We start from the raw sequence: 57,271 nt of genomic DNA on the forward strand, positions 1-57,271 counted from the left end.
GTGTAATCAAAGAAGCGTTCATGTCGTATTCGGGACGGAATTTCGTTTCGATCCATTCTCTGAAACGATCGATAAATCCGAAGATGGACGGAACAACGACAAGCGTTACTACCGTGGAAAGAATCAATCCTCCGATGATCGCAATCCCCATCGCGGTTCTTGATTTCGCCGCTTCTCCAAGACCGAGAGCGATCGGAACCGTTCCCATAATCATCGCAAGAGAAGTCATCAAAATCGGTCTAAGTCGAACGAGTCCGGCTTCGAAGATCGCATCGTTTCGAGAAAGTCCCTTTTCGCGGATCGCCTGCATCGCATAGTCCACGAGAAGAATCGAGTTCTTAGCGACAAGACCCATGAGAAGAATCAAACCGATCATCGAGAATAAGTTAAGCATCTCGTTGGTAAGAGCAAGCGCGAAGAACGCTCCCGAAATCGCAGGAGGAATCGCGAATAGAATCGTAATCGGTGTGATGAAGGATTCATACAACGAAGCGAGTACGAGATAAATAAACACCAACGCCAACCCGAACGCAAGAACGATGTTCGCGAGAAGTTCTTTGAAGTCCTCGGATTGTCCTTGGAAGTTGTAACGGATTCCCGGCGGTGGAGGGAGTTCCTTTTTCAGAATTTCATCCGTGATTCGAGTCGCGTCTTGAACCGCTCCACCCGGAGCTAAGTTCGCGTTGATTACGATCGTTCTCGCGCGGTCGATCCGGTTGATCCGAGAAGGCCCCGCGGTTTCCTTACCCACGCTGATCGCGGACAACGGAATGAGTTTGTTGGCGATGTTCGGAACCTTGGTTTGTCCGTAGGCCATTCTTAAGTTTCTTTGATCCGGACGAAGTCTCATCTTCACTTCGTATTCGATTCCCTTATCGTAAAACTTGCTAACCTCGTCCCCCGCGATTTGGTAACGAAGTTCCGAACCCGCAACGCCGGGAAGAACTCCCACGAGTTGCATCTTCATGTTATCCAAATGAATTTGATATTCCGGTTTGCCCGCTCTGTAGTCGGTATCGATGTCCGCAAGATCGGAAAGATTTTTCAATCTTGCTACGACCTTTTTGGAATACACATCCATCTCCGCGAGATTCTCACCTTTGATCACGAGCTGGAACGGATACTGAATTCCGCCCCCGACCGCGCTATAATCGGATACGGCCGGTCTTGCAAACGCGAACGGTTTTAGAAGTTCCCGGATCTCATCCTTGACCTGCGTTGTTGTACGCTTTCGTTTTTTAGAATTTACTAATGCAACCGCGAGAGTCCCCGCGTTCGGTTCTCCTCCGTCCGGTTTACCGATCGTAATCGCGATCATGTCCATCTCGGGAATTTTTTTCAAAACATCGAGAACCTGATCGGCTACTTGTTTGGTTCCTTGTAAGCTCGTTCCCGGCGGTAAATCCAGGGTTACTAAGAATTCTCCCTGATCGTTCGCGGGTAAGAATGTGCTCTTAACGAGTTTCAAAGAGAGAATGGAGAGAATGAAAATTCCAAGAGAAGCCAAAAGAACCATTCCCGGTCTTTTGAGCGCGACCTTCATGATTCTTCCATACTGTTTCTCCAACCAGGTTTGGAACTGATCGAAAAGTTGGATGGCCTTATTCGGTTTTTTGTTGTGATCGATCTTTCCCGCAAAATACGCGGAAAGCATAGGAGCGACCGCAAGACCGTCGAATAGGGAAATGAGCATCGCGAATACGACCGTCAATCCGAACTGTTTGAAGAACTGACCTACGATCCCCGAAAGAAATCCGACGGGTAAGAATACCGCGATCACCGTTAAGGAGGTTCCGATTACGGCTAACGTTACTTCGTTCGTTCCCGTTTCGGCGGCTTCCATCACTCCCTTTCCTTCCTCGAGTTTTCGGAAGATGTTCTCTCGAACCACGATCGCGTCGTCGACGAGCAATCCCACCGCCAAGGAAAGAGCCAAGAGAGTCATAACGTTGATGGTAAAACCCATCGCCCACATAAGAACGAACGCGCCGAGCATCGAGTTCGGAAGCGCGAGTCCGGTGATCACCGTGGAACGGAAGTTTCCTAAGAAGAAGTAAACCGTAACAACCGCAAGAAGCATCCCGATTACGATCGCTTCGGTCACGTCTTCCACGTTGTATCGAATCCATTTTGATCCGTCACGGATCAGACGAATCTTAGGTTTCCCTTCGAGACCTTGGATTCCGTCGTTGAGTTTACCAATTCTTTTCAGAACCTCGTCGGCAACCGCAACCGTGTTCGCGCCCGATTGTTTATAAACGTCGATAAAAAGTGCGGGTTTGGTTTCTTTGAGAACTTCCGCAGAGTTATTTTTTTTACCACTGAAAAGATTTCCGATCTTTTTGAAGACGGAAACTTTTTCTTCTATACCTTCGTCTTTGGAAGCCCAGAGATAACCGATGGTTTCTTCGTCTTCGGTTCCGTCTCTTACCGTTCCCAATTGTTTGATAAGAACCGCGTTGCCTACTTCACCACTAAAGGAAACGATCGTGTTTTCGATCTGAGAAAGGGTTTCGTATCTACCCAGGGTTCTATAAGAAGTTTCTTTTGTGCCCGCTTCGAACTTTCCAACGGGAACGTTTAAGCCTGCGGTTTTCAATCGGTTCGCGATTACGACCGAAGGCATTTGATAAGAAGTCAGTTTATCTCGATCCAATTCGATTTGGATTTCTCTTCTTGTTCCACCGACAATCTTAACCGAACCGACACCTTGAACCTGTTCCAATCTTGACTTAACGGTTTCTTTAGCAAGGTCGTAGAGTTTTGCCTGATCCAATTCGGCGAAGAGAGCGAGACGAACGATCGGTTGATCCGCAGGATCGAAACGAACCACTTTCGGTTCCTTGATTCCTGTAGGAAGTTTCGGTTTTACAAGACCGACCTTGTCTCTGAATTGTTGTTCCGCGTATTTAATGTCGGTATCGAGTGTGAATTCACCGAAAACGACAGAGACCCCCTCTTGGTTTCTGGAAGAAATTTTCTTCAGACCGGAGATGGAAGAAAGTTCTTCTTCGAGAGGTTTGGAAACGAGTTCCTCGATTTCTTCCGGACCCGCTCCGGGATAAATCGTAGTAACGGAAACGACTGGAATGTTTACGTCGGGAAAGAGATCCACTCCCATTCTTCCCAAAGCTACCCAACCGGTGAGAAGCATCAGGAGAACGATACTGCAAATAAAAATAGGTCGTTTGATCGAAAGCTGGGCGATATTCATGGATTACCTCAGTGGTAACTACCAGTGAGCGCCGAGCTTCTTAAAAAAGAAATCAATATCAAAATTCCGTGAAGAAATTTTGGAATTCTCCATTAGAATTGATTGAACCTTTAGATAGTTTGAAGATCAATCTAATTGAAATTGTAGGAAAGAATTAAATTCTTTCCGTGATTGAGAACGTTCTTCGCGACCGGAAATTTTTTATTGGTCGGAACTACGTCACATCAATAAATTCTTCGGATCGCTTGGGAAATTCTTTGGATATTGTCCTTGGTCAGGTTCGGGTAGATAGGAATACAATGTCCTCTTTGAAAAAGTCTTTCTCCGTTCGGAAAGTCGGTGTTGGGAAGTTCTAGGATCTGATGAATCGGTTCTTCCGCGACTTTTTGAGTTCCGATTTGAAGGGAACGGAAATATCTTTCGACTTGTTCGTAACTTCCGGGTGCTAGAATTATAAAACGATTGAAAGTATCCAAGTTCGGATCTCCGTACCAAGTGTTCACGGAAGTTCCCGAGATGGATTGGAGATAAACTTGGGCGATTTTTCTTTTTCTTTCTAAGATGATTCCGATTTTGGAAAGCTGTTCGATTCCAAGCGCCGCTTGGTAATCAATGAGATTGTAATCTAACTTCGGCTGTCCTTCTTTTCTTTGATACGGTTCTTTTCCGGCCTTCATCGCGCGGATTTTTTTTGCGAGAGGTTCTTGATCTGTGATGATCATCGCTCCGTTTCCGGTCGTGATCATTTGATCTACGGAAAGTCCGCAAACCGCGATGTTCCCTTGTTTCCCCGGAGTGAAAGTTTCACTCTGCGCTCCTAAAACCTCGGAAATATCTTCGATGACCGGAATTCCTTTGAAGTCGTATCGTTTTGCGTCGGCGATCGATCCGAAAGAATGATCCAGGATAATCGCTTTTACGGAAGAATCTTCCAGCGCTTTCGTAAGTCCTTCCGGGCTGATATGGAAAGAATTTTTATCCAAATCGACTACGACCGGAATCGCTTTTAAAAGAAAGATCGCGTCGAGTGCGGAAACGGGTGCGAACGTGGAAAGCGCTACCTTGTCTCCCGCTTGAATGTCGAGTGCGAGCAAAGCAAGGTGATAGGCGGATGTGAGATGATTGCTGGAAATGACTTGTTTGTATCGGAATGTGGAAGAGAACGCTTTTTCAAAACGTGTCGTTACATTTCCGGTTGTGAGGTGATCTTCTACGAGGCATTCGAGAACCGTTTTTAAATCCTCTCTGGAAAGAGTGGGTTTGTGAAATTCAATGTCCGTTTTTTTCTTAGGATTCTTTTCCAGAATTTCGGTTTCGGTGTTGCTCATGTCCAATCCAACTCAGGTTCTTATAATTTTATTATGTCGCATTATGCACTAGAATTCGATCCCGTAAAGACGTTTTCCGGCTATGCTAGACGCAGATTGCTAGAGGGTTCGAAAAAGTACAAGAAAAATCCGGTTTGAACGGGGAATTTTGTGGGAACTCCTTCGGGGAAGGGCCGGAACCGGCAAGTTTTCTTGTAAATTCGGGGGAATGTAGGAACTCCATCTTTTTACGCGGGATTCTTTGATATGGAAAGGATTGTAGGAACTACCACAAAACTCGAGGAAAGTATGAAGCGAGCGGTGCAAGGGTCGTAAAATGCAACGAGTTACTGAAAGAAAAGCGCCGACGAACGGAATATACAACGACAAAACGGATTCGATTCATGCTCGATCGAAATCCAAATCGAAAAAAAAGAACATTCAAAAATCAGAATGTATTACTTCGTCCGAAAAAACAAACCGGAATCTCTTCCGGTTTTTAAAGCTCAATTTTTCTTAAAAAGATTTCTCACGCCGATCCAAATCTCCGGAAGATAAGCGCCGATCACGATCAAAATTAAACCGCCAAAGGTCCATTTCGTAATCAGAACATTCTCCGTAAAACGAGTCAGACCCACGTTTAAAATGCTGATATACCAGCCGATCCCGATGAGAATGAGGCCGACGGTGTGAGGTATTATGAAATTCATAATCGTATTCATTTTTATTCCTTAAAGTAAAATCTACGAATGGGGAGATTTTGCCGGAAAAGTCAAAGGATTCAAGTGGTTTTCGAGTTGATCGGAAATTCGATTCTCGGAAAGTTTCTGCTATGCCCGAAACAGAAAACTGGAACGAAGACGAAGAAGATTTTCCGATCCCCGTTAAGGAAGCCGGGAAAACGGAATCCAGGCTTTCCGCATTATTATTCAATTTATTGAGTCACCATTCTCCCTTGAGTTTTACGAAAATCCGATCCTTATTGCCGGATCATTATCAAAATCTGGAGAATCCCGATTCCGATCGGAAAAAACTTTCCAGAGACGTGGAAGAATTGGGCGAACTCGGGTTTTTGGTTCGTTCCACGCAAGAAGGTTATGTTCTCGATCGTAACGTATCCAACCGAGAATTAAAACTCGAAAAGGAAGAATTGCAGGCGCTCGCCGAAACGATTCTGAAATCCTATCAAGAATCGCCGTCTTTGGAATTGTATTCCTTATCGCAAAAGTTGTTCGAAGGAAAGTTGGACGTTTATCCCGAATTGGAGATGGATTTAAAAACCCAAAAAACGTTGAGCCAAACCGCGACGAGCGAATCCGAAGAACTTCTGAAAAAATTATTGGAATCCTTAAAAACGAAATCGCCGGTTCAGTTTTTGTATTTCAAAACTTTTCCTGAAGAAACGTATCGAGTCGAAGTGGATCCGATCCGATTGATCCGAAAGAATTCGGAGGATTATTATCTTCTCGCATACGATCGAAAGAAAAAAGAAAGAAGAAGATTCATCATTCCTAAAATGTCGAGAGTTGAAACGATCGCGGAAAATTCCCTTTATCAACCGCAGGGACAAAAAAGGGAGAATTCTCAGGATTGGGTTTTACATCCGATCCTTTTTCAAGTTCACGATCCGATCGAAGTCGAGCTGATCTGCGATCCCGAGTTTTCTTACAAAGTTCGAAATTCCATATCAGAAATTCCTTATGAAGAATTTTCTCGGGATTCGTTTCGGTTTAAGATCACGAATCAGGAAGGACTTTTTCCGTTGTTGTTCGAAGCGCGGGATTCGATTCGAAAAATTCTTCCGGAATCGTTGGCTCTTTCTTTCCGGAAGAACGTGGAACAGATCCTTTCGAACTACCGCGTTTCCCTTTCTTAGATTCTAAAAATTATAATTTTCTAATACGATTGCGATTCCTTGACCTCCGCCGATACAAAGAGAAGCGACGCCGATTCTTAGGTTTCTTCGTTTGAGTTCGTAAGCTAAGGCGAGCGTAACTCTTGCGCCGCTCGCACCGAGCGGATGTCCGATCGCGATCGCGCCGCCGTTTACGTTCGTTTTATCCGGATTCAATTTTAATTCTCTCATAACCGCCAAAACCTGGGAAGAATACGCTTCGTTGATCTCAAAAAGATCCACGTCTTCGATCGCCACGCCTGCATTCTTTAGAGCTTTTGGAATCGCGAACACCGGACCCAAGCCCATCATCTTTGGATCACAGCCTACGTTTGCGTAACCGAGAATTTTTGCCAAAGGTTTTAAGCCGCGATTTTCAATTGCAGTCTCCGATGCCAATAGAATCGAAACCGCGCCGTCGTTGATTCCCGAGGCGTTACCCGCGGTTACAGTTCCTTCTTTTAGGAACGCGGTGGGAAGATTTTTTAACTGCGAAACACATTCTTCTCCTCGGATTTGTTCGTCCTTGTTTAGTAGAAACGATTTTTTTCCCTTGGTCTGAACGGGAATCATTTCATCGGAAAAGATTCCGTTGTTCGAAGCCCTTTCGGCTCTGACCTGGGAAATTCCGGCCCATTCGTCTTGGTCCATTCTGGAAATCTTATATTCTTTCGCAATATTCTCCGCCGTTAAACCCATCGTAAGATCGACGAAACAATCGGTAAGACTTTGAGCGAGTCTGTCTTCCGCGATCGTATCTCCGTATTTGTTTCCCCATCTTGCGTTTTTTAAAACGAAAGGCGCGTTGCTCATCGATTCGGTTCCTCCCGCAAGAATCAGTTCGTTTTCTTTGGAAAGAATTTTTCTCGCTCCGATCAAAACACTTTCAAGGCCCGAGCCGCAAAGTCGGTTGACTGTAAGCGCGCTTGAGCTTTGAGAAAGCCCCGATCTAAGAGCGATATGTCTTGCGAGATAAGCGGAATCTTTATCGTCTTGGATTACGTTTCCGTAAATTGCTTCTTCGATTTCGTTTGGATCGACTCCGGTTTTACGAATCGTTTCTTTTGCGGTGATCACTCCCAGCTCGGACGAACTGAAATCTTTCAATCCTCCTCCGAATTTTCCGAAAGGGGTTCTGGCCCCGTCGACTATATAAACCATAACGTTTCTCCTGTTTTATTAGTGCATATACACTATATAAATCTAAATCTTAGACGTGTTTCATTTTAGAATTTTTTAAATTATAAGGATTCCTCGAAATCGGATTGTAGGATCGGAAGTTTTCTCACTTCGGAAAGAATCGAAAGTGTTTCTTTGAATTTCGTTTTTCCGAGCGATTCCGTGATCGAAGATTGCGCTTGTTTCCAGAGTTCGATCGCTTCTTCCAGTTTCGATTCTCCCTTTTTCGTGAGAAAAACGGATCGTATGTTTCCGGATTCTTTCTTTTCGATTTTAATGAGCCCGTCGCGTTTTAGAATTTCCAAACTTCTCTGAAGGGTGGTTCTATCTATGTCCGTGATTTTGGAAAGATCGGTGATACTACATTCTTCCTCGTGAGCGATGCTGACCAAGATCGTAAATTGTGTGATTCTCAATCCTGCCGGCTTTAGAATAAAATCGTAATACGATGTGATCTTTCGTGTGGTTCTTCTTAAACTTACGTTTAAGCAGGATAACCCGACTGCTTTCAGACTTTGATTGGAAAGTTTCACGATCGATACCTCGTTTAAAAAACCAGACTCCGATTCTCGGATAAAATTACAACGATCCTAAACGGAAACGGTTTCCTTTTTTGACAAAGGGCGAATGAATTCTCCCATTTGTTCCAATACCTGTGCGGGTAAGAACGCCGGTTTTTTCGTCTCGAAGTTGATCCACATTCCATAGGAACGAACGCGGCTAACGAGTTTTTCGTCCGATTCGCGGTAAAGTTCCTGATGAAAGATCGCTCTCGTCTTTTTGATGAATTCTACTTTGGTTTTTACGATCACCGTATCGGGATATTTTAAATCCCCGAGATATTCGTATTCGGCTTTGTAAACGATGGGACCGATTCCTTCTTGTTTCATCTTTTCGAGATCGACGCCGGAGGTTACAAAGGCTTTCATCTTTGCTTCGTCGCAATAAGAATTGTAGTTCTGATTGTTTACGTGTCCGTTTACGTCGGTATCGCTGAATCGAACGGGGATTCTGGATTCGAATCTGAATTCTTCGTTCATACGTTTGTTTCTCCTTCTGCTTGTTGCGTGCGGCTTGGGTTTATTTATATAGTGCATATACACTATATAAAGTCAAGACATTGTCGGGACGTTTTTTAGCTCATTATTTTTTATTCTTCGTTCGGTTTAGGAGAGAATGGCGTTCACCATTCTCCCGTATTCGGCATGGAAACCCAAGGTTCTTCGGGTGGAAGCGAATGTCCTTTTTGAAGTAATTCGACCGAGATCATATCGGGGGAACGGATGAAGGCCATTCTTCCGTCGCGAGGAGGGCGATTGATCGTGATTCCTCTGGATGCGATTCTGGAACAGGTTTCGTAGATGTTATCGACTTCAAAAGCTAAATGGCCGAAGTTTCTTCCGCCCGTATAAGCTTCTTTTTGTCCCCAGTTGTATGTGAGTTCGATTTCGGGGGCGTCGGTTTCTCCCGTCGATAGAAAGACGAGAGTGTATTTTCCTTCGGGATGTTCTTTCTTTCTTACGACGACAAGTTCCAGGGTCATACAAAAGAAATCGAGGGCCTTTTCCAAATCCAAAACTCGTATCATGGTGTGAAGATATTTCATGGTTTCTCCGTTCCAGGTTTCTGACGATTTCAAGGACGACAATTCGTAAAATTTGAAAATTTGTAGGAACTCCTTCGGAGTTTTTCGACGGTGAGATCCGGTTTTACCCCTTTTTGAACGGCTTGGGGAGAATTTTTTTTCATTTTTTTATTTTCTCGTTTGGGGGTTTGCGTGCTGAAAAAGTAGGAACTCCTATGTTTTCGGAGGATTTGGTCGGAATTCCGATTTTGAGTTTGAAGTTGTTGTTGGGTGATTATGTCTCATATTGACCCTGAGAACTTGGAAATACTCTGTGTTTCTTCGGAAAATGTAGGAACTACTTCGTTTTTCGGAGGACTTACGATAGATTCTGGCTCTTTCGTCGACGTTGGAATTGATACCTTTTTGGATAACCTGATCTTGTTCTAACTGAAATTCCTAATTTTTAAGAAAAGATGCTTAAATTCTTTTCAAATTTTCGAAGAATTGAATGCCTAAAAAATAAACAAAGTCCGTTGACTTAGCATTTGTTCCAAATTATCTCAAAATAGCGCCTCAGGCGATTGTAATGAATACAAATTCTCCAGTTGTGCGTTTGTTTTTAAGTAGAACTGTTCGAAAAATGAAAACGTTTGCGTTTAACGAAGGCAATCGTATTTCGATTAAGCATCTTTCTTGAGTTTGTGTTCACCGCAATCAAGTCTATAATAAAAATTGCAAATACTAAGCTGGTTCAATCGAAGCTGTATTCTTTGGAATCAATATTAGTCCAAAATACTTAATAAAAATAGAATATTCAAAAATTATAAATTACTGAACGGATTTTTCGATAAAAACGGGCCGAAATAAATTTTTTGATTTATTTCTTCAAAGCGGTTAGTCAGATTGGTATTGAAGATTCGGTCTTCAAAAATAAAAACTCATCTGAGGTTTCAATCATGAAAACAAACAAACTGATTTCTGTAATTTCCCTTCTTGGCCTTTTGGCAACAAGCTCCGTATTTGCCGTGTCCGAAGAAGTTGAAGATCAACTGCTTGAAAAAGCGATCGTTGAAAGCGCGGTTACTAAAGAACAAAAAACTGCGGTAGGAAATTATTTGAAAGCTGTTGCTCAACAAAAAGCGACCAGAGCAGAAGAGCTTCGCGAACTTGCAAGAAGATCCACCGGTGGAAAATTTCTCGCAAGCAACGTTCAATCTCAAAAATACCTGAAACAAGCGCAAGCGCTTGAAAAAGAAGCTCAAAGATATCAATCCGTTCTTGGAAGTCTTTAATTCTTCATTCAACCTGTTTTTCTTAGGTTGAATAAAAGGGGCGCCTGTTAGGCGCCTTTTTTATTGTACGAGGAAGGGTAGCGCAAAGAAAACCAAAACCGTCAGCTCGAAAAATTCTTACTAATTCGTTTTTGCTTTATTGGAAGAAGCGGAGTTGTTGCGGTTCGGATTCGGAAAACAGCTTAAGGAAAGTCCTTCCACAAGATAACAAATAGCGTCCGGAGAAACGCACTTATGTCCGTCGTCGTATGTTTGTCCGTTGACGATGAGTTCGATTTTTTGACAGACCATCTTTTCCTTTACGGTTTGGTTTGCATCCTGCGCTCCGATATTCGAGTTCCAGGAAAGAATCAGAATCGCTATTCCTAAAAAAGGAAAAATCAGTTTTGGCAGGTTTCTTTTTGGTGCATGTTTTACGGAGTTCATAACGGTTTTGCGGTTCCCTTTGCTTTAGAATACTGCTTTCTCATTTCGTTTCTCTGTCAACTAAAGGATTCAGACCATTCTTTCCTTTGGGAATGTTCCGAATCGTAAGATAACTTAGGATTAGGACGGGCGTTAAAAAGATTCCAACCCAAGCCAAATTGATCGGCGTTCTCCAGGATAACTCCGGATCCGTCCAGGAAGGTAAGTAGGGGAGAATAGTTTCCGGAAAAAAGCCCGGTCTTTTTGAGGGATTCGCCTCCATTGTATGATAAAGGGAAGCGGTATGATCGAACCAAAATTTTCCGATCCAGATTTGATAAGCGACACAAAGACCCGCGATCGACCAGGCGACTTTCTCTGAAAGGGATCGAAGGGTTTTCCAACCCGCAATCAGAGGAAGAAAAAAGATCGGAGCCGAGCTCCATTGAAATCTTCCGGGTAAGGAAAGACAACCGTAGGAGCATGGATGTCCCGCGTTTAGACCAAGTTGTAGAATCAATATAAGCAAAAGAAGAATTCCGATTCTCCTTAAATTCTTATCTTGAAAAAGAAATATCCATCCTAAACTTCCCGGAATCCAGATCAAAGGATTTTGGTAAAAAAGTCCTTGGTTGCGATCCATAAATAGACCGGAAAAGACCGTGATCCAATGTGATAGATCGAAGGTAAAGATCGGCGGAGAATTGAGTTGTGTGCCGCTACCGATTTCGATTGTACTTTGAATCGTTCCGTAAGGTCCGCGCACGGATTCGAACCAAAGAAAATTACAAATCAATAATCCGATTATGAATCCGATAGAAGTTCCTAAGTAGATCGTTTTGGATCGGAGGTTCCATTCTTTTTGGATCAAACCCCAGGCAAGAAGAATGGCGACAACGGGGAGATTTTTCGCGTGAAGCCAGGCCATGATTCCGGTTGCGAATCCACATGTGAAAAGTAGAATATTTTGATTTTTGAATGTTTGGTTCGTTTTGAGGAATAGTAGGATTGTAACGGAAAGTGTGAACAAAATTCCAGTCGGTAAGTCCGGGAAGATTTGTCCCGCCGCCATAGGAAAGGGTAAGCTGATTGAATAGAAAATTCCGAGCGCGGCGGCTTCTTTTCGGGAAAGATGAAACATTCTTCCCATTGCGTAAAAAAGAAATGGGAGAATTCCCGCTAAAATTGCGAGGCCGATTCGTGCTCCTTTTATGCCGGACAGAATGTATCCCGGAAGCGCGAGGATGGCAACGCCAATGGAATGAATGCTATAGAGTTTTCCATTCCTTGCCGTTGTATGATTTTCAACGTCTACAGGGCCGATGATTTTTTTTGTAACGTGATCTTCTTCGTAATTATTTTTTAGATCAAAGTCCCCGTCGCTTCGGATGCTTTCGGAGATCATCAGATAGTGTGGTTCGTCTCCGGTAATCGGCAGTTTCTTTTTTTTATCCCAGCTAAGAATCGCTCCGACGTAATATAGGGCAGGTAGGCAAAGAATTAGGATGATGGAAACTTTTCGCATCTTTGGAAGATTCTTTTTTCCTTTGTGTTTGTCAATCACGACGTAAGTCGTCTTTATTCTAACTTGGTGAAGTGATGACGCGATAATGCGGATCGTATGCGTGTACGCGTGGTTGTGTAAACGCGTTGTTCTCGTTTCTGTGATAATATTTTGATTTGGGAAGATTTTTTTGACGGTTCTTTGAGCTTTGTGTTTGTTTCTCGGAACCGCTTAGGGTATGGAATATGTTCTTTTAAATATGGATCAAAGGATTGATTCTCCCTTGGCGGAAAGAACGAATAAGGTTGTTACGTTACTCGTTCCTGAAAGTTATTTCGATCGTTTGTCTTTGGGTGATCAAAGAAAGTTAGGTAAGAAACTTCCGTATCTTCTGAGAAGATTTTCGAATTTTATGGTCGCGAGAAGTCGTTTGAATCGAAATGCCGGGGCGACTTTGTATCAGAATCCTGGCAAAATGAAAAAGATTAATTTTAGGGTGAATACCGGGCATTGGGCTATATTGGGTGCACTTGCTCATGCACACGGGGTTTCTCGGTGTTATCTTTTTAACTTTCTTTTGTCGTTGGATGAGGTCGGGGTTGGAGATTCGATCGTGAAAATTTTGGATGGAGGAGTTCCTACGTTTCACGAAAATTACAAATACATCTGGCAACTGGATCTAACAAACAACAGAATTAGTAGACATTTAGAATTTTCACCAAACCCGCTTCGAACGTTCTACGACACGAGTTTTCCTTGGTATCAAAAATTTCGAACATCCTGAAGGCTTGAAATGCACAAAAGGATAAAAACAACAAAACGAAATCACAATCATGAAACAAGAATCGACTAACGCACAGTAAACGCGTGGGCGATCAACATCAAGCCGCATTCAAAACGATTCTTCCACCATCCGAATTCCGGGAGGAAGGAATTCTTCCGTTTCCAATTCCAAAACGCAAGAATGATCCAACAAACGAGAGTGGCCAAACGCATCCGAGCGAGAAACAATGCGACCGACAAACGTACAGGATTCTCTACTTTTCACACCGTAGATTGCACCCTGAATCGTATCTCCTTCAACCGAAGACAATTTCCGATCGACCGAAAGTTTGATCCGATTGTCGATCAACTGCATCGGAGTTCCAATAAAGACCCCGGCCGGGTCCATCAATTCTATATAGAATTTACGAGGGTAATAAATACTTCTAAGAATTTTCTTTTCCGAGTTCATCATACAAATAAGAATGCAAAAAAACTTTTGCAAACGGATTCCAAATCGTTGAAAATTTCCGATCTTGGATTACAAATTGCGCAACAAACGATAAACGCAGGAAAGAATCTTACATTTCAGGTTTACAGAATGCGCGCCGTTTTTAGTCTTGAGGCGTAGGTTTTCATGAATCCAAGTACGGTCCGACTGAATTTCAAATTGAATCTGATTCGTCATTTGCGTGACGGAAAAAGAATGACCCTGGAAGAACTCTCAAGCGTAACCGGTGTCACAAATCAAAAGGATCTCAAAGAACAACTCGGAGAACTTTTTTTTCTCGGTGCGACTCCTCACGTGGCCGATTTGATTCAGGTCGATTACGATTCGGAGACGGATACGTTCGGATTGATTCTTCCGTTTCGTTTTGATTCCAGTCTTCGTCTCAGCATCCGAGAATGGCTTACTCTAAGAAAAATTTTAGAAGAAGCCGCCGAAAGTCATATTCAAGAATCGAACGCAAATGCGAGCCCGAACGCAACGATCCAAAAGATTCTTCAGAAAATCACATCGATCGTTCCGGTCGCGGGACAAGACGCGCTTTCAACCTATAAAACGGATATACAAAACGCGATCCGAAACGGAAAATCCGTTCTGCTCGAATACCAATCCAGAAGCGGCGAAAAATCGACTCGAAGAAAAGTGGATCCGTGGTTCCTTTTTCATTCTTTAGAAGATTATTTATTAGGATATTGTCATGAACGAAAAGCTCCTCGAAACTTTCGACTTGATCATATTCTTTCCTTAAAGATCGGAGACGAATCGATCTCCGAACCCGCCGGCAGAAAAAAATCCACTTATATATCCGAATTCGAAGAGTTTCGAAAGTCACAGGAGAATTCTTCCGGAGTCGCCGAAATCTGGCATACGAAGGAAGTTTTCTACAATCTAAACAGAAAGCTCGGTCTCGAAAGAACTCCTCAAACCAAAACGATCAACGACACAGTTTATCATTTGTCGAAGGCGAAAATTCGAGAGGAAGTTTGGTTTTTGGAAACGATTCTTCCTTTCGGAAAAAACGTTATCCTAAAAAGTCCGGAGCATCTCGTCAAAAGAATCATGGGCGAGATGGAATCCATACTCCGATAAAGTAAGACGATAGGAAAAATCCATTGCTTTCTCCCGCTAAGATCAATCTCGGATTGGAAATCCCTTACAAACGTCCGGACGGTTTTCATGAAATCCGAAGCGTATTTCTAAAAATCTCCTGGGGCGACGATATAGAAATCGAACCCGCCGACAACGGAGTTTTCGAACTGATTTCCGATAACGAAATCATATTAGAAAAACGGAAACTATACGATCAGGTTTCCGAAATCGGAGATCTTAAAAAAAATATTCTTTATAAAACTTTTACAAAAGCACGTTCTCTTTTTCCGGAACTCCCCGGAGTCAGAATTCATCTTACGAAAAGAATTTCTCCGGCGGGTGGACTCGGTGGCGGAAGTACGAATGCCGCTTCTCTCCTGACTTTTCTTTTTTCCTGGCTTTCCTTTTTTACTTCCGACGAAATGCACGATCTCGCGGCTCAGATCGGATCGGATGTTCCTTTTTTCTTGGGCGACGGTCATGCGTTTGTTACCGGAAGAGGAGAAATTTCCGAAGAAATCGAAGTTCATTCTGGACAAGGGATTCTCGCCTTAACTCCACAGGTGATGAATACGGCGGAAATGTACTCCTTATTGAAAAAACCTTTACAAGAGGGGCGCTCCCAGAAAGATGGGAATACGCTGTCGGAAAATCTGATTTCTGTCCTAAAAAACGGGGATTGGAGCGCTCTGCAGGGTAGGCTCTTGAATGATTTTGAGCCGGTTGCCTTCCAACTTCATCCGGAATTGGGAGTTCTCAGGGACAGATTCCTGGAGTTTGGATCCAGTTATTGTTCTTTGACCGGTTCGGGTTCGAGTATGTACGGGCTGGTTCAAGGGCTTGAGATCCAAGAAGAACTGTTGCACAGGCTGAGACAGGAATTCCCAAATCTCACATTCGTACGATTCAACTTTTAGAAACTGGGCTGTCGCCAAGTGGTAAGGCAGCGGTTTTTGGTATCGCCATTTCCTAGGTTCGAATCCTAGCAGCCCAGCCAGTGAATTACTGACATTTATTAAACGATGAAACCTACTCAGGATAAGGTCGCTGTGGTATTAGCCGCAGGGAAGGGCACCCGTATGAAGACGGATCAGCCTAAGGTTGCGGTAGAGCTGAATGGCAAGCCGCTACTTCTCCATGTACTCGATCACCTGAAAGGATCCGGCGTAGAACGGATCGTAGTCGTAGTAGGCTACAAAAAAGAATTAGTCCAAGCTCTTTGTGCCGGAATTCCCGGAGTCAGCTTCGCAGAACAAACCGAACAACTCGGAACCGCACACGCTCTTCTTTGTGCGGAACCGGAACTCAAAGACTTTCAGGGTTCCGTGATCGTTGCCTGCGGCGACGTTCCGATGATCACCGCAGAAACGTTCGGCAATATCGTAAAAGAACACAAACAAAACGAATTCTCCGCTACGATCCTTTCCGCAGTTGTAGAAAAACCTACCGGTTATGGAAGAATCATCCGCAACACATCCGGCGATGTTACGGCTATCGTAGAAGAAAAAGATTCCAACGCGGAAGAAAAACTCATCAACGAAATCAATACCGGAACCTACGTGTTCGACGGTGACGGACTTTTCGATTCTCTCAGACAAATCGGAAATTCAAACGCTCAGGGAGAATACTATCTTCCCGATTTAGTGAAATTATACAGAAACTCAGGAAAGAAACTCGGCGCTATGAAACTGAAAAATCATCTCGAAAGTCACGGTGTGAATTCTCCCGAAGACCTGCAGATGCTTTCCGCAATGATCAAAGGGGAGGCCGTCCATCCATGAACGGAGACATCGCGGTATTTGCCGGAAGTTCCAATAAACAAATCGCCGAAGAAATTTGTACTCATCTCAATATTCAACCCGGTAAGATTAACTTAAAGAAATTCTCCGATGGAGAAATTTCGGTTAAGGTGGAAGATAACGTTCGTGGACGCGAAGTGTTTATCGTTCAATCCACTTCGGCTCCGGCTAACGATCATTTGATGGAATTGATTCTGATCATGGACGCGCTTCGTAGAGCTTCCGTTTCCAGCATCAGCGTCGTAATTCCTTACTACGGTTACGGTCGTCAGGATCGCAAAGTGGAACCTCGAGTTCCGATTTCTGCGAGAATCGTCGCTGATCTTCTCGAAGTTGTGGGCCTGAACCGAATTCTCACCATGGACTTACACGCGGATCAGATTCAGGGATTCTTCCGTGTTCCTGTGGACAATCTCCACTTTGCTCCCGTTTTAGCGGATTATATCAATACCAAAAATATCGAAGACCTCGTAATCGTTTCTCCGGATTCCGGCGGAGCGGAAAGAGCGAGAGCTTTCGGTAAAAAAGTAAACGGTTCATTAGCAATCATTGATAAACGAAGACCGAAAGCGAACGTCTCCGAAGTTATGAACGTGATCGGCGAGATCGAAGGTAAGAATTGTATCCTTCTCGACGATATGATCGATACCGCAGGAACGATCTGCAAGGCCGCGGACGCTCTTTTGAAACACGGAGCAAAGTCTGTTTATTGTGCGGCGACTCACGGAGTTCTTTCCGGCGAGGCGGTGGATCGTATCAACGCGACTAACTTCACCGAAGTCGTTCTTGCGAATACGATCGCGATCCCCGAATCCAAGAAGATTCACAAATTGAAATCATTGTCCGTAGCTCCTCTGTTCGCAAACGCGATCAAGAGGATTCATACAAATCAATCAGTCAGCACTTTATTCGATTAAGGTTAGGTAATAAGAATGAGCCAGAGCACAATTCACAAAATCGCGGTTAAAAAAAGAACGGAAACGGGTAAAAACGAAAACAATCGTCTTCGTTCCTCCGGAATGGTTCCCGTGAATATCATCGGCGCCGGCGTAGCGACTTCGGGCGCGGTAAACGAGAAAGAACTCGAAAAGATGGTTCACTCGGGAATCCGTCAGTCCACTCTCATCGAACTCGACGTAGAAGGCCAAGGCCAGCAAAAAGTATTCGTAAAAGAAATCCAAAGATTTCCTGAGATCGATAGAATCCGTCACGTGGATTTCTACAAAGTTGTTCCCGGTCAAAAGATCGTTACCAGAATCGGTATCGAAACCACCGGGATTGCGAAAGGTTCCAAGACCGGAGGTCAATTCGAACACATCATTCACGAGATTCGCGTTAAAACGATCCCTGAAGATCTGGTCGAAAACCTTACGATCGACGTTACCGATCTCGACGTAGGCGACGCGATCAAGATCAGCCAGTTGAAAGTTCCTGCAAGCTGGGAAATTTTAATCAACGGAGATCCGATCGTGACTTCCGTGAATAAAACGAAAGCTCTCCTTGCCGCTGAAAGAGCGGAAGCTAAAGGCGCAGACGACGCTAAAGGCAAGAAAGGAAAAAAATAAAAACGGAACTTCAATCAGGTCTAATCTGATAAAAACAGATAGGTATTCATGAAGCTGATCGTCGGACTCGGGAATCCAGGGGACAGATACAACAATAACCGCTCAAACATCGGTTTCAAGATTTTAGATGTTATCGCCAATAACATCAATGTTGAAATCAAGACCAAGAAGAAGAAATCTCTGATTGGTCGCGGTGATTTTGAGGGGGAAGAAGTTGTACTTTTAAAGCCTCAAACTTTCAGCGACCTATCCGGCGAATCCGTTTTATACATCGCCTCTTTTCTAAAAATCCAAGTGGGAGAAATTCTGGTCATTCAAGAAGACTGGTCTCTTCCTCTCGGGAGAATTGTAGTCGATAAGGGAACGCAAGAAACGGATCACCCCGGAGTTAAGTCCATCATCCAATCTCTTCGTTCTCCGAACTTCATCCGGATTCGGATCGGAATCTGGAATGACGGTTTTGATTTGAAGGCTCGGGATTCTTTCTTAAAGGAAGATTTCGAACCTATGGAAAACTTGAGTCTGATTCAGATCATCAACGACGCGGAAGCGGCGATTCGTTCGATTTCTCTCGGAGATATCGACGACGTGATCGAAAAATATCATCTTTGAAGTAAAAAAATCTTCGCGATTTCCGTTTCCTTCCGATTTCGTTTTGGCCGTATCGGCCAATTCTTCCTTGCCTTTTTGAAGAAACGTGAAATCCTATCTGAAGGAACCTCTTGCCTGTTGATTGTTTCTTACAGGCGTCTAAGTTACAGGAGAACTCCATGAACAAGAACTTAAAAAACGTATTCTTCGTCCTGATTATTATGATGGTCGTTTTGATCATCGCCTACAACTACGAAAACAACGCAGGCGCAACGAAGGATGTCTCCTATTCCGATTTTTTAAACATGTTGGAACCGGTGGAAGGCAAAAAGCCTCTCGGTAAATTGTATAAGGGCAACGTCGACAAATACAATAAGATCCAAATCGAAAAAGACGTGATCGAAGGTTTTTACATTCCTTCCGAATACGCGGAATCCAAAACCGCGAAACCCGTAAAATTCAGAACTACGGTCGCTCCTCTCGACAAGGACCTGATCGCTTCCTTAAGAAGAGCTAACGTGTCTTTCGACGCTCGTTCTGCTGAAGAAGGAAAGTTCTGGAGTGTGATCGGAAGCAACATTCTTCTCATCGTTATTTTAATCGGTCTCTTCTGGTTCATCATGATGAGACAAATTCAATCGACCGGAAACAAAGCGTTCTCCTTCGGTAAATCCAAAGCAAAGATGACCGTCGATCCGAAAGTAAAAATCACTTTCGAAGACGTCGCAGGTTGCGAGGAAGCCAAGGAAGAATTGGTCGAGATCATCGAATTCTTAAAAGATCCTAAAAAGTTTCACGCGATCGGTGCGAGAATTCCCACCGGTGTTCTGTTAGTCGGTCCTCCGGGAACCGGTAAGACCTTACTTGCAAGAGCGGTTGCAGGTGAAGCGGGTGTTCCGTTCTTCTCCATTTCCGGATCGGACTTCGTTGAAATGTTCGTAGGGGTGGGAGCTTCCAGAGTAAGAGATCTTTTCGATCAAGGTAAGAAGAATTCTCCTTGTATCATCTTCATCGACGAGATCGACGCGGTCGGTCGTTTGAGAGGCGCGGGACTCGGCGGGGGACACGACGAAAGAGAACAAACCCTCAACCAAATGCTCGTAGAGATGGACGGCTTTGAAAAGAACGAAGGTGTGATCGTGATGGCCGCTACGAACCGTGCGGACGTTTTGGATCCCGCATTACTCAGACCGGGTCGTTTCGATCGTCAAGTGATGGTTGATCTTCCGGACATCAAAGGACGCGAAGAAATTCTCAAAGTTCATTCTCGCAAAGTTCCGATGACCAGCGATATTTCTCTTCATTCCATCGCAAGAGGAACCCCCGGTTTTACCGGAGCGGATCTCGCGAACCTCATCAACGAAGGCGCTTTACTCGCGGCTCGTAAGAATAAAAAAAGAGTAACTCAGGAAGAACTCGAAGAAGCCCGCGACAAAGTGATGATGGGTCCTGAAAGAAAATCGTTCTTCATTTCCGAAAAGGAAAAAGAAGTCATAGCTTATCACGAAGCGGGTCACGCGATTCTCGGAACACTTCTTCCTTATACCGAACCGGTTCATAAGGTTACGATCATCCCGAGAGGACGCGCGCTCGGACTTACTCAATCTCTTCCTAAAGAGGACAAACACATTCTTCCTAAAACCTATTGGCTCGATCAGATCGTCGTAGCGATGGGGGGATTTATCGCGGAAGAATTTAAGTTCGGAGTAACTTCGACCGGCTCCAGCAACGATATTCAACAAGCCTCCAACATCGCTCGTAAGATGGTCTGCGAATGGGGAATGTCCGAAAAACTCGGAACCGTAAACTACAGCGGCGATCAAGCTAACGTGTTTATCGGAAGAGACATGGGTCACAGCAGTAAATATTATTCCGAAGAATTCGCGGCGATGATCGACAAGGAAGTTCGTGAAATCATTCTTACTTGTTTGAACAAAGGACGCGATCTGGTTCGTAAGAACGCGTCCAAGTTCGAAGGTCTCGCAAAGGCCCTTCTCGCTAAGGAAACAATTTCTCACGAAGAACTGATGGTGATCGTTCATCCGGCTAACGAAGAAGGCGCAAAAAAAAAGCCGGAAAAGTCCGTGAAATCTAAAAAGCAAAACGGCATTAAAACCAACCCAGCGTACAACGCCGGAATGGAATGAATTACTGGCTTTTTAAGACAGAACCGGACGTCTTTTCGATAGACGACTTACACAAGGCTCCTTCCCATATCGCTCCTTGGGAAGGAGTAAGAAATTATCAAGCCCGCAATTTCTTGCGTGACAGTATTAAAAAAGGGGATTTAGTTCTCTTTTACCACAGTAGGGCGAACCCCCTTTCCATCGTAGGAACCGCAGAAGTCGTGAAGCCGGGTTATCCGGATCATTTCGCTTTTGATCCTTCTCACAAATACTTCGATCCGAAGAGTAAGACTGAGAATCCTACCTGGTACATGGTAGATATAAAATTCAAAAAGAAATTCCCAGAACCTGTCACGATGGAAGAAATGAAAACACATAAAGTGCTGAAGAATATGGTTCTTTTACAGAAAGGCTCCCGCCTTTCGATTCAGCCGGTTTCTCCCGCAGAGTTTCAGTACATTCTGGGACTTGCGGGTGTGAAACTTTGAAGCTCGGAGTTTCCCTTTTTAACTTTTTTTTGACGTTTGGAATCGCCTTTTCGATTCCGACTAACGTATTTTCGCAAACACAGACACAGACCCATACTAAAACGTCCTCTTCTCTTTCTTTAACGGAAGAATTCGTATTTTCCCTTTCCGGCGACATGAAAGGACAATACATAGGCAAGAATCTTCAAATATTAGAAGATCCTAATGCACAAATTCGGATCGAAAATTTTTCCGATCTGAATTTTAATCCCGACTGGCAAAAGCTCGGTAAGGACAGCCTTTCCAAGGGTTATACCCGTTCCGTTTTTTGGGTTCGTTTTAAAACCCGTTATCAAAACCACGAGTTCGGTTCTCATCCTTGGTTTTTGGAATTGGCAAATCCCGCTTCGGAAGAATTTACCGTTTATAAAAAAATTTCCGGGTTTCCGATCCGTTACGAAGAAATCAAAAAAGATCAGAGTGTCCGTTACTTTCATCCGGTTTATCGCCTCGTTTCCAAAAACTCCGCTACGGACGAATATCTGATCCGCGTCGCCACGAGAAGATCCTTGATCCTGAACTTCAAGGCTTGGAGCGTTTACGAATTCATAGTCAACGTTCAAATTCAGAATATATTGTTCGGATTGTTTTTCGGCGCGATTCTCGTGATGCTCGTATATAACGGTTTTGTTTTGTTTACCGTTAAGGAAGCGGGTTATCTATTTTACGTCCTTTATCTTTTATCGTTCGCGTTATGGCAGTTATCCGTTACCGGAGTAGGGAACCAGTATCTTTTTTCGGAAGCTTTGGAAACCTGGAACGATTTTTTGGTTCCGTTCGCGTATCTCGCGATCGTTTTTTCGATTCAGTTTACCAGATCTTTTTTGCATACGGATCGAAAGACCAAAATCCTAGATCGGATTCTGATCCTTTTTATGGTCCCGGGAATCGTAGGGATCTTACTTTCCTTTTTTCCAATATTCTACTTTTGGAATATGCAGGCTTTGACATTGTTTCCGATTCTCGCTTCCGTGATCGTTATTTACGCGGGGATCGATCGATATCGTCAAGGTTACAGACCGGCTAGATTCTTTTTAATGGCTTGGTCCGTTCTTGTGGTTTTTATTCTCGTTACGGTTCTGCGGAACTTTTCGATTCTTCCGAGCAATCTTTTTACGAATTGGGGATCCTTGATCGGATCTCTGCTTGAGATGACTTTGTTGTCGTTCGCACTTGCGGATCGTTTCAAATCCTTACAAGCCGAAAGTTTACGCACGAGCATCGACGCATACGAGAATCAGATCAAACTTTCCGAGATCGAACAAGAACTCAAGATCGCGAGAGAACTTCAAGAGTCCATTCTTCCCGATAAACTTCCGAAACTGGAAGGAATCGAACTTTCGGTCAAGATGGAATGTGCGAGTTCGGTGGGCGGGGACTTTTACGATTTTCACGATTACGGAGACGGAAGACTCGGCGTTTTTATCAGCGACGTTTCCGGTCATGGGATTCCCGCGGCGATCATCGCTTCCATGGTCAAACTTGCGTTTTCGATCGAGGTCAGAAAAGCGGTAGAACCCGCCGATCTTCTGAAGAACGTTAACCGCGCATTGATGGGTAAATACGGAAAACATTTTATCACCGCGGCGTATCTGATCATAGACATACACAAAGGTATCATAACGTATTCGAACGCCGGTCATCCTCCGATCGCCATTCTCAACCACTCCAAGGGAGAATTCAGGGAAATCTTTTTGCCCGGTTGGATTATGGGATTGGACGGAAATCTCAAAAACGGTCAGCTGATCATTCCGATCAAAAAAGACGACCGAGTCGTTCTGTTCACGGACGGAGTCACCGAAGCTCGAAACAAATTCGGTCAGATGTTCGGTTATCAGAAGTTTTACGAACTTTTAAAATCTCATTCGGAAATTCAGGGCGAGGTTTTGAATCAGATCGTTTTTGATACGGTGAGAAATTGGTCGGGAAGAGGGGATCAGTTCGAAGACGATATCACTCTTTTGATTTTGGATTTGAACGGTAAAACGGAAAGAGATTTGGGAGAAACGATCGTTCCTCCCTATCAAGAAATTTCTAAAACCGGAAGTTAAAACCCCCGCTCTAAAAATCGGATCGATTCTTATTTCTTAAGATCTTTCAGATACGTAATCAATTCGGGAGAAACCTGAATCGGTCTTTTTCTGTAAGTCTTTTTGTATTCTTTCTTAAATTCCTTATGACAGGACTTGCAGGATTGTTCGTAGTCCTTTGTCTTCAACGCTTCTTGAGAAATTTCGGTCCATTTCGCTTTTTGTTCGTCGAGTGCGAAGTTCGGAAGTTCGGTTAATATCTTTTCGATGTATTCCGGTTTTCCTTTTTTTGCCGCTTTCATCGCCGCCTTTGCGTAATCTTCCATAAAGTCGTGAACCGTGGATTCGATTTTTCTTTCCGGTCCCGCGGAAACGGAAACGCTGATAAGAACGGTTAACGCGACGGCGGCGAACGTAAAAAGGGAAATTGTTTTTCTCATTGAAATCCTCTGTGATGAAATGCGTCGTATGAGTTTGTTAATTTTTTCCGCGACCGTAATATGAGATCGGGATTTGATTACGACACTCATAAGTAAGACATCGATTTTTAGTTCAAGTTCCGCGTTTTTAAGAATTCTGTCAATTTTAGAATCTTACAAATCGCAAGCGCATTTTGCTCGAACATTTGTAGGAGTTCCTACAACCCTTCAATCCAGAATCCGATTCCATTCTCGGTCGTAATACCGAACCAGCGCCTGATTGTCCAAACGATTGATCTCCACCGGAATCCTCGACATATCCTGAGGAAAAACTTGAATCGATTCGAGTTCTTGTTGATTCAAAAAACGAAGATGATCCGGAAATTCTTTTTTGAACCGAATCGGTTTTTGTCCCGCCAAAACGAAACCCCATTCTCCGAAGGAAGGAACATAAACGTGAATCGGAAGCGTTTGCAAACCAAGGGACGCGATCGTTCTTTCGATACACCAATAGGAAGAGCGCGCAAACAAAGGAGAGGTGGATTGAATTTCCAAAACGGAGGTTTCGTTCATTCTTCTTTTTAAAACTTGAAAGAACGCGGTAGTATAAAGTTTTCCTAATGAAAAGTTGCTCGGATCGGGAAAGTCTATGATGACCGCGTCGAAAACCTCTTCGGAATTTTCGAGCCATACAAAAGCGTCCGTGTTGATCACCTTCACTTTAGAATTTTTTAAACTTTCGTCGTTGAGTTCCTTCAACATTCCGTGATCGGTAAATAAATTCGTGATGGCAGGGTCTAGGTCGACCAAGGTGATCGATTCTACGCCCTTGTGTTTGAGAATTTCTCGGACGGCAAGTCCGTCTCCTCCGCCTAAAACCAACACACGTTTCGGAGCCGGATGCGCGAGTAAAGCGGGATGAACCAGCGTTTCATGATAACGGTATTCGTCCCTTGAGGAAAATTGAAGATGTCCGTTTAAAAAAAGACGAATCTCGTTCTTCCATCGGGTAACGATGATTCTTTGAAACTGAGATTGTTTGGAAAGAATGATCTCGTCCGTGTATAAGGACTCTTCGCTATAATACGTGATCAGATCCGAAAACGAAAAACCCAAAACCAACAAAGTCAACACGATCACGGATTGCGCGCGAAGCAAAATCATTCTCGAATGTTTTAAGGGTAGGGCCCAGGTTCCCCAGAGAGCGACTCCAGCATTCAAAATTCCGAATATGAATCCGGTCCGAATCAGACCCAACTTAGGAGCGAAGAAGATCGGAAAAAGAATGGAGGCGAGTAACGCGCCTACGTAATCCAAACTCAACACTCTGGAAACCAACTCCTTGAATTGAAGTTCCTTTTTTAAGATTCGAAGTAGAACCGGAATTTCAAGGCCTACCAAGATTCCGATCAGAACCACGAGTAAAAATAAAGGAATTTGAAAATATCGAATTTGTCCGAAGCTCAGATACAAAATCGCGGAGCTGAAGCCGCCCACGAGTCCGATCGCCAATTCGATTTCCAAAAACTTGGGAACAAGATCCTTTTCCACGTACTTCGACAACCAGGATCCGACTCCCATCGAAAACAGATATGTTCCGATGATGAGGGAGAACTGCGTTACGGTTTCCCCGAGAAGATAAGAGGCGATGGTTCCGGCCAAAAGTTCATAGACAAGGCCGCAGGAAGATATGATGAGAACGGAAATATAAAGCGCGGTCTGCAAACGGTTTTACTTTCCTCCGGAATATCTCATAAAGTTCGTGTAATGCGACCGATACACTCCGGGATTCTCGCGGACGGTTTTAGGAACGTTTTCGATCTCGTCCACGTTGCTCGAACCTCCTCCGTAAAAATTATTGTATGTAAGATAACCCGTAAGCCAGAGGACATACGCGGGATATAATAATTGTTTAATGTATTTCATGATAGCCTCTTATCGTAAAAATTCTGCGGGTTCGATCCGCTTCCGATTCTTTTCATCTAATCGTCGCTATACGAAGAATCGTCGTCGTAATCCGAGTCGTCGCTGGAACTCGTAGGGGCGAAATCGCTGTTTTCGTTTCTCGAAGCCTCGAAGGAATAACTTCTAAAAAGGGAATAGGGAACCGGTAGCCAAATCGCGAGTAAAAAAAGAAAATAATAAACGGACTGATCCACGTCCCTCTTGATCGATAAGGAAACGTTTGCGCCACTTCCTAGAGGGAAGTCGGATTCGGATTCGAGTCTGAGATAATATTCTCCGGCGGGAACCTCTCCTATGATGACGTCCGCCGATTTATCGCCTTCGGACCAGCTTTCTCCGTCTTCGTAACCTTGGTAATAGCTGATTTCCAAACCGGTATCGTATGCGATGTCCGTCTTCGTGTTGATCAACGCCAACGAATAATAGATATAATGATTGGAAAGATCGGGGACGTTCATCTTGATCTGAACGTTTTGTCTTTCCCCACCTTCCAAACGAAACGTTTCCGTTACGAAAGAAGTGTCCGTAGTTCCGCCGGGTGCGGGATCTCTTATATAAGAGAATTCTTTTGCGAATACTTCCTTATCCTGCGCGGTCCAACAAAAACCGATCTGAACCAAAAGCATGATCGCCGATAACCAAGCCGCGATTCTTACGTTTCGTTTTCTGATCTTCGTAAACGGATTTGGTTGTGCCGTACCGATTCCGTCCGGGGTCGGAAGTTCGACGTCGCCTTGGATGGATTTTTTGAGTTCGTCGACGGGAACGTATTCTCCCACAGACCAAAAAAGTTCGTTCGGAGTTTTTTCGGAGGAAAGCATTTTGGGAGGAGCGATAAAATCCGCAAGTTCCGCCGTGTCGCCCGCGTGAATCTTATAATAGAATTCTCCATACGCGAAGTCCGTTCCTGCATTCGAAGAATTGAATAGTTTATATTCTTCTTTTTGAAAGCTTTTCTTCGGCGGATAAGAACCGATGACAGTTCTCGGAATAAAAGGAACGGGTTCGAAAACGGTCCAATGTCCGTTGGTTTCGTTCAACCAATAGTAACCGCCTGTGAAATGAAGAAGATATTCGGTCCAAGGAAAAATTTGTCCGTCCGCGTGAACGGATTTTTTAACCACGCCGAGAACCTCGCATTCTTTTCCTTTGAGAGTGAGTTTGGTTCCCGGTTGTAAATAAACTCCGTCTTTGATGACTTCTTGAAACTTGGAAAGAATGGTGAGTTCGTCCTTGCTCGTGTCCATCACGGTTCCGCAGTATTCACAGGCGATCGATTTCGAGAAGTCCGGACTTCTTTGACTCAAAGAAGCGCCGCATCCCAAACACTGGATCGCCTTCGCTTCTTGAATTTTTTGAAAACCCGTAAACGCTTTCGGATCTCTCAAATTGATGAAGTCGATCTGATCGAAGCTGTAAACCATTCCCTTAAAATACAAGGGAGGTGTATGAGAATAATCTAATGTAGCAAACCAGCCCTGATCGGTCGCCAAATCCAAAAGAACGGAAGTGGTTCCCGTTTGAAATCCTACGGGCAATTCTCCCTCGCCGCCGACGCAGGTTGCCAAGCCGATTTCGCGGATCATCCAGAGTTCGTTGTCGAGTTTGAGTGTGTCTCCCGCTCGGAGAAGTTGTTTGGAAGTTTTGGAAGAGATAAAGTAAACGTCCGGAGGAGATTCTAAATTTCGAACCGGATCGTGTTCCGGAAAAACTTCGTTTTGGGAAGTGGGACGAAGTTGTGTGATCATAAATTGTCCCTGAGCTTCCGCGAGCCAAATGGAATTTCCGTCTTGGGAAATCGCGTGCCATTCGTTCCAAGTTCCGAGGCTGTATTGCTGTTGAATTCTTCCCACGACTTGAAACTGAATTCCGTCCTTGGTTTTACCGGAGGTTCCGATTTGAATCGGAGAAAGATCGGGAACAAGCTCTCCGGCCTTGCCTAAACTTTCGAGGGATTGATTTTTTTGGAGGGTCAGAGTTTTACAATTCGGGCAGACTCCGTAAATGGAAGCCTTATTCTGAAACGGTACGGGCGCTCCGCAGTTGGGACAACTCAGTTCTAACACAAGGATCGGTTGTATCTAGGGAAGAATTCTTTGTCACCTGAATTTCGAAATCGATTTTCGAAAAAAGGATTTCGGTTCAACGTTTGGCTTGTCTTCTCGCACGGAGATAAGCCGCGTCGATGTCGCCGAGCGGTTTTTCCAATTCTTCCAAGGCCGGGTCTTGCCAATACGTGTCGTAGAGATTTTCTCCGGAATAGGTGTGGAAATGATTGTCGAAATGGATTCTCGCGAACTCGTCCTTACGGGAGAACATGGCCCGATTGATTTCGCTTAATATTCCGAAAAAATCCTCGCTTTCCGGATCGGGCGGAAAATCAGAAAGATATTCCATGGAAAGAAGAATGACGTATTTACGGGATTGTTTGAGCAACTTTAAGGATTCGTAAAGCAGTTCCAATTTGATCGGTTGAAGATACGGTCTTGAATTGTCCGCGATCAATTTTTTTTGTTCGGCGGAAGCCAATTCCCGATAACCCATCTCGAGATGTTTTTTCGGTCTTGCTTCGGTTCCCCGAATCGCTTTGTAGCCGAGAGAATTCAATTCTCCTCGAACGGTTTTTTTGCTCGCTTCGATCAGACTGGAATAAAGAACCACGAGCAGGTCCTGAGTGCGTTTGAGTTCGGAATAGGATTTTTCGAGATCGAACTGAAAGTAAAGCTGATTGGTTTCCACGTGATGTTGGATGATTCTTTTATAAAGGGCCTTGTCCGCTTCGGAGCCAATGTTCGAAATCGAACTGTTCAAGGCCTTGATGAGAAACTCGTTCGTTTTTAATCCTCTTTCGACTCGAACGAGGTGAGTAGCGCCGTTGCTCGCGTAATCCGCAAAGACGGAGAACGGAATCGTTAAGACAAAAAGGATCGCGGTTCCGAACACGGCTCTCATACTTTATTTTCGGGAAATCATAGTTCGGAATTCAATCGGATCGGAAATAATAGAAGGTTCCCTTTCTTTGAAATTATGTCCGCAAGTCATCTTACAAACTGAAGAGAGTCTATTGCGGCGGATTTACGAAAGACCGTTTTGGTTGTTCTTGGAATTATAATCGGAATTCTTTTTAATACGATTTTGAAGCCACCGTCGCCGAAAAAACAGAATTTTTATATATTCTAAAATTTGAATATATGAGTAAGAATGGTTCTTAAAAATCTAGAATGCGTTTGCAAAACCGAGCCTTCGTTTTTTGTTTTAAAAATACGAATTGTGAGGAACGATGAAACATACAAATCGCCGAACTTCTTTCGCGGGAGAATTTTTCGGATTCATTCTACTGTTAACGTGTTTTACGGCGTGTTCTACGACCGAAAACGTTTATCTCCTTTCTTATGGAAACCTAAAAGGAAAGAAAATTCCAGACGATATACGGACGTTACAAGGAGAAATTTCGGAAGGAGAAGATTGTGGAATTTCTTTCAGCCTTGCCAAAGCGTTTGAAAATTCCTTAGTTCAAAAACGAATCGAACGAAAATCCGTTTCGAAGGAGAATGCGGACGTCGGCGTGAAATACGATACGATCTTAAACGCAGAAGTGACTCATACGACCGGAATGTTTCCTCCTTTGAATTGTATCAAGATCAAGGGGTTTGCGTTGAACAGCGATCAAATCAAAACCGAGGAAACAAAATGAAATTAAAAATGAAAGTAAAGACGTGGATCCTTTTCTTTTTATCCGCGTGGATGTGGATCGGTTGTTCTTCTCCGCCGAAAAAAATTTCCTATCTATCTTTGGAAAAACCAAAGGATAAGATCGATGCGATGCTTTCCAAACCGACGGATTTTTGGAAAGTTAGGGTTGGGGTTTTGTATCTCAAACCGGTCGGCGTAAATTCTTACCTGAAACAAGCTGAGACGGAAAGCGGAAGTTCGATTTTACGAAACGTCGACGTGAAAATGAGAGCGCCGTTTTGTTTGATTCCTTTGTTTCCGATTCTTTGTTTTGGAGGAGAAGCGGTCGTTGTAGAAGGAGCCGAAGTTCCGTAAGCGTTTTGCTTTTGGTTTAGATGTGCCGGGACCAGAATTTGTATATTAACGTTCCATTGTGTTTCATTTTCCCGCAGAAAATCGGAAAAAACTTTTCTCGATTCTTAATTTCTATTTCGAATTTTTCAGTTTTCGTTTGCTTTCGAACTCCGGTCGGATATGATCCAAAAAATGAATATGATCCCTTCGCTTGTGATTTTCATCTCGGTTTGGTCTGTTCTATTTTGTGTACCAAAATCCGATTCAAGCGACGCCGATAGTCTGGCGATGTTTGCAAATACGATTCAGCGCCAAGCTTTTTGTGATTCTCCCGGAGCGATTCGAATCGGCGCAAATCCGGAATGTTTTCATCCGGTGGGAACTAAAATGATCCTGAATGGTAATAGTGGGGCTACCATTTCCAGTTCTACAATCACCGCAGGTACACCTTTGAAATGTGTTTCCGAAGACGGAGGCTCCGGGTCTTGGTATGATTACGATGCAAACAAGGTTGAGCTTAAACAATCCTTGTCCGCCGTGACTTCGGATTTCCTCAGTTATTTTCCGATCCGTTTGATAAACTACCCCGCCGGAAGATCTTTTGCGTGCGTCCCCGAATCGACAACTCTCTTTCGAGGCTTTCAAAAAATCGATTCGATTCCATGAATATGGTATATTCAAAAATTAAAATATGATTTCTTTCGGGAGGAGATATGGAATTTAGAAGCGGAATCGCCGGCGTTTTATTTTGTTTGTTGATGATAAATTGTGAAAATATTCCTCTTCAAAATCCGTATTCTCAACCTCCGAAGCCGGATTTTGATCTTAAAGACGGCTTAATGTTTCTTGTACTGAGTTCCGCTTCCAATTCTCGTACCACGACTCCGTTTCGTTGTACCGGCAATGGAGAGTTACAATCGTCTTTTGCAACTTGTTATGTTCCCGGGTCCGGAAATCAAATTTTTGATGTGAACGCCAACGCTTTGATCAATACGACTACCGTAAGCGTAGGGACCGATCTCCGCTGTAAATGCTCGGATCGCGATATCATCGATGGATTCTCTTGGTATATCTACAACGATAAAACGGCCGCGTCAGGAAGTATATTGGGAAGTGTCGCTAGTTCGTATTTGACGAAGACGTATCCGGAGACTTTGACGGGTTATCCAGCCGGAATTAAGTTTGTCTGTATGCCGAGTTTTTGTAGAAGTGCGAATGCTACTTATCAAATCATCGAATCAGTTCCGTAAGCGGACTTTAGCTCAGCTTCTTATCTTTTTCGAAAAACTTTTTATGAATGAGTTCTTGGATTTCGTTTTTGTGTTCGTCCGCGATGTTCACGAAGATGCTGTTCATTTTTTTTCCGGAAGAACGAATGATTTCCGCTTCAAGGGTCAGTTCCTTTCCGTTGATTCTCGCGTGAAGATGAATGCGGTCCCCTTCGAACATAGTCATTCTTGAATCCAATGCAACGCCGCCGGTTCCTATGTCGAGAATAGTGACGGGATGTCTTTCCTGCTTTCCTTTGATCGACATTTCCGCGTCCAAAGTCACTTTCACCCGAGCGTTTTTTCTTTTTTGAAGAGCGGGATCTCTATACTCGAATGAATCGTTGAATAAGGACTTCGTATCAGCCATAAGTTATACTATTCGAATACCGAAAATTCCGTCAAAGTCAAATTGAAAACCTTCGGATCCGGAGATTCACACGGTTGTCCTTCCTGGTATGTGAGAGTCAACTCATTCTCTTGGAGAACGATTTCGGTTTTAGAAACCGTATGTGCGTCCCTTCTGTGCATACAAGGCGAGAGTGCGCCTTTTTCGGGAAGATGAGAGGTGAGAAAATTTTTTGACAAAGCCAGAAATTCCTTCGAGTCGGGAAGAATTTTAGGAAGATATTCCGTTTGAAAGACCGCTTCTCTGGAAACCTGAGCCTTCGGACCTTGCGTAAAGGAACTTCCTAAAATTTGAAACGTGTCCGTGTAAGAGGTTGTGGAGAATTCCTTTCCGTCCCAGACGAAAATTTCGGTTTTATCCAAGGTGATTCGTACGAGTTTGAACGGATAAAAATTTTCCAAATCGGTCGCGTCAATTTCTTGAGGTTTGACTTCGTTTAACAAACAGGAACGTACAAGAAGTCCTCTGCTTGTTGGATTTCTTAAAAGTTTCAGGGTGGCTTCGTAGAAATTCAAAAGGCAAAAAATTTCACCGGAAGAGTTTGCGCCGATCCAGGTTCCGCCGTAATCGCCGTCTAACGGCGCTATGGCGAAGGTCGGTCCGTTTCCGATTTTCACCGGAGAAACCGCGGGTTTTCTTTTAACGGATTCGTCCCGATTGAATCCCAAACCGACGATCTTTTTGCTTGGATCTCTGTAGATGATTGCGGTGCACATAACGTATCAAGGGGAAAGATAAAAATCGATTCTTTGATTTTTATCCGCTTCGTATTTACCCGAACCCGGAATCAGAGGGAGCGTTTCACCGTATCCTCGGAAACGCATTCTTCCAAAAGGAACCGTCTTGGAAAAAAAATATTCGAACGCGGTTCTGGCCCTGTCTTCGGTTCCGACCTGATTGACTTCCTCGTCCCCTTGGTGGGACGAATGGGATTGAAGTTCGATCTTATATCCGGGGAATTCGTTTAACACGGAGCGGATCTTTCCGGGAAGACTCCACCATCTCGCTTCGACCTGCGATTCTGGAACGGAAATTCTCAAAGAGTTGTCCTCCTCCACGATTAGGATTCCGGTTTTGAATTCGGCTCCTTTTCCGTTAGACTCCCTTCCGAACGTGTCGGCGTACTTCCATTCGAAGTAAAATTCGCTTAAGGAACCCACTCGAACGCCGGATTCGTCCAAACCTTCCCAAAGAATTTCCGAACAAGGTTGGCCTTCGCCCGACCATGTTTTGATTTTTCGTTTGATCGAAGTGTAAGGAGGAATTTCGTATAACGTTACTTCCCAGGATTGAAGCGGAATTCCGCGATGATCCAGATAGATTTTTAAAAGATCGTTTTTGCCGTCGTTGTCCGGAGAAAATTCCTTCGTAGAAACGGACAAGTCGAGACCGAAGGATTCTTTCGTGATTTCGAACGAGGAAGGAACGGATTGATAACGTTCGTATCGACTATGTACTGTTAGGCGATAGAAGTAAATTCCTTCGGAAACGAGATCTCCGGTTTGATTTCTCAAATCCCATTTCCATTCCGCGTTCGGTTCTCCCGTATCCCGCAAACGATAGACGCTTTTTTCTTCCGCGCCTTTTTTCTGAAAGATTTCGATTTCGTAAGAATCGGTTTTGATCTTAGGGGAAATATACGGAGAAAACCGCGCAAAGTTTCGAAGACTTCCCGCGGAATAAGAATAAAGTTTAGAATCCGAAAAAAGATCCACTCCGACCGTTTCGTTGCGAACGGTAAGATCTTTGATGACGGAGATCGATTCGTTTTTTCCCTTGTCGAATCCGATCAAACGATATGTGTAAAGTCCATTAGACAATGGTTTATTAGAAAAATCTGTTCCATCCCAACTCAAAACGTAGGGAACGTCCTTGAGTTTCCAAGTATAGGACTTAACGATTCTCCCTTCTACGTCCACGAATTCTCCGGTAAATAGATCCGAAGATTCTCCAGAAACCTTTTGGGAAACGTTGATCCTCGAAGAGTTTCTATCTCCGTTTGAGAATAGAACTCTTGTCTTCGCGCCGATCTCGGAACTCGGAGGTCTTGAATCCAAGAAGACCGTTTTCTCCTCGGACAAAAGATTCTCCTTATTCTCGGTGACGAACCTAAGTCTATATTTGTATTCTCCGTCCGGAAGTAAGAATCCTTTGGAATCGTCTCCGGACCAGAGGATCGATTCGGGAATTACGATTTCCAACGGAGACAACTTCGTATCGTCCTGTAAAAACGGAACGAGAGAGAATCCCTTCTTTCTTCTATGATCCGCTCGGAAAGTTTTGACGACGTCGTCGTTCGAGTTTTTAATCACGAGTTCCCAATCCGCGAGACGGGGAAGCGCGGATTTCGAAACTTTAAATTCGAGTACGTCGTTTTTACCGTCCCAGTTGGGCGAGAACGTATCCGTGTTCGTTTTTAAAAAGGAATCCGCAAAGAGAGGAAGGGACAAAAAGATAAAAAGTAAAAAGGACGTACTTGTTAAACGAATTCCGCTCCGCATACAGTACATTCTTATTTGGTACGTTTTTTTTCCCATATCTTTTTAAAAACGGGGAACCTGCGACCGATCAGGATTCTTTCGGAGGATAGTTGCGATCTCTGATGTTTCCGAGATGCAAGGTGTTTTTAACGGGAGAATCCACGTATTTTTTCAACGCGAAGTAGACCGAGGTAAAGGCCAATTCTTCCCAAGGAATTTCGTTTACGGCAAAGAGTTTTACTTCTTCCGATTCGGAGCTTACGGAGAATTTTCCGTCCACGAGATCGGCCAAAAAGAACATATAAATCTGACTGATATGAGGGATGCTGTAGACGCTCTGAAGTCCGACGATCTTGATTTCCGCGTTCGCTTCTTCGAGGGTTTCGCGGGCCGCGCCTTCTTCCACGGTTTCCCTATTTTCCAAAAATCCGGCGGGTAAGGTCCAATATCCTTTTCTCGGTTCGATCGCACGTTTGCAAAGAAGAATCCGTTCTTCCCATACAGGAATACTTCCCACGACTACTTTCGGATTTTGATAGTGGATCGTTCCGCAGTTGTCGCAGATATGTCTGGAGCGATTGTCTCCTTCCGGTATCTTATATGTGACGGACGATCCGCATGAACTACAGAATTTCATACTTTTCTAATGCGATTCCAGGTTAAGGTCGCTTCCACCAAAAGCCAAACCGTAAGAACGATCAAGGTTCCGCCCACTCCCGCGAGAAGAAGATTCGGAGAAGGACCGTTTAAAAAATCGAGAAAGTTTCGAATCATCGCCCAAAGAGTCACGGATAAAACGAACAACATCGGGATAAAAGACACTTTGATTCTTTTCTTGGATTTTAAAAGAAAAATGGTCACCACCAAAAGAGCAAGACCCGCCAAAAGTTGGTTTGTAGTTCCGAAAAGTTTCCACAGAGCGAGTCCCGCCGGTTTTTTCTTTCCGTCCTGTTCGATTTCCATAAACGCGAAAAATCCGATCGCCGCACAGGCGATGAGACTGGAAACGTAACGATTGCCGACTAACGTTTGAACCCAAGATATGCGGGTCGATTCCGCGATCTCTTCGATATTGTATCTCAAAAGTCTGGTAGCCGAATCCAAAGAAGTTAACGCGAAACTGATCACGATCAATGCGATAAAACCTTGTCCGAAGGATTCCGGAATTCCAATCTCGGATAAGAATCTTCCAGTGCCATAGATATAAGCGCCGACCTGTGGGGCCAATCCTTGTATGCCCGACCAGGAGCGATAGAATCCGGTCCATTCTTCCGAAGAAGAAAATCCGATCGTACACGCGATGACCGCAGATAAACCTAACAACGATTCGCCGATCATTCCTCCGTAGCCGATCGGTCTTGCGTCCACTTCCTTATCCAATTGTTTCGCGGTAGTTCCCGAGCTGACTAACGCGTGGAATCCGGAAACCGCACCGCACGCGATCGTGATGAATACGAACGGAACAAGATCCAGTCCGATGGAATCGGTTCGGATCGCTTCCGCGTTGAAGGAAGGAAAACTTTGAAGAACCGCTCCCGCAAAAAATCCGACGTAGATCAGAATGATTCCCAGATATAAAAGAAAGGAATTGATATAATCCCGACTTTGTAACAACAACCAGATCGGGGTCACCGAAGCCAAGAACGCGTAAAAAAGAAGAATGTATTTCCAAGTTCCCGTGGAAGGAGAAGTTTCAATATGATTGAGTCCGGTCCAAGTAAGGACGTTTTCCTGCATTCCTAAAACCATAGAAGCCAGGGTCGCAAGAACGCTGAACACCGTAAGTGGAGTCAGATTCATTCCTTTTTTGTAATGTAGATAACCCATGATCACCGCGAGAATCATGATCGCCGCGGAAGGGATCACCGCTTCCGGGAAATGACTTCTCAATTTGATGGAAGGTTTTTCTTCGGTTCTGATTTCGCTCGGATGATCGTGAACGTCCTTATTCGACGTTTTCGAATTCGCTTCCGTAGGCGAGGTGATCTTCTTTTCTTCCACGGGCGCGTTTACTGCGGTTGTGCTCGGAGTTAAATACGCTTTCGGGTCCGCCGAAAACATTTCGGCGAGAACAAGAACGAAAACTCCCATTGCTAATGCGACAAGAAAGAATATAATCGCGTGAAACAAACTTCTCGCACGATGACCTAACAGATCCTCGGCGACTTGCCCGATACTTTTTCCTTGGTTGCGGACGGAAACTACGAGCGCTCCGAAGTCGTGCACACAACCCACGAAGATACTTCCGAATACGACCCAGAGCATCGCGGGAAGCCAACCCCAGATGACCGCGACCGCGGGTCCTAATACCGGAGCAAGCCCTGCAATGGACGCGTAATGATGACCGAATAATACGATTGGTTTTGTGGGAAGGTAATCCACTCCGTCGTTCAGCTTGTGGGCCGGAGTATCTTCCTGATTGTCCTTCAGTTCGAAGATGGATTTGGAGATATAACCCGAGTAGAATTTATAACCGAGAAAATAAACCAGAAAACAAGCAAGAACGGCGATTAAAGGAAGCATAATAAGGATGGATGGGCTTAGGAAACGATCCGAGCAAACCTTTTTTCTACGCTCGGGAAGATTTCCGTTTCCGAATCTGGAAGTCTAATTGGAAAAAGAATTGATGAACGGATTTGCGAGGGTTGAAAATCTGGAAGTAGAAGAGTATGCAAGCTCGAAGTTTTGATCAGATCAGGTCCTCATTGGAGGATATTATTTTCGAGATCCAATCCGTATGTACGAATTGCGAATGGTATATCCCCGTGGAAAAAATCATATCCGCGTTGAACATTCGTAAGGAAGATTACTATAGAATTTTTTACGATCTGAGAAACGACGTCCATTTTTCCTCGAGAGCCGCGGCCGGATTCAACGAAACACATGCGGATTCCCTCGTTCAACTTCTGTCCAAGATTTTGAAGATCGAGGGAATCGGGGACGAATTTGCAAAAAACGGAATATACTTCGACGATAACCATCTCGCGGAACTTCAGATCGGTTTGAAGGAAACGATCCAAACACGGTTGGAAAGACACGAACTCGACCGCGAACTTCTTCTGCTTTTATCATCCGCAACCTTGGACTTCGACGACGCGTTCGATTCTTACTTCGACGATAAATTCAACTTCGAAAGAATCGTAGAAAACGGAATCTCGGATTTTATCGAGTTGAAGTCGATTCAAAACGACTACGGCGCGGACGTATTTTTAAAAAATCATATATTCTCGATTTTGAATACGAAAGTCTTTCATCTCAGAGAAATCACGAGAGAATACAGGGATCGCGCCTACTACGAATTGTTCGGGACCTTCCGCAAAAGACCGAAAAAGAAAAAACCGGTTTCCGTGTTTCAGGAAATGGATCCGGAAACACAAAGACATTTGGACGTTCTCGGATTCGACGCACCTTGTACTTTGGAAGAATTGAAAAAACGATTCAAAGAGTTGATTAAAAAATATCATCCCGACGTCAACAAGGACGGACTCGAGATGACTCAAAGAATCATCGCATCCTATAACTTTTTGATCATGAGGATGAGCTAATTTGTTTTTCTGGGTTACGAGAGGAGTTTCGGAAACGTATATTCCTCCGCTTCAACCCGAAATCATACATCCGCTTCATTCGATCGCGCCTTCTTCATCCGTAAAAAAAATAGAATCGGAGCAGGACCTCGAAGTAAAAAACCGGGCTAAAAAACTCGGACAAGAAATCGATTCGGAATACAAAAACGTTTCTTCCTTAAATCGGATTCGATCCAATCAGGGAGAATCCATTTCTTCACTTACGGCCAAAGACTTGATGACTTCTTCCGTGGTTTGTTTTGAAGAGAACGATTCCATCGACAGAGCGGAAGAGATTTTCGTCCGTAAAAGATTCAGACATGTTCCGGTGCTCGATACAAACAACACGTTATGCGGCATTCTTTCCGATCGGGATTGGATGCGATGGAAACTCGATCATCTTTCCGAAAACGAACTCGGTAAAACGATCGGACAAATTATGAAGGAAAGGGTTCTTTCGGTCCAGATCCACGCGGGTATCGGAGAAATTTCAAAGGTTCTTTTCGAGGAAAGAATCGGATGTATTCCCGTCGTGAACGAAACGCTTCAAGTGATCGGAATCATAACCAGAAGCGACGTTTTGAGAGCGATCCTAAGAGTGAACGAAAGGGAATTTCTGGCTTGAGAAGAATCCCGATCGGATTCAACTGGAGCGAAAACTTCGAGTGAGGCAACCTTTGAAAACTTCGATTCAGATTCGTCCGGCGGAAAGTAAGGACGTAAACGCGATCGTTCCTTTGATCTATTCTTCCGGACCCGCGGCTTGGGACTTCGTGTTTACACAAAGCGGTAAAACCCCTTTCGATTTTTTAAGGACTTCGTTTATCAAAAGAGGAAACACGATCTCTTATACGAATCATTTCGTCGCCGAGTTGAACGGAGAAGTTGTCGGATCGATCATGAGTTATCGTCAACCTTCCTTTCTGTTGTTGAACGGAGGAACCGCGCTTCGAATCGTTTCCGTGTATGGATTCTCCGCGCCTAAAGTGATGGGAAGAGGATTGACCACCGAAGGAATGATCAAACCTCCAAGACCGGGAAGATTGTATCTCGGACATATCGCCGTTTCCGAAAAACACAGAGGCAAAGGAATCGGCAAAGAATTGATCCGCTTTATGGCGCAAAAATTTCCGGAACTCAAAATGCTCTCCTTGGATGTCTCGCAAAAAAACGAAGCCGCGATCGCACTCTACAAAGGACTCGGGTTTCAAACGATCGAATCCAGAAAATTCAACGGACCACAAGGAAAAATTCCGGATCACTATTATATGGAAATGGAATCTTCTTCTTTAAGTTGACTATGTTGGAAAAAACTCCCACACAAAGCGCGGCTGAAACAAGGCATATCGTAATGCCGGATCACGCCAATCATTACGGAACCTTATTCGGCGGAACGTTGATGAGTTGGATCGATATGATCGCCGTGATGGTCGCGCAAAGACATTGTGGAAAGGAAGCGGTGACCGCGAGCGTGGATCGATTGAATTTTATCGCGCCGATCTCTGTAGGAGATCATGTCTTATTAAAAGCGAGCGTAAATTATACCGGAAAAACTTCTTTGGAGATCGGTGTTCAAGTTTCCAAAGAGAATCCGTATGAAGGCACGACGATGAGAGCCACGACCGCCTATTTGACGTTTGTCGCATTGAACGAAAATAAAATTCCTTCTCCGGTTCCGCAGATCAAACCGGAAACGGAAGCCGAGATACGCCGTTATAAAAACGCGCTTCTTCGTCAGGAATCCAATCGCGAACTCTTACGCAAGATCCGGGAATCGAAATGAAACCCAGTTTTGCTAAACCGAACTCGGCTCTTACGAGTTTGATTTCCTGTTATTGGGGTTGGGAAGTTTCCTCAAAACAAACGAAGGAATTCGGAACATTGCCGAACGTGTTTCCGTCCGTGGAAAACGAAATTCATATTTCCTATGGAGATCCGATTCGAATCGGATTGTTAAACGAACAAGGGGAGGAATGGATTTCCACACAAGGCCATATCGTCGGAAATCATCTTCGTCCGTTTCGAATCCAAGCGACCGGCAACGTTGGCTTTTTTAACGTTCGTCTTTTGCCGGGAGCCTTTTACGAATTGTTCGGAATTTCCGCGGACGAGGCGGATTCTCCCGTAACCGATTTGGAACTGATCGGAAAACGCCGTGAATATTACGATTTTATAAATAGAATCCGGGACGCCGGAAGTTTTACGGAACGTGCGGCCGTGGCGGATCGGTACTTTAGTAAATTATTGAATTCTAAAATGAAAGATTCTCCTCTTGTAAACGAGGCGCTCGTCAGAATTACGCGTTCCAAGGGAAGAATTCGGATCTCCGAACTTTCCAAGAACTTAGGCGTGGTTAAAAAAACTCTGGAGCGAAAATTTTTGGAGCGAATCGGCAGAAATCCGAAAGAATTCTCCCGTTTGGTTCGATTTCAAAACGCCGCTTGGATGCGTTTGGAAAAACGAAATCTTTCCGAACTTTCCTTGGACGCCGGATTTTACGATCAACCTCATTTGACCCGGGAGTTTACTTCTCTTTCCGGATATTCTCCTCTGGCCTGGTACGGAAAAAGAGATTCCATTTTGTCCCTTTTTTACAATACAAGACCCCATTCTTTCTAGTACAATCTAATCGGAACCGCAACTTGCAAGTCGGAGGAAGGGGAGAATGGTCGAAGAAAAAAAAATAAACTCGGTGAATCACGAACAAGAAAGTAATTCCGCTTCGTTCTGGAAACGTTTTCTTTTTTTCGGAGCGATTCAAAACGGAAATGTTAAGCGAATTGAATCATTTTTGCAGAACGGATTCGATCCGAATTACAACCGCTATCACGGAGTAACTTCGTTATCTCTCGCGGTGAAATACGAACGTTTGGAAGTAGTTCACGTTCTTTTGCAATATCACGCGAATCCGAATCTTGTCGACGAAACGACCGGCTTAACTCCTTTGATTCATTGTATTTTGGATGATTCTTCCTTTGAACTGATGACCGCTTTGATCGAAGGAAACGCGGATCTCAATCAAAAGGATTCCATAGGAATGAGCCCTTTGCATCACTGCGTCAACGAAGGAAAGTTGGAACCGTTCCGTTTTCTTTTGGAACACGGGGCCGATCCGAACGTTCAGGATTTCGACGGAGTCACTTGTACGAATCTCGCCAAGTCTTCTCACGGAATGTCCGAGTTCGCGGAACTTCTTTTAAAACACGGAGCCGATCCGATGATCAAGGACAAACACGGAAAAATCTATCTCATGTGATCGGATTCCAAGACCGAATTCAATTGACAGTTCGCGGAGGAACGAAAGCCTGAAAGGAGAATGAAACCTCCCGCGAGTCAATCCTGTCAACACTACCCGGAATGCGCCGGTTGTGATCGATTGCATATCGGTTACGAAAAACAACTTCAACACAAACAGGAAGAGATCGAAAAACAATTCGGAGGTTTTAAAGGATTGGAGATTCGTCCGATCGTAAAAAGTCCGAAGGATCAGATGTATCGTCATAAGGTTCAACTTCCATTCGGACATCGTAAGATCGGAAAAAAATCGGTTCTTACCTTGGGGCTTCACAACAAGGAAAACACGTTTATCATCGATCAGAAAGAATGTAGAATTCAAGACCAGGACTTGACGACCGTAGCCTCTGCGATACGACATTGGGCGCGGACCGAAAACATAACCCCTTATTACGAAAAAAACGGAAGCGGTCTTTTAAGACATATCGTTCTCAGAAAGGCGCAGGCTACTCAGGAAATTCTCGTGGGAATCGTAACGAACGCGAGCGAAATTCCCGGACGAAAAAATCTGACGAACAGCTTACATTCATATATTAAACAATTCTTAACTAAAGAAAAGTCAAAAGCGGAAGTAGTCGGAATCATACAAAACGTAAATCAAAGAAACACAAAGGTCGTTCTGGGCGAAAAAGAAACGACTTGGTATGGAAGACATTTTATAAAAGAGAAGATCGGAGATTTGGATTTTCAAATCGGACTTTCCACATTCTTTCAGGTGAACCCGTTTCAGATCGAAAATCTTTACGATCTCGTCGTGGAGGATCTCCCACAAAATTCGACGGTGATCGACGCGTATTGCGGGATCGGAACGATTTCGTTGTATGTCGCGCGCAAATCCAAGAAGGTCATCGGGTTGGAGGAGAATCCGAATTCGATCCGATCCGCGATCGGGGCCGCAAAGGCGAACGGAATCGAAAATGCGACCTTCGTAAAGGGAAAGGTTCTTCATTCTTTGCAAAACGCATTGAACGAAACGCCGGATGTGGTCGTTTTAGATCCGCCTCGGGAAGGTCTGGACCCGGAGACGAAAAAGATATTATTGAATTCTAAAGTGAATCGGATTCTTTACGTGTCTTGTAATCCCGAAACTCTGAGAAGGGACGCGATCGAACTTTCAAAAATCTTTAAGTATGAAAAGTTGACTCCGGTGGATTTGTTTCCGCATACGAGTCACTTGGAGAGCGTTTCCGTTTTTACGAGATAAGAGGGCGGGAATGCGCGAAACAACCTGTCGTCGTTCCGCGCGGTCGATTCGAGATTAGATTTCCGGGAACGGAGAATCCAAGAATACCTTATCGGCCTTCAACGAACATTTGGATTGAAGTACGATCGTAAGAGCGGAACCGATCAGATAACCGCTTAAACCTTTGATTTCGGCGACACAATCGTCCACTTCCGATTTAACGTAGCTTCCGTCGGACTTGATTCCCGCCAACTGATCCGCTAAAAGACTCAGGATGGAAACGCTGGAACGTCCGCTTAAAATGGTGGAGTTGATAAGATCGGTAACGATCGCCGCGTCGCGGACATTGTTCGCGGCTTCCGAACCTTTGATTCTTCCCGGAGCGACTCCGAGCGTATCGAAAATTAAACAATTGTAAACTTGCAGTAACAGAAAAACGAGAAGGATTTTATGAATATGCTTTTTCAAAACGAACCTCTATATTTAATTTTACAAAACCTTAAAAAGGGAATCGATCGAGTCAATTCGAAAATTCTCACAGTGCGATCTTCTTCGCGTTCTTAAAATACTTGCGAATGATCTCCGCGAGTTCCTCTTGTTTCGTAAAAAAACAGATTTGATATCGTGTTTCTTCCTGAAATCGTTTTAAATATTCGAGTGCGGATTCGATTCTTCCCTGATCGAGATGAACGAACGGTTCGTCGAGCAATAGGATTCCGTTTTCGGGAACGGTTTTGCGCGCTAAGAACAATTTAAAAATCAGATAGAACGTCGCGAGGGTTCCGCCGGAAAGATGATCGATCGATCGGAAGGTTCCCGCTTGGTCTTTCATTTTGATCGATTCTTTTTTGTCGATTCCCTCGAACGAAACTTCCCGTTTCGGAAGCATAAGATTGATTTCCTTTCCGATTTCCGAAGCGACGAATGCGAACTGCATCGATTGATCCTTGGAGATTTCTTCGATCAATTCCTGCGCGATCTTTGCGGATTTTCTTCTAGATTCCGCTTTAGAAAATTCTAATTCTTTTTCGGAAAGAACCTGGATCGTATGAATGAGATCCTTTTCCTTTTCGGGAAGAGAATCCTGAATCCGGGCGTCCTCCACTCGGATCGCAGTATTCAAGTTTTTTAATTCTTCGTTTAAGGATTGAAGTCGTTTTTCAAGTTCCTTTTTTTTGCCGTCTCGAAATTGTCTTTCGGGATCGTTCGGAAGCACGGTCGGAACGTCTTCCATCGTGGAGATCGCGGTTTTAAAACGAACTTCCAATTCTTCCAAACTTTTTGCGGAATGATCGGTGAGAATTTTCGTAAGCCCGTCTTTCAAACTTTTATTCTGAGTTTGAAACTCCGCTACGTATTTATGATAGTCCTGAATCGTAACGGCTCTGCGATCGTTCAGCCAAGAATTTCGTTTGGATTGAAGTCCTGTGATCTTTTCGTTTTCGAGTTTGAGATTGTTTCGAATCGGGTCGAGTTCTCCATTGAGGTTTCGAATTTCCTTTTCCAGATTTTCGATCTGATGAATTTTGACTTCGTAGTTGTTGATCTTTTGGCCGAAAAATTGACGTAGGTTTTCCGTTTTCTCCATAAGAGGAATTAAATATTCAGGAAATGTTAAGTTCCATTGCCCTGAAATTTTGGAAACGAAATCCTTTTCCTTTTCGGAACTGTAACGCAGACTGACCGATTCCTTTTTTTGAAGTAAAAGAAGAATTCCGAAAACGATCAACGCGGCTCCGATCAAGGTTCCGCTTAACAAAACTAAAACCGACGTTTTTGAAAACAAAAAGGTTCCGAACGTTCCGAGCAGAATCAAAAGTCCGATTCCGATCAGAAGAAAACCCAAAAGTTTTTTGGAAGAATCCGATTGTGCGGTTCTGACCTCCTCGTTGAATCCTTCTTCTCGAATGGTTTTGTCGATCTTCTCGCTCCATTCTTCCGCTTTTTGTTTCATCTTCTGAAGAATCGAAAGTTGATTCTGATGTCCTTCCGTTTCCTTCTTTTTGGATTCGATCGCGGTTTGTTTGTCTTTTAACAATGTCTCGGAGGAGGAAATCGAGTTTTGCGATCTATCGATTTCCTTTTGAAAACTTTCAAACGCGGAAGATTCGTCCTTGGAATAGAGAAAGTTTTTTTTGATCGATTCTTCCAAAGACTTTATTCTTTGGATTTCGGAAAGGGATTCGAGAAGTTTAATCTTCTTTTGGATTTTTACGTCCAGAGCGGAATCCTTTTCGATCCGTGCGAGTTCGTCTTTGATCTTGAGTTCCTCGTTTTGATCCTTGAGATGTTTTTCCTCTTTTTCTACGTTGTTTTTGTTTCTGGAGTGAAGACTTTCGATTTCGCCAATCAGAGTCACTCGTTTGGTTTTATATTCCGAAATATCTTTTTTCAGAGTTTCAAACGCGGTCGCGTCCTTACTTCCCGTTTTGGGAGAATGGATTTTCTTAAACGAACCCGAAACGCCTTCGAGATTCACTCCGTTGTTTAAAAGTTTACTTCGAAGAAAATCGGGTTTGATAAACTTGTCGTTGTTAAACGCGAACTCGAGTTCTCCTTCTCGAAGAGAAATACAATGAACGTACTGAGGGGCCGCGTCCTTGGAAAGATCGGGAACCTCTCCCACAACTCGATACCCTTCCGGACTTTTTTCTCCGTAACGAGCGAGAATGCTTTTTTTCGGTTCCTGACTTGCGGTGAGAAAGCGACTTCCGATCGCGAGACGAAGAGCGTCGAAGATCGTGGTTTTTCCGGATTCGTTTTTCCCCTGAAAAACGGTTATGGAATCCGAAAGATCGAATTCTTTGTTTTCGAATTTGCCGAACTTGCCCAATAGAATTTTGGAGATCATCTTAATTCTTCCCCGCGTTTTCTTCGATTTGTTCCAAACCCAAAACCAGAATTTCGTTCCAGTCGGGGACGTCCGGAGAATTCCAATGTTCCTTTTTGAACATTAGCTTTTCGTAAAATATCTTCGCGACCGGATTGTCGATCAATGCGGAAGAAGTTTTGAGATCGTTCGTTTTTGTTTCTATTTTTCTGCAAACGAGCGTCTTTGAAAATCGTTCCAAAATTTCGACGACCGTATGCTCGTCTTCTACGATTCCTCCGACTTTGATTCGAACCGAATCCTTTTCGGAAACGAGGGCTTGGATTTTGGAAAGATCGGGAACCTCGCCCGTTAGAGTTGCGGAAAGGGAGAATTCTTTGTATTCCCCCGCGGAAGAAAGAATTCTTTTTGCGACGACGGGCGCTCCATTTTTACCGAGGCTTACGATGTTCACGGTTCGAGGACCGAATTCTCCGGAGGAAACCACACGCGGCGAACCCGGATACGCTTTTAAAAGCGAAGCGGATCTTTCGGAACGTTCGGAATGAATATGACCTAACGCGAGATAGTCGAACCTCGCTTCGAGAAACGGTTTCGAATCCAAAATCGAATCGGCCTCTTCGGGAGAAGGTCCGAGATATTCCACGAGTTTGGTTTCGGTTCCGTGAAGAAGCGCGATCCTGTATTGGACCTTCTTTTCGTTGAATTGAATATTAGAATAATCTAAATTCCTGTTAAACGGAAATCCGAAAAATTCCGCGTCGACCCCGCCGATTTCCTCGGTCCAGAGTTTGTAGGATTCTCCCTTTTGCGGATACGACATCGGGGAAAGATCCGCCGAAATGGGATACGTTCCTTCGGGAAGTCCGAGCTCTTCGTGGTTTCCGGGTATATAAAGAATTTTGCCCGGAAATTTCTTGAGAATCGTTTTGACGTCCTCTTTGAGAGCGGCTATGTCGCTGTTGCGATCGAAAAGATCTCCGCAAAACAGAATGTGTGTACATTCTTCCTCGCTTGCGGCGGAGACGATTTCCTGAAGGACGGAAAGGGAATATTCCTTTTCCTTTTGGCTGAGATGAAGGTCTGCTGTGTGTAAAAATCGGATCATGATCTGCTTCCTGCCGTCAAAGTTTATCCATGTCCCCGGACAAAATTCTCCGGTATGTTCTCAACTTCGAAAAAAAATTCGGAACGATTCGTATTAAAACGAAGTTTAATTCTGATCCAGAAATCCGATCAGATGTTGTTCCACGTAATGAATGACTTTTTGAATCCGATCGGACGCGTTCCATTTTTCGGAAATCATACGAGGCGCACCCCATAAAAAGATGGCTTCGATAAATACCTTTCGAGGATCGGGGAAGAAGGATTCGATCTTCACTTCGATTCCGTGATCTTCCGGGTCTTGGGGATTGAGAGGAGGAAGAACAAATCGAAGTCCTCCGCCTAAGATCGGTCTTCCGAGTTGTTGCAGACTGTCCCGGCTTTGTTTCAGTCGTTTTTCCCAAATCTCGCCAAACGCGTGTTCGGTGGAAGAATCGGTCAAGAGCCGAACGGTGAGATCGCTTTTCACAACATTCTTCCCTTGAATCTGCCAGACCTTGTCGAACGCTTCGAGAACCCGTTCAAAATCCTCTTCGATGGATTCCAAGGTTCCGTCCGGATTTTCGGAAATGATTAAGAGTTGTGTAATATTCTGTCCGGCGTTGATGACCTGAATCGTCAGAACCGATTGTGAAAGTTGTCTTGTAAGTACGTTTTGATTGGGTCCGTAACTGGTTCCCGTGATTTCGATTCCCAGTTCTTCCAGCTTGGATTGGAATTGAAGAATCTCCGATTTCGATCGAACCACGATCGGTAAGAATAAATCGCTGAGTCCGACGTGGATGATGTTTCGGTTTCGGTTCATGATGGTCTTGAGTCCTTTGTCTCAAACCGATCTTTTTTGAACAGAAAAGAAATCCGAAGAAAAACGCGAATGCGAACGTTCGGATTATCGATATTGAACGAGAAACGAATCCTGAAGTCCCGTAAGTGGGACGCCGTTGAAATCCGCGTTCGTAGTTCCGGTTCCGTACATCGTTCCTTCCCGATCGATTGCAAGTCCGGTTCCTTGAATCGCTTTACCGGAGGCTCCGGTCTGTCGAAGCCATTGTCTTTCCCCTTGTCTATTGTATTTGAGGAAGAATACGTCCGCAGTTCCGACCGAAGCGGAATTGTTGGTCGTCAGGTTTGTGTTCGTAGTTCCGGTTACGAAAATGTTTCCCGCAATATCCGTAACCATGTTAGAGGGAGAAGTTTGTCCGGACGGGTATCCGTCTCCGTCTTGTCGAACCCAAAGCCTGGTTCCGTTGGAATTGTATTTTAAGATCGTACTCGGATAAGCGGTTCCGCTCGAGCCTGAGCCGAAGGATGCGTTACTTGCCGCGGTTACATAGATGTCTCCGAAAGGATCCAATAGGATCTGACCGGATAAAATTTCTCTCCCTACTTCCGCTTCGTAGAGTAAGAAGTGCCTGGTTCCATCCGGATCGTATCGCATGACAAACGTATCGTTTCCACCGACGCCGGGAGTCGTATCGTTTCGAAAATCGGCTCCTCCCCAACCGGAGACTAAAACCGTTCCTGAAACCTGATCCCAGACGCAACCTCCCGAAACGATATTGGCGCCCGAAATCGAATACTGTTTCACCCAACTTTGGTTTCCATTGACGTCAAAACGAAGAACGAACCCGTTGCCTCCGGTGGCAACCGGTCCTCCGAAAGGCCCGTTCGAATCTCCCACAATGTAAGAATTTCCAATCTCGTCCAAGCAGATCGCAGACGGATTTACGAAATAACCACCACCCGTCGGTCCGGCTTGTTTGGCCCAAGCTACGGTTCCGTCCAGAGCGAACTTTACGACGAACATATCCTGTCCGCTGGACATAGGACCGGTAAAAGCCGCGCTCGTATAACCGAGAACGTACGTGTTCCCGATCGTATCCGACGCCGCTTTGATTACGGTAAGAGACGCGCCTGATGCGCCCACTTGTTTAGCCCAGACTTGATTTTTTTGAGGATCGTATTTCGCAATGAACAAATCTTGAGTTCCGAACATCGTTCCGTTGAACAACGCGGTGTTCGTATCGCCAAAAACCACCGGATTTAAAAACGGATCCAGAACCACACCCTTTGCGTTTACGTTGGCGCTGGACTTTCCGACTAACAAGGTCCATTCTAAACTTCCGCTGTTTTCCCGAAAGATGGGCGGATGAATTCTCGAAAGAAATTGAGCGATCCAATACTCGTCCGTTCCGGGATTGGCCGGGTTCATGTGATTTGCCGGATTACACGCGGATAAAAAGATCAAAAGAATAGAGATCGCAAGAAAAGATTTCATTTTATACCCGACAAAAAATTCGAATTTGACCGCTTTTGAAAACCCGAACATCACCCGTTAGTTTATAAACGATATCCGTTACTCGTAGCATAAGTTCCGTTATTTGGAAAGAAATTAACACGTCATAGGGGAATCTATCCTATGTATTCTTTGCTTGAAAATCGAAATCCAAGACAACTCGTTACTTCTATTTCGTAAAGAAGTCGACTTCTCAAGGTGGGCCGTGGTATCCGTACTGAACCCCTAAAAAGAGTTTTTCCTCAGATGAACCTAGAGACTGAAATCAGACAAGAAACGAATCTTTGCGATAAATCCGGAAACCTAAATTTGAACGCGGTCGGCTGGGCGAAAAAGCCGTTACACAGATGTAATCTGAGCGGACATTATTTAAGAAAGAAAAAATGGAACTACTGGTGTATCTATGACGAGAATTTTCTGGTCTCGTTTACGATCTCGGATGTCGATTATGCCGGAGTTATCTTTGTATATTGGCTCAATCGAAAAACCGGTGACTTCGAGGAAGGAACCATTCTTACTCCGTTCGGTTCCGGTGTAAGCCTCGGACAATTGGTGGGAAGCAACGCGACGTACATAGGAAACAACGCTCGTCTTCAATTCTTCAGAGAGGAAGAAGGTTATCGTCTTTCCGTAAATTTTTCACCGAAGAATAAGATCCCCGTTCAAGCGGAGATCTTTGTTCCCGTTCCCGAGAATTGGGAAACGTTAAACGTCGTTGTTCCTTGGTCCAAAAGAAGATTTCAATTTACCGAAAAGTTGTTCGGAGTAGGCGCGGAAGGAACGGTTCGTTACGGCGCGATGGAATATAAGTTCAGTCCCGATTCTTCCTTTGCTTGTTTAGATTATGGAAGAGGGGTTTGGCCTTATTCCACGAAATGGAATTGGGCTTCGATGGTGGCGCATAACGCGAACGATAGAATCGCGATGAACTTGGGCGCGGGTTGGACCGACGATACGGGCACGACCGAAAACGCGATCTTGATCAACGGAAGAATTTATAAAATTCCATCGGATGCGGTTTTCGAAATCGATCGAGAAAACTGGATGAAACCTTGGCGTCTTTATACGAAAGATTCTCAAGCAATCGATCTTCAGTTTATTCCGGACTTTCACAGAAAGGCCGCGACGAATACGGGGATTCTCGCTTCTTCGGTTCACCAGATGATCGGAAAGTTCGAAGGTGTGATTCGCCTGGGTAAAAACGAATATAAAATCTCCAACGGTCAGGGTTGGGCGGAAGATCATATCGCGAGATGGTGAATTCTTCCGAAAATTTTATCTACAACATCGCGTCCAAAAAAGACTACGAAGAGGCGCTGAAGAACGGATTCTATATTACGGATTCATTAAGTTCCGAAGGATTTATTCACAGTTCCAAAAAGAATCAAGTCGAAGATACGGCGAATCGGATTTTTCCGGGAAGAAAGGATTTGGTTCTTTTGTTCGTGAATACGGATCGATTGAAATCTCCGTTGAAGTTCGAGGCTTCGGGTTCCTCCAAGTTTTCCAAAGAGGATGGGAAGAATATTTTTCCTCATATTTACGGACCCTTGAACGTGGACGCGATCGAAAAGGTTTTGGAAATTTCTCCGAACGAAAACGGGAAATTTCGATTTTCATTTTTGGATTGAATCGGGCGAAGATCCAAGATCCCATTTTTAAGGAGCGTGACGGAAGATGAAAAAAGAAATCATACGTTGTGCTTGGGCGACGGACGATCCGCATTACATTCAATATCACGACAAAGAATGGGGAACTCCCGTTCACGACGATCGCACTCTATTCGAATTTTTGATTTTGGAAGGAGCACAGGCCGGACTTTCCTGGATCACCATCCTTAAAAAGCGCGACGGCTATCGAAAAGCATTCGATAACTTCGACGTCGACAAGGTCGCTTCCTACAAAGAAAAGAAAATCCAGTCTCTTTTAAAGGACGAAGGAATCGTTCGAAACGAATTGAAGATCCGATCCGCGGTTAAAAACGCACAAGAATTTTTGAATATTCAAAAAGAATACGGTTCATTCGACAATTACATCTGGGGTTTTACGAATCATAAAATCGTCTACAACATTTGGAAAACGAAACGGGAAGTTCCGAGTAGCACTTCCGAATCGGACGAGATGAGCAAGGCCCTCAAAAAGAAAGGTTTTAAATTCGTGGGTTCCACGATTTGTTACGCGTTTATGCAGGCGACCGGAATGGTCATGGATCATACGACGGATTGTTTTCGTTTTGTGAAAAAGCCGAAGTAGGAATGCTGTCGTACTTCCGACGGAATTTTCGTAAAATGCGGCCCCACCCGCGTTTAGGGTGGTGGTGGAGTGGCGGTGGGCAAACTCCGGCGAGTTTTTCACTAACAGAAAATTCAGTTTCTGTAAAGTAAAATTCTCCCGCCGTCGTTCTGTCGTACCTCCGACATGGATGCGACCCATAGGGAGCATTCCGCTGAGTTGATCTATGGGAAATTTTTTCGAATTGCTTCCTTTGAAACGTTTCCGTCCCAGTCCGTTTGAATCAAAAGCGCATCGATATACGATGCCGGTTTTTTCTTCGTATAAGAGAGAATGACGTAGCCTTTATCGTTTTTTAGAATTTTGTTCGCCATATACAATCGTTGAGAATGTTTTTTCTCGGAGATTTTTTTACCGGAAGAATCGAACTTGATCAAGGTCATCGGACCTTCTCCGCCCGCTAACACTCCCAAAAATCCCTGGTCGGGCGATTCGATGATCAGACTAAGAAAGTTGAATCCGCCTAAGCGTTGTTTGGTTTCCCAGATCGTTTCCCCTTTGGGCGAAAGTTTTAAAAGCCACACCGCGTCTTTTCCTGCGCCGGCAATTCCACCCGACAAAAGCAGATTCCCGTTCGAAAGTTTGAGAAGGGAGATTGCCAGATCCTCCGCTCCGGGAGTTGCAAAGGTTTTTTTCCAGAGTTGTTTTCCGTCGGAATCGTATCGATGAACCACCACGTCTCTCTGCGATTCTCGACCGGACACGTTATCCGTGCTTACTGCAAAAACGATTCCTTCTTCGTAACCGACGCTTGCATTCGGAGCAAACGAAAGATCGGGAATGTGTTTCGCGTTCTTTACCGCTCCGTCCTTTCCGAAAAGAACGTATAAGAAACTCGTTTTGATCGCGTTCACGATCGTAGTAGTGTTTCCGTTCTTTTCTTCGGTTTCAACCCTATGAGAAACGGAAACAAGACCGCGAAACTTCTCGTTCGAAAGTTCCTGAAACGAATACAAGTGCGGGTCTTCCTCTCCGCAAAATCCGTCGCAGATTTCCTTTGCGAGAATGATTCGATCGCTCGTAAGTTCTCCCCGATCGTCGTATTTGGAAAAGATGAGTTTGCGGTTGTTGGTTGCGCTTCCGATCGTTCCCGCGGTTACAAAACCTCCGTCTTGGGTCGAAACAAGATTTTGAATACTTTCGAAATTATGAATTCCGATCGTATATCCTTCCATATCCACCGGTTTGCTCGTGAAAAGATATTTCCACCAGACGGGATTTCCGTTCCCGTCGATCTTGGCCGACCACGCGGTGCTATAAATTTTCTTTTCGATCTTAGCGTTGGAATCTTGTCTGCTACAATCGTTTGCGGAACCGGTCACCACAAAACTCCCGTCTTTCAATTGTGTTAAACCGGAAGGAAGTTCCTCTGGACATTCATTCGGTTTCATTCCGTTGTATTGTTCTCCGCCGAAAACGGTCTGCCAAAGCGAAGTAGTTTGGGGGAAGACGGAAGCGCTTCCCATTAAAAGAACGAAAGTGAGAATGATAAGTTTAAGCGGTTTCATGATGGAATTCCTCGTGGGACCGGAAGTTTCATCATGAAGCGCCTTCTTGTAAAGAAATTATTTTATTTTCAGTTATAGTAAGTTTTCGAATTATAATCGAAATGACTTGAATTGGAATTCGCTCTTTACAAAAGGAGAGAGTCGTTCCGTTTGAGAATAGAAATCTTACAGAATCAAAAATTCATGATATAGGTGAAATCGAAATGAAACCCGCCGAAGACATTCTCGGTCAAAAAGAAAAAAGAGCCTTTCGAATCGGATATATCTTAAGAGCGATTTTGGCTCTTTCTTTCATTCCGCCCAGTCTATCCATTTCTCAAAGCGGCACCGAACGGCTTTGGATTTTGGTTTTATATGTAGGAACGATCGCCGTTTCCTGCACGATGCTTTGGTTTCTTTCCAAGGAACGTTTTTGTTTAAAAGACGACAACCGTATCGCCGGATGGCTCGGAGTTCTTTTGGATGTTCTGATTCTTTCCATTCTTCCCTGGACATGGTACGATTCTGTGGGAGGAGATTCCATACCGAGAACGTATTTGATGAAGACCGCATTCATACCGATGACCGCCGTTTTTATTCTCGTGAACGGTCTTTCCCTAAAGCCCGTCTATCCTGTGTTAGTCGCCGTAGCGGCGTTTTCGATTTCATTGTATATCTTTCAATATGTCAGCGAAGATCCGAGAAGCGTATGGACCGAAAGTTTATCCGAGACGTTCTTAACGGCCAAAGCAAGTCCTCAGTATTACTTTACGATCGTTGCGCTTTTGATTCTTTACGGAGGAGTCACTTCGTTCATCGCTTTTACGGCGCGTTCTTTGCTTAAGGAATCCGTGCGTTCGGAACGTAGGAGTTCTCAGCTGGGAAGATATTTTTCACCGGGAGTGATCCAAAGAATCACCGCGGAAGATAATCTTTTTTCTCCGGGAGGAAGATTGCAGAAAATCGCGGTATTGTTTTGCGACATCCGAGATTTCACTTCCATCTCCGAAAAACTTTCTCCTCAAGAAGTGATCTCGCTTCTCAGCGAATATCATCGCGAAATGGTTCGGGTCGTTTTTGAAAACGGAGGTTCCGTGGACAAGTTCATCGGGGACGGAATTTTGGTGACGTTCGGAATTCCGGAATCCACGGACGCGGATTGTAGAAACGCGGTGGCCGCCGGAATCGAAATGAAAAAAGCATTAAAAAAATTGAATAAGCTTAGGATTCAAAAAGGGGAAGCTCCTTTAAAACAGGGAATCGGAATTCATTTCGGAGACGCCGTTTGCGGAAACATAGGCACGGAAGAACGTTTGGAATTCACCGTGATCGGAGACGCGGTCAACGCCGCTTCCAGAATCGAATCCGCTTGCAAAGAATTGAATTCCGAATTTCTAATCTCCGAAGAAGTTTTAAAACATACCGAACTCGTAAACGGATTTAAAACGGTTTCGAAGGGAGAAGTAAAGGTGAAAGGGAAGGAAAAACTTTTGAGTTTATTCGAAGTGATTCCGAACGATAACGAGGCGGGTTAAGACGTTAGACGCATCCGTCGAAGACGCTAAGATTTACGACGGATGCCGAGACGATTATCTTCCGTATTTTGCGAGAAGAGTCGCTTCGCCGATTTTAAGCGAGTTGATGTAAAAACCGATCAAAGCTCCGGAAGAATTCTGATCCGCAGGAATCTTATCCTTCAAAGCGTAAACTGTAAAGTAGTAACGATGCGGTTTATGACCTTGTGGTGGACAAGGACCGCCGTAACCGGCCGCGCCGAAATCGGTTCTACTTTGAATCGCTTCCTTAGGAAGAAGATTCTTTTCCAAGTTGCCGGCGTTTGCCGGAAGTGAAGTGGTCGTTGCCGGAAGATTAAAAACCACCCAATGCCACCATCCGCTTCCGGTGGGAGCATCCGGATCATAGACGGTCAACGCGATACTTTTCGTATCTTTGGGAAGCCCGGTCCAAGACAAGGACGGAGAAATATTTCCACCGGAACAACCGAATCCGTTAAACACTTGTTCGTTGGCGATCGACTTTCCCGCGGTAAGTTCGGGGCTTTTCAATTGAAACGGTTCCGCTTGAAGCAAGGTCGCGCTGAGAAACAACACGATTGCAAGTCCTTTGATTTTCATAAAACGAAGTACTCCTATCTAAACTTAGAGTTTATAATTCAACAGCAACTTAGACGAATTGCAAGATTAGTTTTGAGGATTTCGCAAAAAATAAGAATGAACGGTAAAAATCCGAGCGGATTCAAAGAGGAAATTGAGGATTTTTGAATATAAAACGAAAGGAGCCCGGATGGGCTCGCTTTTCGTAAGTGAAGAATGATTAGTTTAACCAGACTTTGCGGTTGTCGCTCGCATACTGATCGAAACTGATCGGATCTTTTCCGGTGATTTGTTTTACCGTATCCGAAATCGGAGCGCTATGCCCTTCTTTCAAGTTTCCCGCGATATACACGAGAACGTTTGCGTAGTCTTCGGGAACACCCGCGCCCACTAAACCTTTTTTAAAATCTTCGGGAGTGATGTCCGCGAATGCGATGGAAAGTCCCGTCGCCTTGGATAATTTTTGAGCGACCTCGTCGTGTGTGATGGATTCTTTTCCGGTTAGAGTGAATTCTTTTCCGTTTTGAGAATCATCCAAAAGCAAAGTTGTCGCACTTGCCGCGATATCTCTCGCGTCTATAAAGCTCGTCTTTGCATTGCCCGCAGGGAAGTAGATTTTTTTGTCCTTTAAGATTCCCGAAATCCAAAAGGTTTGAAAGTTCTGCATAAACCAGTTCGGGCGAATGATATTGTAAGCCAGCCCGGAGTTTTCAACGGCTCTTTCGAGTTTTCTAAAGGGAAGATCTTCGGGAGAATGTTCCACTCCGATCGCCGTCATGAGTACAATTTTTTGTAATTTTTTAGACTTTGCCTTTTCGATCCAAGGATTAAGAATGTTGTACTGATCCGTATAACCCGGTGGGGAAAGAAAAAAGGCTCTGTCCACTTGATCCAATGCTTCCAATCCTACGTTTGGTTGGGACGCGTCCGCTTTTACCCAGTGAAGGTTGGGCGCTTTTTTACCTGATTCCGGTTTACGAGAAGCCGCGTAGACCTCGTGGCCTTTTGCCAATAAATTATCTACAACGAACCCAGAAACCAAACCGGAAGCCGCATAAACGAAAATTTTCATAATTGATTCTCCTATAAAATAGAGTAACCCGGAACATAAAATCTGGCTATGTCCAATGATCTAAAAAGCATATCCAATCGTATAAATTGCTCGACTTCTGGATATGTTGGGTTACAATGAAAGAATGGATCTTCTTTCCGAAATATTAACCGCCGCCGCTTGGAAGAGCGATATTCTCGCGAGAACCTCGATGTATAAATCCTGGGGTTTGAAATTTCCCTGCGAACGAAGCGGAGGGTTTCACATTCTTTCCCAAGGTTCTTGTTTTGCAAGATTCAAGGGAGAATCGATTCCGCTTGAAAAAGGGGATATCTTATTCATCGCGAGAGGATTCAATCACGATCTTGTTTCTTCGCCGAAGGAAAAGGCGCTGGATATCGGCAGGTTTCGCGAAATTCTTCCCGAAGAATCCGAACTTTCCGGAACTCCGATCACCACGTTTGTTTCGGTTCGTTACGAGGTTCCGGAAACGACACAACATCCGTTCTTTTACGAACTTCCCGATCATATTCTGATTCGCGCCGGAGAAATTCCGTCGCATCATCCTCTGCATACGACTTTGATTTTAATTTCTCAGGAAGTCGATTCCGGTTTGGGTTCCGATTTGATTCTTCAGAGATTGACGGACATTCTTCTATATTACGTTATACGTCATTGGTTGGAAACTCATCCCGCTCTTTCGCCCGGATGGAGAAGCGCTTTCAAGGACGAAAAGATTTTGGCCGCGTTGGAAGCGGTTCATAAAAAAACGGCTCACGCTTGGACCTTGGAAAATCTCGCTCGAACCGTGGGAATCTCTCGCGCTTCGCTTGCCAATCGGTTTCGCGACGTTTTAGGTTGTACTCCGATGGATTATCTTGCGCGTCTTCGGATTGAGAAGGGAAGAAGTCTCATTCAGGATCAAAACGCGACTCTGGAAGAGGTGGCGCGTAACGTGGGATATTCTTCGGCCTTTGCGTTCTCGAAGGCGTTTAAAAGAATTCACGGTTTTTCTCCCCGCAACGAGGATCTTCAAAAAATCAAAAACGTTTCTTGAGCGATTAAAGAGAGAAGGGGATCATCGCTTTTAAAGATTCCTCTTGGATTAGTTCTGGGTGAAGCGTCCAAGATTGGTTTCGCGAAAGTTCCATGAAACCCTTTCTTTGTGTAAAAGATTTATAATTCTTTAAGGTTTCCGAAATTATTTTAAAATCGTTACTCATTTTATCCGGAATTCCGTCTCGATTCATATCCAATTCGATTCTTTTCATCGGATAAATCCAAATTTCGGCCTTACGATCTTGATCGGAATCTATTTCGATTCTCGCAACAATCCCCGAGTTTGTTTTCGGTTTTGCAAATTTGTTATAATATTGGGTCGTCTCAAAAAAACCGTCCGCATCCGTATCATTTTTTTCAATGAGTTTAACATTGTCGGGGCCAAACCAGATTTTTCGATCCACTCTTTGCGGGTTTTTTACGGCGCTTTCATTGTAGAATATCTCTAAAGATTTCGGATCCTGCGAATCCATTTTTAACCACATCCAATCGTCCGGAGTTTTCTTTTGATACTCGAAGGTTTCCATAAATATAGAAATCTTTGAATCTGTTTTCGTATAAAGAGTATTATCAACTGAGCCGTCTTTATTTTGATCGAGTGGAGTTCCTTGAAAAGGGGAGTTGCAGGTCGAAACCGCAAAAAAAAGGATCCAAAAGAAAAGATAAGAACGATACTTTCTAAAAAACATTGATAAATTCTTCCCTGTGAAGCTGATGAAAAGGCCATCTTTCGATGACCTTTTTTTTGTTCTAACGCAAGTCGAATGTGGCTTAGAATTGTGTATTCAAAGTTGCGCAAGTGTTTGTCGCGGTGGAGCTACTTCCGTAAGTGCAAGCGCCGACTGCAAGTTTTGATATCTTTGCTTTGGTGTTTGCGGTAGCATCCAACATTAAAACGCCGCTAAAGTCTGTGGCTATTTTGTTTGTCACTGCAGTTACGCAAGCGGTATCAGTTGCCGAAGCGGCCGCAGTTGCAATAAGGCTCGTATAGTTCAGATTTTTGAAAAGATTCACATCGAGAAGATTCAATGCAAGAATTTCCGCTTCGGAAAATCCCAACGCTCCCAACATA

General features: G+C 44.2%; 58 protein-coding genes and 1 tRNA gene (2 of these 59 cut by a window edge). 29 read left to right on the forward strand and 30 right to left on the reverse strand.

Features of this window, described 5'->3' with window-relative positions:
• The 3 genes from CH367_RS01050 to CH367_RS01065 form a co-directional block, all read right to left on the reverse strand.
• Window positions 1-3,214 carry the 5' portion of an efflux RND transporter permease subunit gene (locus tag CH367_RS01050; protein ID WP_100760668.1) on the reverse strand. 119 nt of this gene lie to the left of the window's left edge, so 3,214 of the gene's 3,333 nt are visible here — the first part of the coding sequence; its start codon is at window positions 3,212-3,214; its stop codon lies beyond the left edge, outside the window.
• A gap of 224 nt (window positions 3,215-3,438) precedes the next feature.
• Window positions 3,439-4,542 (reverse strand): DegT/DnrJ/EryC1/StrS family aminotransferase, encoded by a 1,104-nt coding sequence (locus tag CH367_RS01055; RefSeq protein ID WP_165783189.1) that lies wholly within the window; start codon window positions 4,540-4,542, stop codon window positions 3,439-3,441.
• Between the two features lie 485 nt (window positions 4,543-5,027).
• Window positions 5,028-5,243: a hypothetical protein gene (locus CH367_RS01065; RefSeq protein ID WP_100760671.1), complete on the reverse strand. Its 216-nt coding sequence runs from the start codon at window positions 5,241-5,243 to the stop codon at window positions 5,028-5,030.
• A 110-nt stretch (window positions 5,244-5,353) separates the two neighbouring features.
• On the opposite strand from CH367_RS01065, the gene CH367_RS01070 reads away from it, so the two are divergent.
• Entirely contained in the window at window positions 5,354-6,397 is a 1,044-nt protein-coding gene (locus CH367_RS01070) for a helix-turn-helix transcriptional regulator (RefSeq protein WP_100760672.1), read from the forward strand.
• Between the two features lie 3 nt (window positions 6,398-6,400).
• On the opposite strand, the gene CH367_RS01075 is transcribed toward CH367_RS01070, so the two are convergent.
• The 4 genes from CH367_RS01075 to CH367_RS01090 form a co-directional block, all read right to left on the reverse strand.
• Window positions 6,401-7,576, reverse strand: coding sequence for a thiolase family protein (locus CH367_RS01075; RefSeq protein WP_100760673.1), 1,176 nt, complete (start codon window positions 7,574-7,576; stop codon window positions 6,401-6,403).
• Between the two features lie 80 nt (window positions 7,577-7,656).
• A complete protein-coding gene (locus CH367_RS01080) occupies window positions 7,657-8,127 on the reverse strand; it encodes a MarR family winged helix-turn-helix transcriptional regulator (protein ID WP_100760674.1) in 471 nt (156 codons plus the stop codon).
• Window positions 8,128-8,184: 57 nt separating this feature from the next.
• Window positions 8,185-8,634 (reverse strand): acyl-CoA thioesterase, encoded by a 450-nt coding sequence (locus CH367_RS01085; protein ID WP_100760675.1) that lies wholly within the window; start codon window positions 8,632-8,634, stop codon window positions 8,185-8,187.
• A 143-nt stretch (window positions 8,635-8,777) separates the two neighbouring features.
• Entirely contained in the window at window positions 8,778-9,200 is a 423-nt protein-coding gene (locus CH367_RS01090) for a VOC family protein (protein ID WP_100761298.1), read from the reverse strand.
• A 917-nt stretch (window positions 9,201-10,117) separates the two neighbouring features.
• Here CH367_RS01090 and CH367_RS01095 point away from each other — a divergent pair.
• On the forward strand, window positions 10,118-10,453 hold the full coding sequence (locus CH367_RS01095) for an LIC10421/LIC12816 family protein (protein ID WP_020986424.1): 336 nt from the start codon (window positions 10,118-10,120) through the stop codon (window positions 10,451-10,453).
• A 120-nt stretch (window positions 10,454-10,573) separates the two neighbouring features.
• Here CH367_RS01095 and CH367_RS01100 read toward each other — a convergent pair whose 3' ends face one another.
• Window positions 10,574-10,879 carry a hypothetical protein gene (locus tag CH367_RS01100; RefSeq protein WP_100760676.1) on the reverse strand — a complete coding sequence of 102 codons (306 nt, stop codon included), beginning with the start codon at window positions 10,877-10,879 and terminating at the stop codon, window positions 10,574-10,576.
• Between the two features lie 40 nt (window positions 10,880-10,919).
• The gene (locus CH367_RS01105) at window positions 10,920-12,383 is read right to left on the reverse strand and encodes a hypothetical protein (protein WP_100761299.1); all 1,464 of its coding nucleotides are present in this window, start codon (window positions 12,381-12,383) and stop codon (window positions 10,920-10,922) included.
• 217 nt (window positions 12,384-12,600) lie between these two features.
• On the opposite strand from CH367_RS01105, the gene CH367_RS01110 reads away from it, so the two are divergent.
• Complete coding sequence (locus CH367_RS01110) at window positions 12,601-13,146, forward strand: DUF1564 domain-containing protein (RefSeq protein ID WP_100760677.1); 546 nt, start codon at window positions 12,601-12,603, stop codon at window positions 13,144-13,146.
• Between the two features lie 108 nt (window positions 13,147-13,254).
• On the opposite strand, the gene CH367_RS01115 is transcribed toward CH367_RS01110, so the two are convergent.
• Window positions 13,255-13,629, reverse strand: a complete 375-nt coding sequence (locus CH367_RS01115) for a hypothetical protein (protein WP_100760678.1) — start codon at window positions 13,627-13,629, stop codon at window positions 13,255-13,257.
• 132 nt (window positions 13,630-13,761) lie between these two features.
• Between CH367_RS01115 and CH367_RS01120 the strand changes: the two genes are divergently transcribed.
• From CH367_RS01120 to CH367_RS01165, 10 genes are all read left to right on the forward strand, one after another.
• A complete protein-coding gene (locus tag CH367_RS01120) occupies window positions 13,762-14,721 on the forward strand; it encodes a helix-turn-helix transcriptional regulator (RefSeq protein WP_100760679.1) in 960 nt (319 codons plus the stop codon).
• A gap of 23 nt (window positions 14,722-14,744) precedes the next feature.
• On the forward strand, window positions 14,745-15,638 hold the full coding sequence (locus CH367_RS01125; RefSeq protein WP_100760680.1) for a 4-(cytidine 5'-diphospho)-2-C-methyl-D-erythritol kinase: 894 nt from the start codon (window positions 14,745-14,747) through the stop codon (window positions 15,636-15,638).
• A 4-nt stretch (window positions 15,639-15,642) separates the two neighbouring features.
• Window positions 15,643-15,718 (forward strand) — tRNA-Gln (locus CH367_RS01130).
• Between the two features lie 25 nt (window positions 15,719-15,743).
• Window positions 15,744-16,502, forward strand: a complete 759-nt coding sequence (locus CH367_RS01135) for a sugar phosphate nucleotidyltransferase (RefSeq protein WP_100760681.1) — start codon at window positions 15,744-15,746, stop codon at window positions 16,500-16,502.
• Window positions 16,499-17,437 carry a ribose-phosphate diphosphokinase gene (locus CH367_RS01140; protein WP_100760682.1) on the forward strand — a complete coding sequence of 313 codons (939 nt, stop codon included), beginning with the start codon at window positions 16,499-16,501 and terminating at the stop codon, window positions 17,435-17,437. Before CH367_RS01135 ends, CH367_RS01140 begins: the two co-directional genes overlap by 4 nt.
• A gap of 15 nt (window positions 17,438-17,452) precedes the next feature.
• Complete coding sequence (locus CH367_RS01145) at window positions 17,453-18,085, forward strand: 50S ribosomal protein L25/general stress protein Ctc (RefSeq protein WP_100760683.1); 633 nt, start codon at window positions 17,453-17,455, stop codon at window positions 18,083-18,085.
• A gap of 48 nt (window positions 18,086-18,133) precedes the next feature.
• Window positions 18,134-18,697, forward strand: coding sequence for an aminoacyl-tRNA hydrolase (gene pth / locus CH367_RS01150; protein WP_010573531.1), 564 nt, complete (start codon window positions 18,134-18,136; stop codon window positions 18,695-18,697).
• A gap of 158 nt (window positions 18,698-18,855) precedes the next feature.
• Complete coding sequence (gene ftsH, locus CH367_RS01155) at window positions 18,856-20,823, forward strand: ATP-dependent zinc metalloprotease FtsH (RefSeq protein ID WP_100760684.1); 1,968 nt, start codon at window positions 18,856-18,858, stop codon at window positions 20,821-20,823.
• The gene (locus CH367_RS01160; protein WP_100760685.1) at window positions 20,820-21,290 is read left to right on the forward strand and encodes an EVE domain-containing protein; all 471 of its coding nucleotides are present in this window, start codon (window positions 20,820-20,822) and stop codon (window positions 21,288-21,290) included. The genes ftsH and CH367_RS01160 overlap by 4 nt, the downstream gene beginning before the upstream one ends.
• Window positions 21,287-23,380, forward strand: coding sequence for a 7TM diverse intracellular signaling domain-containing protein (locus CH367_RS01165; RefSeq protein ID WP_100760686.1), 2,094 nt, complete (start codon window positions 21,287-21,289; stop codon window positions 23,378-23,380). The genes CH367_RS01160 and CH367_RS01165 overlap by 4 nt, the downstream gene beginning before the upstream one ends.
• A 29-nt stretch (window positions 23,381-23,409) precedes the next feature.
• On the opposite strand, the gene CH367_RS01170 is transcribed toward CH367_RS01165, so the two are convergent.
• The 5 genes from CH367_RS01170 to CH367_RS01190 all read right to left on the reverse strand — a co-directional run bounded on the left by CH367_RS01170 (window position 23,410) and on the right by CH367_RS01190 (window position 28,695).
• Complete coding sequence (locus CH367_RS01170) at window positions 23,410-23,799, reverse strand: hypothetical protein (protein ID WP_100760687.1); 390 nt, start codon at window positions 23,797-23,799, stop codon at window positions 23,410-23,412.
• Window positions 23,800-24,006: 207 nt separating this feature from the next.
• Window positions 24,007-25,503 (reverse strand): polyamine aminopropyltransferase, encoded by a 1,497-nt coding sequence (locus CH367_RS01175; RefSeq protein WP_100760688.1) that lies wholly within the window; start codon window positions 25,501-25,503, stop codon window positions 24,007-24,009.
• Between the two features lie 6 nt (window positions 25,504-25,509).
• Entirely contained in the window at window positions 25,510-25,704 is a 195-nt protein-coding gene (locus CH367_RS01180; RefSeq protein ID WP_100760689.1) for a hypothetical protein, read from the reverse strand.
• A gap of 56 nt (window positions 25,705-25,760) precedes the next feature.
• Window positions 25,761-27,809 (reverse strand): DUF4178 domain-containing protein, encoded by a 2,049-nt coding sequence (locus tag CH367_RS01185; RefSeq protein WP_100760690.1) that lies wholly within the window; start codon window positions 27,807-27,809, stop codon window positions 25,761-25,763.
• A gap of 76 nt (window positions 27,810-27,885) precedes the next feature.
• The gene (locus CH367_RS01190; protein ID WP_100760691.1) at window positions 27,886-28,695 is read right to left on the reverse strand and encodes an adhesin OmpL37 family surface protein; all 810 of its coding nucleotides are present in this window, start codon (window positions 28,693-28,695) and stop codon (window positions 27,886-27,888) included.
• A 328-nt stretch (window positions 28,696-29,023) separates the two neighbouring features.
• Between CH367_RS01190 and CH367_RS01195 the strand changes: the two genes are divergently transcribed.
• From CH367_RS01195 to CH367_RS01210, 4 genes are all read left to right on the forward strand, one after another.
• On the forward strand, window positions 29,024-29,437 hold the full coding sequence (locus CH367_RS01195; protein WP_165783190.1) for a hypothetical protein: 414 nt from the start codon (window positions 29,024-29,026) through the stop codon (window positions 29,435-29,437).
• On the forward strand, window positions 29,434-29,790 hold the full coding sequence (locus tag CH367_RS01200) for an LIC10260 family lipoprotein (protein ID WP_100760692.1): 357 nt from the start codon (window positions 29,434-29,436) through the stop codon (window positions 29,788-29,790). The genes CH367_RS01195 and CH367_RS01200 overlap by 4 nt, the downstream gene beginning before the upstream one ends.
• Before the next feature lie 171 nt (window positions 29,791-29,961).
• Window positions 29,962-30,435, forward strand: a complete 474-nt coding sequence (locus tag CH367_RS01205) for a hypothetical protein (RefSeq protein ID WP_125226078.1) — start codon at window positions 29,962-29,964, stop codon at window positions 30,433-30,435.
• A 47-nt stretch (window positions 30,436-30,482) separates the two neighbouring features.
• Window positions 30,483-31,019 carry a hypothetical protein gene (locus tag CH367_RS01210; RefSeq protein ID WP_100760694.1) on the forward strand — a complete coding sequence of 179 codons (537 nt, stop codon included), beginning with the start codon at window positions 30,483-30,485 and terminating at the stop codon, window positions 31,017-31,019.
• 7 nt (window positions 31,020-31,026) lie between these two features.
• On the opposite strand, the gene CH367_RS01215 is transcribed toward CH367_RS01210, so the two are convergent.
• The 5 genes from CH367_RS01215 to CH367_RS01235 form a co-directional block, all read right to left on the reverse strand.
• Window positions 31,027-31,407 carry a PilZ domain-containing protein gene (locus tag CH367_RS01215; protein ID WP_010573543.1) on the reverse strand — a complete coding sequence of 127 codons (381 nt, stop codon included), beginning with the start codon at window positions 31,405-31,407 and terminating at the stop codon, window positions 31,027-31,029.
• Window positions 31,408-31,415: 8 nt separating this feature from the next.
• Window positions 31,416-32,162, reverse strand: coding sequence for an NRDE family protein (locus CH367_RS01220; protein WP_100760695.1), 747 nt, complete (start codon window positions 32,160-32,162; stop codon window positions 31,416-31,418).
• Window positions 32,163-32,168: 6 nt separating this feature from the next.
• Window positions 32,169-33,947 carry a fibronectin-binding adhesin Lsa66 gene (gene lsa66, locus CH367_RS01225; protein ID WP_100760696.1) on the reverse strand — a complete coding sequence of 593 codons (1,779 nt, stop codon included), beginning with the start codon at window positions 33,945-33,947 and terminating at the stop codon, window positions 32,169-32,171.
• Window positions 33,948-34,014: 67 nt separating this feature from the next.
• A complete protein-coding gene (locus CH367_RS01230) occupies window positions 34,015-34,563 on the reverse strand; it encodes an NUDIX hydrolase (protein WP_100760697.1) in 549 nt (182 codons plus the stop codon).
• Entirely contained in the window at window positions 34,560-36,449 is a 1,890-nt protein-coding gene (locus CH367_RS01235; protein ID WP_100760698.1) for a carbon starvation CstA family protein, read from the reverse strand. Before CH367_RS01235 ends, CH367_RS01230 begins: the two co-directional genes overlap by 4 nt.
• A gap of 146 nt (window positions 36,450-36,595) precedes the next feature.
• On the opposite strand from CH367_RS01235, the gene CH367_RS01240 reads away from it, so the two are divergent.
• From CH367_RS01240 to rlmD, 7 genes are read left to right on the forward strand one after another with little or no spacing between them, the layout of a single operon-like run.
• Window positions 36,596-37,471, forward strand: coding sequence for a J domain-containing protein (locus CH367_RS01240; protein ID WP_100760699.1), 876 nt, complete (start codon window positions 36,596-36,598; stop codon window positions 37,469-37,471).
• A gap of 1 nt (window position 37,472) precedes the next feature.
• Window positions 37,473-38,114 carry a CBS domain-containing protein gene (locus tag CH367_RS01245; RefSeq protein WP_100760700.1) on the forward strand — a complete coding sequence of 214 codons (642 nt, stop codon included), beginning with the start codon at window positions 37,473-37,475 and terminating at the stop codon, window positions 38,112-38,114.
• Window positions 38,115-38,154: 40 nt separating this feature from the next.
• Window positions 38,155-38,787: a GNAT family N-acetyltransferase gene (locus tag CH367_RS01250; RefSeq protein WP_100760701.1), complete on the forward strand. Its 633-nt coding sequence runs from the start codon at window positions 38,155-38,157 to the stop codon at window positions 38,785-38,787.
• A 2-nt stretch (window positions 38,788-38,789) separates the two neighbouring features.
• On the forward strand, window positions 38,790-39,272 hold the full coding sequence (locus CH367_RS01255) for an acyl-CoA thioesterase (protein WP_244284472.1): 483 nt from the start codon (window positions 38,790-38,792) through the stop codon (window positions 39,270-39,272).
• A complete protein-coding gene (locus CH367_RS01260; protein WP_100760702.1) occupies window positions 39,269-40,108 on the forward strand; it encodes a helix-turn-helix domain-containing protein in 840 nt (279 codons plus the stop codon). The genes CH367_RS01255 and CH367_RS01260 overlap by 4 nt, the downstream gene beginning before the upstream one ends.
• Before the next feature lie 46 nt (window positions 40,109-40,154).
• Window positions 40,155-40,745, forward strand: coding sequence for an ankyrin repeat domain-containing protein (locus tag CH367_RS01265; protein WP_100760703.1), 591 nt, complete (start codon window positions 40,155-40,157; stop codon window positions 40,743-40,745).
• Between the two features lie 60 nt (window positions 40,746-40,805).
• Window positions 40,806-41,987: a 23S rRNA (uracil(1939)-C(5))-methyltransferase RlmD gene (gene rlmD / locus CH367_RS01270; RefSeq protein ID WP_100760704.1), complete on the forward strand. Its 1,182-nt coding sequence runs from the start codon at window positions 40,806-40,808 to the stop codon at window positions 41,985-41,987.
• Window positions 41,988-42,041: 54 nt separating this feature from the next.
• Here rlmD and CH367_RS01275 read toward each other — a convergent pair whose 3' ends face one another.
• From CH367_RS01275 to CH367_RS01295, 5 genes are all read right to left on the reverse strand, one after another.
• Window positions 42,042-42,434: a TIGR04452 family lipoprotein gene (locus CH367_RS01275; protein ID WP_100760705.1), complete on the reverse strand. Its 393-nt coding sequence runs from the start codon at window positions 42,432-42,434 to the stop codon at window positions 42,042-42,044.
• A 67-nt stretch (window positions 42,435-42,501) separates the two neighbouring features.
• The gene (locus tag CH367_RS01280) at window positions 42,502-44,817 is read right to left on the reverse strand and encodes an ATP-binding protein (protein ID WP_100760706.1); all 2,316 of its coding nucleotides are present in this window, start codon (window positions 44,815-44,817) and stop codon (window positions 42,502-42,504) included.
• 1 nt (window position 44,818) lies between these two features.
• Window positions 44,819-45,904 carry a metallophosphoesterase family protein gene (locus CH367_RS01285; RefSeq protein ID WP_100760707.1) on the reverse strand — a complete coding sequence of 362 codons (1,086 nt, stop codon included), beginning with the start codon at window positions 45,902-45,904 and terminating at the stop codon, window positions 44,819-44,821.
• A gap of 105 nt (window positions 45,905-46,009) precedes the next feature.
• Window positions 46,010-46,705: a hypothetical protein gene (locus tag CH367_RS01290; RefSeq protein WP_100760708.1), complete on the reverse strand. Its 696-nt coding sequence runs from the start codon at window positions 46,703-46,705 to the stop codon at window positions 46,010-46,012.
• Window positions 46,706-46,789: 84 nt separating this feature from the next.
• On the reverse strand, window positions 46,790-48,178 hold the full coding sequence (locus CH367_RS01295) for an SBBP repeat beta-propeller lipoprotein, LipL53 family (RefSeq protein WP_165783191.1): 1,389 nt from the start codon (window positions 48,176-48,178) through the stop codon (window positions 46,790-46,792).
• A 264-nt stretch (window positions 48,179-48,442) separates the two neighbouring features.
• Between CH367_RS01295 and CH367_RS01300 the strand changes: the two genes are divergently transcribed.
• Genes CH367_RS01300 through CH367_RS01310 form a run of 3 tightly spaced genes read left to right on the forward strand, consistent with a single transcriptional unit; the run spans window position 48,443 to window position 50,449 of the window.
• Window positions 48,443-49,456 (forward strand): DUF2804 domain-containing protein, encoded by a 1,014-nt coding sequence (locus tag CH367_RS01300; protein ID WP_100760710.1) that lies wholly within the window; start codon window positions 48,443-48,445, stop codon window positions 49,454-49,456.
• Window positions 49,450-49,827 (forward strand): DUF952 domain-containing protein, encoded by a 378-nt coding sequence (locus CH367_RS01305; protein WP_100760711.1) that lies wholly within the window; start codon window positions 49,450-49,452, stop codon window positions 49,825-49,827. The genes CH367_RS01300 and CH367_RS01305 overlap by 7 nt, the downstream gene beginning before the upstream one ends.
• 46 nt (window positions 49,828-49,873) lie before the next feature.
• The gene (locus CH367_RS01310; RefSeq protein ID WP_100760712.1) at window positions 49,874-50,449 is read left to right on the forward strand and encodes a DNA-3-methyladenine glycosylase I; all 576 of its coding nucleotides are present in this window, start codon (window positions 49,874-49,876) and stop codon (window positions 50,447-50,449) included.
• A 203-nt stretch (window positions 50,450-50,652) separates the two neighbouring features.
• On the opposite strand, the gene CH367_RS01315 is transcribed toward CH367_RS01310, so the two are convergent.
• A complete protein-coding gene (locus CH367_RS01315; RefSeq protein WP_100760713.1) occupies window positions 50,653-51,996 on the reverse strand; it encodes a hypothetical protein in 1,344 nt (447 codons plus the stop codon).
• A gap of 203 nt (window positions 51,997-52,199) precedes the next feature.
• Between CH367_RS01315 and CH367_RS01320 the strand changes: the two genes are divergently transcribed.
• Entirely contained in the window at window positions 52,200-53,510 is a 1,311-nt protein-coding gene (locus CH367_RS01320) for an adenylate/guanylate cyclase domain-containing protein (RefSeq protein ID WP_100760714.1), read from the forward strand.
• Window positions 53,511-53,564: 54 nt separating this feature from the next.
• Here the strand turns inward: CH367_RS01320 and CH367_RS01325 are convergent, their stop codons facing one another.
• Together CH367_RS01325 and CH367_RS01330 are read right to left on the reverse strand one after the other, a co-directional pair.
• Window positions 53,565-54,110: a YbhB/YbcL family Raf kinase inhibitor-like protein gene (locus CH367_RS01325; protein ID WP_100760715.1), complete on the reverse strand. Its 546-nt coding sequence runs from the start codon at window positions 54,108-54,110 to the stop codon at window positions 53,565-53,567.
• Between the two features lie 199 nt (window positions 54,111-54,309).
• The gene (locus CH367_RS01330) at window positions 54,310-55,161 is read right to left on the reverse strand and encodes an NmrA family NAD(P)-binding protein (RefSeq protein WP_100760716.1); all 852 of its coding nucleotides are present in this window, start codon (window positions 55,159-55,161) and stop codon (window positions 54,310-54,312) included.
• Window positions 55,162-55,285: 124 nt separating this feature from the next.
• Between CH367_RS01330 and CH367_RS01335 the strand changes: the two genes are divergently transcribed.
• Window positions 55,286-56,197, forward strand: coding sequence for an AraC family transcriptional regulator (locus CH367_RS01335; protein WP_100761302.1), 912 nt, complete (start codon window positions 55,286-55,288; stop codon window positions 56,195-56,197).
• Window positions 56,198-56,201: 4 nt separating this feature from the next.
• Here the strand turns inward: CH367_RS01335 and lsa25.6 are convergent, their stop codons facing one another.
• Both lsa25.6 and CH367_RS01345 read right to left on the reverse strand, forming a co-directional pair.
• Window positions 56,202-56,888: an Lsa25.6 family adhesin gene (lsa25.6, locus tag CH367_RS01340; protein ID WP_100760717.1), complete on the reverse strand. Its 687-nt coding sequence runs from the start codon at window positions 56,886-56,888 to the stop codon at window positions 56,202-56,204.
• 82 nt (window positions 56,889-56,970) lie between these two features.
• A protein-coding gene (locus CH367_RS01345) for a hypothetical protein (protein ID WP_125226080.1) crosses the window boundary here: on the reverse strand, window positions 56,971-57,271 show its 3' portion. It continues 425 nt past the right edge of the window; 301 of the gene's 726 nt are visible here — the last part of the coding sequence; its start codon lies off the right edge, out of view; its stop codon occupies window positions 56,971-56,973.

It is taken from the genome of Leptospira barantonii (assembly GCF_002811925.1).
In the GTDB taxonomy this organism is placed as follows: Bacteria; Spirochaetota; Leptospiria; order Leptospirales; family Leptospiraceae; genus Leptospira; species Leptospira barantonii.

Coding starts and splice junctions, on each gene's coding strand:
- CH367_RS01055 (WP_165783189.1), bottom strand. CDS start 4,542: ATGAGCAACACCGAAACCGAAATTCTGGAAAAGAATCCTAAGAAAAAA.
- CH367_RS01065 (WP_100760671.1), bottom strand. CDS start 5,243: ATGAATACGATTATGAATTTCATAATACCTCACACCGTCGGCCTCATT.
- CH367_RS01070 (WP_100760672.1), top strand. CDS start 5,354: ATGCCCGAAACAGAAAACTGGAACGAAGACGAAGAAGATTTTCCGATC.
- CH367_RS01075 (WP_100760673.1), bottom strand. CDS start 7,576: ATGGTTTATATAGTCGACGGGGCCAGAACCCCTTTCGGAAAATTCGGA.
- CH367_RS01085 (WP_100760675.1), bottom strand. CDS start 8,634: ATGAACGAAGAATTCAGATTCGAATCCAGAATCCCCGTTCGATTCAGC.
- CH367_RS01090 (WP_100761298.1), bottom strand. CDS start 9,200: ATGAAATATCTTCACACCATGATACGAGTTTTGGATTTGGAAAAGGCC.
- CH367_RS01095 (WP_020986424.1), top strand. CDS start 10,118: ATGAAAACAAACAAACTGATTTCTGTAATTTCCCTTCTTGGCCTTTTG.
- CH367_RS01100 (WP_100760676.1), bottom strand. CDS start 10,879: ATGAACTCCGTAAAACATGCACCAAAAAGAAACCTGCCAAAACTGATT.
- CH367_RS01105 (WP_100761299.1), bottom strand. CDS start 12,383: ATGCGAAAAGTTTCCATCATCCTAATTCTTTGCCTACCTGCCCTATAT.
- CH367_RS01110 (WP_100760677.1), top strand. CDS start 12,601: ATGGAATATGTTCTTTTAAATATGGATCAAAGGATTGATTCTCCCTTG.
- CH367_RS01120 (WP_100760679.1), top strand. CDS start 13,762: ATGAATCCAAGTACGGTCCGACTGAATTTCAAATTGAATCTGATTCGT.
- CH367_RS01135 (WP_100760681.1), top strand. CDS start 15,744: ATGAAACCTACTCAGGATAAGGTCGCTGTGGTATTAGCCGCAGGGAAG.
- CH367_RS01140 (WP_100760682.1), top strand. CDS start 16,499: ATGAACGGAGACATCGCGGTATTTGCCGGAAGTTCCAATAAACAAATC.
- CH367_RS01145 (WP_100760683.1), top strand. CDS start 17,453: ATGAGCCAGAGCACAATTCACAAAATCGCGGTTAAAAAAAGAACGGAA.
- pth (WP_010573531.1), top strand. CDS start 18,134: ATGAAGCTGATCGTCGGACTCGGGAATCCAGGGGACAGATACAACAAT.
- ftsH (WP_100760684.1), top strand. CDS start 18,856: ATGAACAAGAACTTAAAAAACGTATTCTTCGTCCTGATTATTATGATG.
- CH367_RS01160 (WP_100760685.1), top strand. CDS start 20,820: ATGAATTACTGGCTTTTTAAGACAGAACCGGACGTCTTTTCGATAGAC.
- CH367_RS01170 (WP_100760687.1), bottom strand. CDS start 23,799: ATGAGAAAAACAATTTCCCTTTTTACGTTCGCCGCCGTCGCGTTAACC.
- CH367_RS01180 (WP_100760689.1), bottom strand. CDS start 25,704: ATGAAATACATTAAACAATTATTATATCCCGCGTATGTCCTCTGGCTT.
- CH367_RS01190 (WP_100760691.1), bottom strand. CDS start 28,695: ATGAGAGCCGTGTTCGGAACCGCGATCCTTTTTGTCTTAACGATTCCG.
- CH367_RS01195 (WP_165783190.1), top strand. CDS start 29,024: ATGAAACATACAAATCGCCGAACTTCTTTCGCGGGAGAATTTTTCGGA.
- CH367_RS01200 (WP_100760692.1), top strand. CDS start 29,434: ATGAAATTAAAAATGAAAGTAAAGACGTGGATCCTTTTCTTTTTATCC.
- CH367_RS01205 (WP_125226078.1), top strand. CDS start 29,962: ATGAATATGATCCCTTCGCTTGTGATTTTCATCTCGGTTTGGTCTGTT.
- CH367_RS01210 (WP_100760694.1), top strand. CDS start 30,483: ATGGAATTTAGAAGCGGAATCGCCGGCGTTTTATTTTGTTTGTTGATG.
- CH367_RS01215 (WP_010573543.1), bottom strand. CDS start 31,407: ATGGCTGATACGAAGTCCTTATTCAACGATTCATTCGAGTATAGAGAT.
- CH367_RS01220 (WP_100760695.1), bottom strand. CDS start 32,162: ATGTGCACCGCAATCATCTACAGAGATCCAAGCAAAAAGATCGTCGGT.
- lsa66 (WP_100760696.1), bottom strand. CDS start 33,947: ATGCGGAGCGGAATTCGTTTAACAAGTACGTCCTTTTTACTTTTTATC.
- CH367_RS01230 (WP_100760697.1), bottom strand. CDS start 34,563: ATGAAATTCTGTAGTTCATGCGGATCGTCCGTCACATATAAGATACCG.
- CH367_RS01235 (WP_100760698.1), bottom strand. CDS start 36,449: ATGCTTCCTTTAATCGCCGTTCTTGCTTGTTTTCTGGTTTATTTTCTC.
- CH367_RS01240 (WP_100760699.1), top strand. CDS start 36,596: ATGCAAGCTCGAAGTTTTGATCAGATCAGGTCCTCATTGGAGGATATT.
- CH367_RS01255 (WP_244284472.1), top strand. CDS start 38,790: ATGTTGGAAAAAACTCCCACACAAAGCGCGGCTGAAACAAGGCATATC.
- CH367_RS01260 (WP_100760702.1), top strand. CDS start 39,269: ATGAAACCCAGTTTTGCTAAACCGAACTCGGCTCTTACGAGTTTGATT.
- CH367_RS01265 (WP_100760703.1), top strand. CDS start 40,155: ATGGTCGAAGAAAAAAAAATAAACTCGGTGAATCACGAACAAGAAAGT.
- rlmD (WP_100760704.1), top strand. CDS start 40,806: ATGAAACCTCCCGCGAGTCAATCCTGTCAACACTACCCGGAATGCGCC.
- CH367_RS01280 (WP_100760706.1), bottom strand. CDS start 44,817: ATGATCTCCAAAATTCTATTGGGCAAGTTCGGCAAATTCGAAAACAAA.
- CH367_RS01285 (WP_100760707.1), bottom strand. CDS start 45,904: ATGATCCGATTTTTACACACAGCAGACCTTCATCTCAGCCAAAAGGAA.
- CH367_RS01290 (WP_100760708.1), bottom strand. CDS start 46,705: ATGAACCGAAACCGAAACATCATCCACGTCGGACTCAGCGATTTATTC.
- CH367_RS01295 (WP_165783191.1), bottom strand. CDS start 48,178: ATGAAATCTTTTCTTGCGATCTCTATTCTTTTGATCTTTTTATCCGCG.
- CH367_RS01300 (WP_100760710.1), top strand. CDS start 48,443: ATGAACCTAGAGACTGAAATCAGACAAGAAACGAATCTTTGCGATAAA.
- CH367_RS01305 (WP_100760711.1), top strand. CDS start 49,450: ATGGTGAATTCTTCCGAAAATTTTATCTACAACATCGCGTCCAAAAAA.
- CH367_RS01310 (WP_100760712.1), top strand. CDS start 49,874: ATGAAAAAAGAAATCATACGTTGTGCTTGGGCGACGGACGATCCGCAT.
- CH367_RS01315 (WP_100760713.1), bottom strand. CDS start 51,996: ATGAAACCGCTTAAACTTATCATTCTCACTTTCGTTCTTTTAATGGGA.
- CH367_RS01320 (WP_100760714.1), top strand. CDS start 52,200: ATGAAACCCGCCGAAGACATTCTCGGTCAAAAAGAAAAAAGAGCCTTT.
- CH367_RS01325 (WP_100760715.1), bottom strand. CDS start 54,110: ATGAAAATCAAAGGACTTGCAATCGTGTTGTTTCTCAGCGCGACCTTG.
- CH367_RS01330 (WP_100760716.1), bottom strand. CDS start 55,161: ATGAAAATTTTCGTTTATGCGGCTTCCGGTTTGGTTTCTGGGTTCGTT.
- CH367_RS01335 (WP_100761302.1), top strand. CDS start 55,286: ATGGATCTTCTTTCCGAAATATTAACCGCCGCCGCTTGGAAGAGCGAT.
- lsa25.6 (WP_100760717.1), bottom strand. CDS start 56,888: ATGTTTTTTAGAAAGTATCGTTCTTATCTTTTCTTTTGGATCCTTTTT.